Source organism: Halopseudomonas maritima (genome assembly GCF_021545785.1).
Lineage (GTDB): Bacteria > Pseudomonadota > Gammaproteobacteria > Pseudomonadales > Pseudomonadaceae > Halopseudomonas > Halopseudomonas maritima.
On sequence record NZ_CP079801.1, the window covers coordinates 2457564 to 2512743 of the forward strand.

54 protein-coding genes, 1 pseudogene and 1 riboswitch (2 of these 56 only partly in view) are annotated in these 55180 nt (G+C 62.2%); of the genes and pseudogenes, 26 read left to right on the forward strand and 29 right to left on the reverse strand.

The window, feature by feature from the left end; all coding sequences use genetic code 11:
- From HV822_RS11275 to ahcY, 8 genes are all read right to left on the reverse strand, one after another.
- Positions 1–172: the 5' portion of a phosphatidate cytidylyltransferase gene (locus HV822_RS11275; protein WP_238870080.1), read on the reverse strand. Its footprint begins 785 nt before the window's first position; only the first 172 of its 957 coding nucleotides appear in the window; the start codon lies at positions 170–172; its stop codon lies off the left edge, out of view.
- On the reverse strand, positions 172–828 hold the full coding sequence (locus tag HV822_RS11280) for a CDP-alcohol phosphatidyltransferase family protein (protein WP_238870081.1): 657 nt from the start codon (positions 826–828) through the stop codon (positions 172–174). Before HV822_RS11280 ends, HV822_RS11275 begins: the two co-directional genes overlap by 1 nt.
- Positions 825–1238, reverse strand: coding sequence for a hypothetical protein (locus HV822_RS11285; RefSeq protein ID WP_238870082.1), 414 nt, complete (start codon positions 1236–1238; stop codon positions 825–827). The genes HV822_RS11280 and HV822_RS11285 overlap by 4 nt, the downstream gene beginning before the upstream one ends.
- Before the next feature lie 108 nt (positions 1239–1346).
- The gene (locus HV822_RS11290) at positions 1347–1946 is read right to left on the reverse strand and encodes a DUF3617 domain-containing protein (RefSeq protein ID WP_238870083.1); all 600 of its coding nucleotides are present in this window, start codon (positions 1944–1946) and stop codon (positions 1347–1349) included.
- A 444-nt stretch (positions 1947–2390) separates the two neighbouring features.
- Complete coding sequence (locus tag HV822_RS11295; protein ID WP_238870084.1) at positions 2391–4028, reverse strand: DEAD/DEAH box helicase; 1638 nt, start codon at positions 4026–4028, stop codon at positions 2391–2393.
- A 200-nt stretch (positions 4029–4228) separates the two neighbouring features.
- Positions 4229–4957 carry a substrate-binding periplasmic protein gene (locus HV822_RS11300; protein WP_238870085.1) on the reverse strand — a complete coding sequence of 243 codons (729 nt, stop codon included), beginning with the start codon at positions 4955–4957 and terminating at the stop codon, positions 4229–4231.
- A 123-nt stretch (positions 4958–5080) separates the two neighbouring features.
- The gene (metF, locus tag HV822_RS11305; RefSeq protein WP_083725740.1) at positions 5081–5923 is read right to left on the reverse strand and encodes a methylenetetrahydrofolate reductase [NAD(P)H]; all 843 of its coding nucleotides are present in this window, start codon (positions 5921–5923) and stop codon (positions 5081–5083) included.
- 157 nt (positions 5924–6080) lie between these two features.
- Entirely contained in the window at positions 6081–7484 is a 1404-nt protein-coding gene (gene ahcY / locus HV822_RS11310) for an adenosylhomocysteinase (protein WP_238870086.1), read from the reverse strand.
- 20 nt (positions 7485–7504) lie between these two features.
- A riboswitch (S-adenosyl-L-homocysteine riboswitch) is annotated at positions 7505–7587 on the reverse strand.
- 103 nt (positions 7588–7690) lie between these two features.
- Between ahcY and HV822_RS11315 the strand changes: the two genes are divergently transcribed.
- Positions 7691–8152 carry a c-type cytochrome gene (locus HV822_RS11315; RefSeq protein ID WP_238870087.1) on the forward strand — a complete coding sequence of 154 codons (462 nt, stop codon included), beginning with the start codon at positions 7691–7693 and terminating at the stop codon, positions 8150–8152.
- Positions 8153–8346: 194 nt separating this feature from the next.
- Here HV822_RS11315 and metK read toward each other — a convergent pair whose 3' ends face one another.
- Complete coding sequence (gene metK / locus HV822_RS11320) at positions 8347–9531, reverse strand: methionine adenosyltransferase (RefSeq protein WP_238870088.1); 1185 nt, start codon at positions 9529–9531, stop codon at positions 8347–8349.
- The gene (locus tag HV822_RS11325; protein WP_238873592.1) at positions 9528–10544 is read right to left on the reverse strand and encodes an ArsR/SmtB family transcription factor; all 1017 of its coding nucleotides are present in this window, start codon (positions 10542–10544) and stop codon (positions 9528–9530) included. Before HV822_RS11325 ends, metK begins: the two co-directional genes overlap by 4 nt.
- 219 nt (positions 10545–10763) lie before the next feature.
- Here HV822_RS11325 and tkt point away from each other — a divergent pair, with 219 nt between their 5' ends.
- The 7 genes from tkt (at position 10764) to HV822_RS11360 (ending at position 18520) form a co-directional block, all read left to right on the forward strand.
- Entirely contained in the window at positions 10764–12764 is a 2001-nt protein-coding gene (gene tkt / locus HV822_RS11330; protein WP_238870089.1) for a transketolase, read from the forward strand.
- 190 nt (positions 12765–12954) lie between these two features.
- Positions 12955–14001, forward strand: a complete 1047-nt coding sequence (epd, locus tag HV822_RS11335) for an erythrose-4-phosphate dehydrogenase (protein WP_238870090.1) — start codon at positions 12955–12957, stop codon at positions 13999–14001.
- Positions 14002–14073: 72 nt separating this feature from the next.
- Positions 14074–15234, forward strand: coding sequence for a phosphoglycerate kinase (locus HV822_RS11340; RefSeq protein ID WP_238870091.1), 1161 nt, complete (start codon positions 14074–14076; stop codon positions 15232–15234).
- 268 nt (positions 15235–15502) lie between these two features.
- Positions 15503–16567 carry a class II fructose-bisphosphate aldolase gene (fba, locus tag HV822_RS11345; protein ID WP_238870092.1) on the forward strand — a complete coding sequence of 355 codons (1065 nt, stop codon included), beginning with the start codon at positions 15503–15505 and terminating at the stop codon, positions 16565–16567.
- A gap of 50 nt (positions 16568–16617) precedes the next feature.
- Positions 16618–16902, forward strand: a complete 285-nt coding sequence (locus HV822_RS11350; protein WP_238870093.1) for a hypothetical protein — start codon at positions 16618–16620, stop codon at positions 16900–16902.
- Between the two features lie 30 nt (positions 16903–16932).
- Positions 16933–17406: a hypothetical protein gene (locus tag HV822_RS11355; RefSeq protein ID WP_238870094.1), complete on the forward strand. Its 474-nt coding sequence runs from the start codon at positions 16933–16935 to the stop codon at positions 17404–17406.
- Between the two features lie 19 nt (positions 17407–17425).
- The gene (locus HV822_RS11360; protein ID WP_238870095.1) at positions 17426–18520 is read left to right on the forward strand and encodes a PQQ-dependent sugar dehydrogenase; all 1095 of its coding nucleotides are present in this window, start codon (positions 17426–17428) and stop codon (positions 18518–18520) included.
- Here HV822_RS11360 and HV822_RS11365 read toward each other — a convergent pair whose 3' ends face one another.
- Positions 18521–19546: a helix-turn-helix transcriptional regulator gene (locus tag HV822_RS11365; RefSeq protein WP_238870099.1), complete on the reverse strand. Its 1026-nt coding sequence runs from the start codon at positions 19544–19546 to the stop codon at positions 18521–18523.
- A gap of 125 nt (positions 19547–19671) precedes the next feature.
- Between HV822_RS11365 and HV822_RS11370 the strand changes: the two genes are divergently transcribed.
- Positions 19672–20871 carry an alkane 1-monooxygenase gene (locus HV822_RS11370; RefSeq protein WP_238870101.1) on the forward strand — a complete coding sequence of 400 codons (1200 nt, stop codon included), beginning with the start codon at positions 19672–19674 and terminating at the stop codon, positions 20869–20871.
- Positions 20868–21035, forward strand: coding sequence for a rubredoxin (locus tag HV822_RS11375; protein WP_238870103.1), 168 nt, complete (start codon positions 20868–20870; stop codon positions 21033–21035). Before HV822_RS11370 ends, HV822_RS11375 begins: the two co-directional genes overlap by 4 nt.
- Positions 21036–21047: 12 nt before the next feature.
- On the opposite strand, the gene HV822_RS11380 is transcribed toward HV822_RS11375, so the two are convergent.
- The 4 genes from HV822_RS11380 to HV822_RS11395 form a co-directional block, all read right to left on the reverse strand.
- Positions 21048–22925: an SLC13 family permease gene (locus HV822_RS11380; RefSeq protein WP_238870104.1), complete on the reverse strand. Its 1878-nt coding sequence runs from the start codon at positions 22923–22925 to the stop codon at positions 21048–21050.
- A 93-nt stretch (positions 22926–23018) separates the two neighbouring features.
- Positions 23019–24398, reverse strand: a complete 1380-nt coding sequence (gene dbpA, locus HV822_RS11385) for an ATP-dependent RNA helicase DbpA (protein ID WP_238870106.1) — start codon at positions 24396–24398, stop codon at positions 23019–23021.
- Between the two features lie 509 nt (positions 24399–24907).
- Positions 24908–25873 (reverse strand): GGDEF domain-containing protein, encoded by a 966-nt coding sequence (locus HV822_RS11390; protein WP_238870108.1) that lies wholly within the window; start codon positions 25871–25873, stop codon positions 24908–24910.
- A gap of 19 nt (positions 25874–25892) precedes the next feature.
- Positions 25893–26897: a response regulator gene (locus HV822_RS11395; protein WP_238870110.1), complete on the reverse strand. Its 1005-nt coding sequence runs from the start codon at positions 26895–26897 to the stop codon at positions 25893–25895.
- 242 nt (positions 26898–27139) lie between these two features.
- Between HV822_RS11395 and HV822_RS11400 the strand changes: the two genes are divergently transcribed.
- Both HV822_RS11400 and ald read left to right on the forward strand, forming a co-directional pair.
- A complete protein-coding gene (locus HV822_RS11400) occupies positions 27140–28249 on the forward strand; it encodes a GGDEF domain-containing protein (RefSeq protein ID WP_238870111.1) in 1110 nt (369 codons plus the stop codon).
- 77 nt (positions 28250–28326) lie between these two features.
- Positions 28327–29457, forward strand: a complete 1131-nt coding sequence (gene ald / locus HV822_RS11405) for an alanine dehydrogenase (RefSeq protein WP_238870113.1) — start codon at positions 28327–28329, stop codon at positions 29455–29457.
- A gap of 19 nt (positions 29458–29476) precedes the next feature.
- Here ald and HV822_RS11410 read toward each other — a convergent pair whose 3' ends face one another.
- Positions 29477–30376, reverse strand: a complete 900-nt coding sequence (locus tag HV822_RS11410; RefSeq protein WP_238870114.1) for an acyltransferase — start codon at positions 30374–30376, stop codon at positions 29477–29479.
- A gap of 172 nt (positions 30377–30548) precedes the next feature.
- Between HV822_RS11410 and lnt the strand changes: the two genes are divergently transcribed.
- Entirely contained in the window at positions 30549–32156 is a 1608-nt protein-coding gene (gene lnt / locus HV822_RS11415; protein ID WP_238870115.1) for an apolipoprotein N-acyltransferase, read from the forward strand.
- Positions 32157–32221: 65 nt separating this feature from the next.
- Positions 32222–33154 (forward strand): SphA family protein, encoded by a 933-nt coding sequence (locus tag HV822_RS11420; RefSeq protein ID WP_238870116.1) that lies wholly within the window; start codon positions 32222–32224, stop codon positions 33152–33154.
- A gap of 7 nt (positions 33155–33161) precedes the next feature.
- On the opposite strand, the gene HV822_RS11425 is transcribed toward HV822_RS11420, so the two are convergent.
- Complete coding sequence (locus HV822_RS11425) at positions 33162–34316, reverse strand: BaiN/RdsA family NAD(P)/FAD-dependent oxidoreductase (RefSeq protein WP_238873593.1); 1155 nt, start codon at positions 34314–34316, stop codon at positions 33162–33164.
- Between the two features lie 155 nt (positions 34317–34471).
- Between HV822_RS11425 and HV822_RS11430 the strand changes: the two genes are divergently transcribed.
- Entirely contained in the window at positions 34472–34699 is a 228-nt protein-coding gene (locus HV822_RS11430; protein ID WP_238870117.1) for a VF530 family protein, read from the forward strand.
- A gap of 6 nt (positions 34700–34705) precedes the next feature.
- Here HV822_RS11430 and HV822_RS11435 read toward each other — a convergent pair whose 3' ends face one another.
- The gene (locus HV822_RS11435) at positions 34706–35137 is read right to left on the reverse strand and encodes a YqaA family protein (RefSeq protein WP_238870119.1); all 432 of its coding nucleotides are present in this window, start codon (positions 35135–35137) and stop codon (positions 34706–34708) included.
- 212 nt (positions 35138–35349) lie between these two features.
- On the opposite strand from HV822_RS11435, the gene HV822_RS11440 reads away from it, so the two are divergent.
- Positions 35350–36597, forward strand: coding sequence for an MFS transporter (locus HV822_RS11440; RefSeq protein WP_238870121.1), 1248 nt, complete (start codon positions 35350–35352; stop codon positions 36595–36597).
- On the opposite strand, the gene HV822_RS11445 is transcribed toward HV822_RS11440, so the two are convergent.
- The 4 genes from HV822_RS11445 to HV822_RS11460 form a co-directional block, all read right to left on the reverse strand.
- Positions 36579–37196 carry a glutathione S-transferase family protein gene (locus HV822_RS11445; RefSeq protein WP_238870122.1) on the reverse strand — a complete coding sequence of 206 codons (618 nt, stop codon included), beginning with the start codon at positions 37194–37196 and terminating at the stop codon, positions 36579–36581. The two genes, HV822_RS11440 and HV822_RS11445, sit on opposite strands and share 19 nt — an antisense overlap.
- Before the next feature lie 49 nt (positions 37197–37245).
- Positions 37246–38031 (reverse strand): sulfite exporter TauE/SafE family protein, encoded by a 786-nt coding sequence (locus HV822_RS11450; protein WP_238870124.1) that lies wholly within the window; start codon positions 38029–38031, stop codon positions 37246–37248.
- An 84-nt stretch (positions 38032–38115) separates the two neighbouring features.
- On the reverse strand, positions 38116–38922 hold the full coding sequence (locus HV822_RS11455) for a metallophosphoesterase family protein (protein WP_238870126.1): 807 nt from the start codon (positions 38920–38922) through the stop codon (positions 38116–38118).
- A complete protein-coding gene (locus HV822_RS11460; protein ID WP_238870127.1) occupies positions 38919–39881 on the reverse strand; it encodes a diacylglycerol/lipid kinase family protein in 963 nt (320 codons plus the stop codon). The genes HV822_RS11455 and HV822_RS11460 overlap by 4 nt, the downstream gene beginning before the upstream one ends.
- Positions 39882–40027: 146 nt before the next feature.
- Here HV822_RS11460 and HV822_RS11465 point away from each other — a divergent pair, with 146 nt between their 5' ends.
- Positions 40028–41458, forward strand: a complete 1431-nt coding sequence (locus HV822_RS11465; RefSeq protein WP_238870129.1) for a GGDEF domain-containing protein — start codon at positions 40028–40030, stop codon at positions 41456–41458.
- Between the two features lie 124 nt (positions 41459–41582).
- Here HV822_RS11465 and HV822_RS11470 read toward each other — a convergent pair whose 3' ends face one another.
- Complete coding sequence (locus tag HV822_RS11470; protein ID WP_238870130.1) at positions 41583–42416, reverse strand: hypothetical protein; 834 nt, start codon at positions 42414–42416, stop codon at positions 41583–41585.
- Positions 42417–42591: 175 nt separating this feature from the next.
- Between HV822_RS11470 and HV822_RS11475 the strand changes: the two genes are divergently transcribed.
- Positions 42592–43104 (forward strand): DUF3087 family protein, encoded by a 513-nt coding sequence (locus tag HV822_RS11475; RefSeq protein WP_238873594.1) that lies wholly within the window; start codon positions 42592–42594, stop codon positions 43102–43104.
- On the opposite strand, the gene HV822_RS11480 is transcribed toward HV822_RS11475, so the two are convergent.
- The 3 genes from HV822_RS11480 to smpB all read right to left on the reverse strand — a co-directional run bounded on the left by HV822_RS11480 (position 43101) and on the right by smpB (position 44689).
- Positions 43101–43418 carry an antibiotic biosynthesis monooxygenase family protein gene (locus HV822_RS11480; RefSeq protein WP_238870131.1) on the reverse strand — a complete coding sequence of 106 codons (318 nt, stop codon included), beginning with the start codon at positions 43416–43418 and terminating at the stop codon, positions 43101–43103. The genes HV822_RS11475 and HV822_RS11480 overlap by 4 nt on opposite strands.
- A gap of 32 nt (positions 43419–43450) precedes the next feature.
- Positions 43451–43753 carry a DUF2845 domain-containing protein gene (locus HV822_RS11485; protein ID WP_238870133.1) on the reverse strand — a complete coding sequence of 101 codons (303 nt, stop codon included), beginning with the start codon at positions 43751–43753 and terminating at the stop codon, positions 43451–43453.
- A gap of 453 nt (positions 43754–44206) precedes the next feature.
- Complete coding sequence (gene smpB / locus HV822_RS11490; protein ID WP_238870134.1) at positions 44207–44689, reverse strand: SsrA-binding protein SmpB; 483 nt, start codon at positions 44687–44689, stop codon at positions 44207–44209.
- A gap of 146 nt (positions 44690–44835) precedes the next feature.
- Here smpB and HV822_RS11495 point away from each other — a divergent pair, with 146 nt between their 5' ends.
- The 3 genes from HV822_RS11495 to HV822_RS11505 are packed head-to-tail and all read left to right on the forward strand — an operon-like array spanning position 44836 to position 46985.
- Positions 44836–46239 carry a sodium-dependent transporter gene (locus HV822_RS11495; protein WP_238870136.1) on the forward strand — a complete coding sequence of 468 codons (1404 nt, stop codon included), beginning with the start codon at positions 44836–44838 and terminating at the stop codon, positions 46237–46239.
- Between the two features lie 7 nt (positions 46240–46246).
- Positions 46247–46681, forward strand: coding sequence for a type II toxin-antitoxin system RatA family toxin (locus HV822_RS11500; RefSeq protein ID WP_238870138.1), 435 nt, complete (start codon positions 46247–46249; stop codon positions 46679–46681).
- Positions 46674–46985: an RnfH family protein gene (locus HV822_RS11505; RefSeq protein ID WP_238870140.1), complete on the forward strand. Its 312-nt coding sequence runs from the start codon at positions 46674–46676 to the stop codon at positions 46983–46985. Before HV822_RS11500 ends, HV822_RS11505 begins: the two co-directional genes overlap by 8 nt.
- A 107-nt stretch (positions 46986–47092) precedes the next feature.
- Here HV822_RS11505 and HV822_RS11510 read toward each other — a convergent pair.
- Positions 47093–47434 (reverse strand): annotated as a pseudogene (locus HV822_RS11510) (outer membrane protein assembly factor BamE); the annotation flags it as partial.
- 124 nt (positions 47435–47558) lie between these two features.
- On the opposite strand from HV822_RS11510, the gene fur reads away from it, so the two are divergent.
- The gene (gene fur / locus HV822_RS11515; protein WP_238870142.1) at positions 47559–47966 is read left to right on the forward strand and encodes a ferric iron uptake transcriptional regulator; all 408 of its coding nucleotides are present in this window, start codon (positions 47559–47561) and stop codon (positions 47964–47966) included.
- A gap of 55 nt (positions 47967–48021) precedes the next feature.
- Here fur and recN read toward each other — a convergent pair whose 3' ends face one another.
- Entirely contained in the window at positions 48022–49698 is a 1677-nt protein-coding gene (recN, locus tag HV822_RS11520; RefSeq protein WP_238870144.1) for a DNA repair protein RecN, read from the reverse strand.
- Between the two features lie 211 nt (positions 49699–49909).
- On the opposite strand from recN, the gene grpE reads away from it, so the two are divergent.
- The 4 genes from grpE to dapB all read left to right on the forward strand — a co-directional run bounded on the left by grpE (position 49910) and on the right by dapB (position 54571).
- Entirely contained in the window at positions 49910–50482 is a 573-nt protein-coding gene (grpE, locus tag HV822_RS11525; protein WP_238870146.1) for a nucleotide exchange factor GrpE, read from the forward strand.
- Positions 50483–50570: 88 nt separating this feature from the next.
- Positions 50571–52493 carry a molecular chaperone DnaK gene (gene dnaK, locus HV822_RS11530; RefSeq protein ID WP_238870148.1) on the forward strand — a complete coding sequence of 641 codons (1923 nt, stop codon included), beginning with the start codon at positions 50571–50573 and terminating at the stop codon, positions 52491–52493.
- 123 nt (positions 52494–52616) lie between these two features.
- The gene (gene dnaJ, locus HV822_RS11535) at positions 52617–53750 is read left to right on the forward strand and encodes a molecular chaperone DnaJ (protein WP_238870150.1); all 1134 of its coding nucleotides are present in this window, start codon (positions 52617–52619) and stop codon (positions 53748–53750) included.
- Positions 53751–53764: 14 nt separating this feature from the next.
- Positions 53765–54571: a 4-hydroxy-tetrahydrodipicolinate reductase gene (dapB, locus tag HV822_RS11540; RefSeq protein WP_238870152.1), complete on the forward strand. Its 807-nt coding sequence runs from the start codon at positions 53765–53767 to the stop codon at positions 54569–54571.
- Positions 54572–54636: 65 nt separating this feature from the next.
- On the opposite strand, the gene HV822_RS11545 is transcribed toward dapB, so the two are convergent.
- On the reverse strand, positions 54637–55180 hold the 3' portion of the coding sequence (locus HV822_RS11545) for a hypothetical protein (protein WP_238870154.1). It continues 233 nt past the right edge of the window; the window shows 544 of its 777 coding nt (coding positions 234–777); the start codon falls outside the window, past its right edge; its stop codon occupies positions 54637–54639.

Sequence of the window (55180 nt, forward strand, 5' to 3'; positions counted from 1 at the left end):
TCACCCACCAGGAGTTGATGCGCTGTTTCAGCTCCAGGTAGCCATCGTCGCTGAGGCGCGAGCGCAGCAGCAGCTGGGTCACACTGGCGATCACCAGCATGGCCACTACCACCAGCATGGCGCACAGGGTATTGGGTGTGAGGTCGAGCATGAAGGGCAGGCCGATATCCATTATTCAATCCCCCGGCGTTGCAGTCGCAGATAGGCGCCAACCAGGCGGCGCACAACCGTCAGACCACTGCCGACGGCGATGATGATCAGGCTGATCCACAGAATCAGGCCTGGCTGGTGCCACAGCGGGTCGAACGCCGACAGCACGCAAGCGCCGGTCAGTACCGCCATACGCTGCTGTTTGGCCAGCGGCCCGCGAAAGTCCGCCGGCAGACCAAGCGAGACGCCGAGCACGCGTACATAGGCGGTCATAACCGCGAGCAGTGCCCCCAGCCAGGCCAGCCACTGGGCTGATTCAAAACCGGGTACAGCAAAGCCGCAGGCAACGATCAGCAGCGGGTCGGCGATGCGGTCGGGGACGTCGTTGAACAGCTCGCCGGCCGGCGTCTGCTTGCCGCCCTCCATCGCCACCATGCCGTCGAACAGGTTGCACAGCAGGCGTAGTTGGATGCACAGCGCTGCAATGATCAGCCAGAGCGAGCGCTCGTTGCCCAACTGCTGGCCCGAGCAGACCAGCGCAGCGGCGCCGGCCAGGGCAAACAGCACGCTGAGCACGGATATCTGATTGGGTGTCACGCTGCGCTGGCTGAGCCAGGCGGCAAAGCGGGTCATGATGCGCTGATCGCGGATCTTCAGGGGGCGGCGGTTGTCGGTCATGGGGCCTCGTTACAGGGCTGTTCGCGCTGCAGGCGCAGGCACAGGAACAGACAGTAGATGAATGCCAGGGAGGTCGGCGGGACGATGGTTTGCCAGAGCGCATGGGTCTGGTGCCAGCTGTGGACCAGATACAGCAGGGTGAAGCTGACACTAACGATCAGCACGGCTGGCAATAGCAGGCGCGCGGCACCGTCGGGCAGCCGATAGAACAGCGCTTTGGCGGCGAAGGCCATGACCAGGGTCATCAGTGCGCTGGCAGTGCCCTGCAGCAGGCCGGCGATCAGGGCATGCTGCGGGTCGCTCGACCAGTTGGCCAGCAACGCCCAGCCGCCCCACAGCATGAAGGCTAGGGCGGCGGCGAGCAAACGCCCGGCCAGGCTATTGGCGAAGGAAACGGCGGTTGGCTGCATGAACGTCCCTGTGGCGGCAGTGCGGTTCGTCAGCTTACGCCGGAAGTCCGTGCCTGGCGAGCCTGTCGCAAGTGCGCTGTGATGCGTATCAACCCGCCAGGCGTGTGTTCAGAGCGCCGGGGTGTTGCCGCAGTCTTGCGCGGTCCAGCGGCTGACCTGGGAATGCTCCAGCTTCACCGCGCCGTCGCTGGCCTCTGCGCTGTTGCCCATCAGGCCGGCCGGTAGGGCGTAGCTGCCATTGCCGTTGAAGGTGGAGCGCATCTCGCGACTGGATACAATCTGGACGCTGCCGCTGAGGTCGCCGGTGAAGCCGTCCGGGTCATTGCACTGCCCGGAGAACTGCAGGGCGTCGCCGCTGACCTGCTCCACCTTGAGATCGCAGTTGGGCATGTTCTCGCGGGCATCCGCCAGCAGGGCCTCAGGGTCGGCCATAGTCTGCGCGGTGTCGGCGGTGATGCATTGGCGCTCGCCCACCTGGCCTTCGCTACCGAGCATCTCTTCGGCCATCGCGCGTTGTTCCGGTGGCAGCGACTTGAGCATGTTTTCGCGCATCTCGCGCATGCGGGCCTGCATGTCGATGCCGTTGATCAGGGTGGTGCTTTCGCTGATCCATAGGCCCGGCTCGGGCAGGGTGTCCAGGCTGTTGGCGTGGCTGGTAAGGGCGCTCAGGCTGAGTGAGCAAAACAGGGCAAGACGGGAGAGGTGCATACGACAGTCCTTGGTAGCGAGTGCATGACTGTGACTATAGCGCTGTTGCCGAGGTTGTGCTGTGCGCAGGTGCCGGGGATGCGACGTATCGCAAAAAAGGTGTGTCGCACAGTCAGGAGAGCGCTACTTCTGTCTACTCGCCAGCTTGCATGTATAACGGGCTGTCTGCAGGGCGAATAGCGCCTGAATGCGTCCTGTCGCGAGCCGTTGCCAAGCCTGTCTTTCGTCTGTCACGGCGAGCCAGGGGACGCTGTCTGCCCAGCCCCCTTGGCGATCTCGAGGCATCCGACGTCCGGCCCTTCGGGTTCGCTGCGCTACTCGTCCGCGTACATGGGGATAAACAGGGGGCTCACCTCGCCATTTGAGCGGTCGTGATGTGTTGCCTCGCGTTGCGCAGAGTCATAAAAAAACGGGGCCGAGGCCCCGTTTCTGGTCAAGCGCGGCTTAGCGTGCGCCGAGCAGCGCTGGCTTTTCCCGTTGCTTGCGGTTACCGCCACCGTTCGGCTTACGATTGCCGTTGCCGTTGCCGTTGCCGTTGCCGTTGCCGTTGCCGTTGCCGTTGTTTTGCTTGCGGGCAGCGGGCTTGCGCTCTTCCGGGGCCTCAATGCGGTTGCCCAGCGCCTGCCGGCGGCGCTCCAGAGCGACGGCGTCTTCCGGCTCGTGGATGCCAGGCATGACGCGGGGTTGACCGGCGGCACGCTGGCGCTGCTGGTGCGGGCGCTGCTCGCCACGTTGGCGCTCGTTACGGCGTTGGCCACGCTGCTGGCCATTGCCATTGCCATTGCCATTGCCGCCGTTGCCGTTTTTCTGGGCGGACTGGCCGTTGCCGGCGCGTTTGCCCTGTTGGCCCTGGCCGCGGTTGTTGCGTTGCTGGCCGCCGCGACCGTTCTGCTCGCGCGGACGCTCCGGACGGTCGTTGTTCAGCTCTGCCTGGGCCGGCGGCTCAAAGCCGTCCAGGCTGCCTTCGTCGATACGCTGCTTGGTCATGCGCTCGATGGCGCGCAGCAGCTTCTCTTCGTCTGGGCTGACCAGCGACACGGCTTCGCCGCTGCGACCGGCACGGCCGGTGCGACCAATACGGTGTACGTAGTCTTCCGAGACGTTGGGCAGCTCGAAGTTGATGACGTGGGGCAACTGGTCAATGTCTAGGCCGCGGGCGGCGATGTCGGTAGCAACCAGAATACGCAGGCTGTTGGCCTTGAATTCAGCCAGAGCCTTGGTGCGCGCGCTCTGACTCTTGTTGCCGTGGATCGCGGCGGCCGGCAGGCCGTTCTTGACCAGATACTCGGCCAGACGGTTGGCACCGTGTTTGGTGCGGGTAAAGATCAGCACCTGCTCCCAGGCACCCTGGGTTACCAGGTGCGCAACCAGTGCGCGCTTGTGACCGGCGGCCACGCGGTAAACCTTCTGGTTGATGCGCTCGACCGTGGTGTTTGGCGGGGTGACTTCGATGCGCGCCGGGTTGTCGAGCAGCTTGTTGGCCAGCTCGACAATATCCTTGGAGAAGGTGGCCGAGAACAGCAGGTTCTGGCGCTTGGTCGGCAGCTTGGCGATGACCTTCTTGACGTCATGGACAAAGCCCATGTCGAGCATGCGGTCGGCTTCGTCGAGCACCAGAATCTCGACCTGTGACAGGTCGACGGCCTTCTGGCCGACCAGATCCAGCAGGCGGCCAGGGCAGGCGACCAAAATATCCAGGCCGGGTGCGATGGCTTTCATCTGCGGGTTGGCGCCGACGCCGCCGAAGATGCAGGCGGATTTCAGCGGCAGTTCGGTGGCGTAGGCGCGGATGCTGTCGTGCACCTGGGCGGCCAGTTCGCGGGTCGGGGTCAATACCAGCACGCGCACTTGTTTGGGCTTGGCGCGCTGGCCGTCGGACTCGCCGTTGGGGAATAGGCGTTCGATGACGGGGAGGGCAAAGCCGGCGGTCTTGCCGGTGCCGGTCTGGGCGGCAACCATCAGGTCGCGGCCTTCGAGAACTGCCGGCACTGCTTGTTGCTGCACCGGCGTGGGTGTGGTGTAACCAGTGGCCGCCACCGCGCGTACCAGCGCGTCGGACAGCCCCAGAGAGGCAAAGGACATGAGCAATCCTGTTGGGCCGAGGCCCGTTGATGTAATCAAGAGAATATCGTCAGGCACAAATCGCCACGCTGTGGACTAGGGGCGATTCCGTTCGGGCCTGCCGAAAGAGGTAGACGGCATCCGAACGTGGGATTGACGGGAACCCGGAGTATAACAGAGCTGTACGGGGAGTCTGCAAGCGGGGCGGCGGTCGGCCAGTTTTAAAGACCGTAGGTCTGCAGGATCTGCTGGTAGTTGGCTGTCTGCTTGAAGGCACGCAGGGCGTCAGCAAAGCGGTTGGCCAGGTCGGCCAGCTCTGGGCGGCGAGCGAAGGCCAGGTAAACCGGCCCGCCGCTTAGGGGCTCGGCGTGATGGGTGATGCCGTTCATCCCCATCAGCTTTAGCGTGTAGCGCCCCACGCTGCGGTTGATCAGCGCCATGTCGATACGGCCCCGTTGCAGCATCAGCAGACAGTTTTCAATTGACGGGCAGGGCTCGCGGGTCAGGTAGTCCGCCTCAACGAAGGCCTGATTGCCGTAGGTGTAACCCGCTGACACGCCAATACGCCGCCCGCGCAGGTCTTCCAGCTTGGTGAATGGATAGGGTTGGTTGATGCGATAGAACAGCACTGATTCGCTGGTCGATAGCGGCTCGTCGGGGTAGTAGTACTGGGCCTGACGTTCAGGGTTGATGCCAATGTCGAGGATGGCGTCGGCGTGGCCGGCAAGTACTTCGTACTGGGCGCGCTTCCAGGGCATCAGGCGCCACTCGGGCTGGTAGCCAAGCTCTAGCAGAAGTTGCTGACTGACCTCATAGTCGGCGCCGCGCAGTTGGCCTTCCTGGGCAAAGACATAGGGCGGCCAGGGCTCGGTGACAACAGTGATAGGCTCTGCTCGCAGTCCGCCGGTAAACAGCGCGAGGGCGAGCAGCAGCGGGGCAGTCGTCTTCATGGAATCAGTCTAGAGCGTCTTCAGGGTGCTTCACAAGCGCCTGGTCCAGGCCGACAAGTGCCGCGTTCCGCTCGCCCTGGGTGTCGCAGTCGCCGGCGTCACCCAAGGTCGGGCTGTCTGGGCTTAGCCGCGCAGGTTGCGCAGGACCGCGACGGTGGGCTCGGCCTGGTTCAGGGTATAGAAGTGCAGACCCGGTGCGCCGCCCTCGATCAGGCGCTCGCACAGCTGGCTGATCACCTCGGTGCCGAAGGCTTTGATGCTGTCGCTGTCATCACCGTAGGCCTCCAGCTGCTTGCGGATCCAGCGCGGAATCTCGGCGCCGCAGGCGTCGGAGAAGCGCGCCAGCTTGCTGTAGTTGGTGATCGGCATGATGCCCGGGATGATCGGGATATCAACACCAGCCTGGCGCACGCGATCGACAAAGTGGAAGTAGCAGTCGGCGTTGAAGAAGTACTGGGTGATGGCGCTGTCGGCACCGGCCTGGGCTTTGCGGATGAAGTTCTTCAGGTCGGTCTCAAAGTTCGGCGCCTGCGGATGGGATTCCGGGTAGGCGGCGACTTCCAGCTTGAAGTGATCGCCGGTCTCGGCGCGAATGAACTCCACCAGCTCATTGGCGTAGCGCAGCTCGCCACTGGCGTGGCCCATACCGGAGGGCAGATCGCCACGCAGGGCAACAATGCGCTGGATGCCTTGGGCGCGGTAGTCGTTCAGCAGGGTGCGCAAATCCTCGCGCGAGTCACCCACGCAGGACAGGTGCGGCGCTGCCGGCACGCCAACCTCGTTGTTCAGCTGCAGCACGGTGCGGCGGGTGCCGTCACGGGTCGAGCCACCGGCACCGTAGGTGACGGAAAAGAACTCGGGCTGCTCATCGGCCAGCACATTGGCTACCGCAACCAGCTTGGCCTGGCCTGCTTCGGTCTTCGGCGGGAAGAACTCGAAGTTGATGGGAATGTTTCTGTTGGTCATCGCAGATGGTCACTCAAAAGAGGCTTAAGGCTTAAAGCTGGAAGGTTTGGCTCCCGCTGGTGGCCAACCGACTGCACCGGCGCGAGCTTGCCGGGCAGCGGTGGACGATGAGTGCGGACTCGGCCTTCCAGCCTTCAGCGTCGGGCGGATTGTCGGGTTAGTACCGATAGCTCTCAGGCTTGAACGGGCCTTCGACGGTGACGCCGATGTAGTCGGCCTGGGTTTTGGTCAGCTGGGTGACAACGCCACCGAAGCCCTTGACCATTTCCAGTGCGACTTCTTCGTCCAGCTTCTTCGGCAGCACTTCCACGGTCAGTGCGGCGGCCTTGTCGGCAGCAGACTGGTCGGCAAACTTGCGCTCGAACAGGTGGATCTGGGCCAGTACCTGGTTGGCGAAGGAGCCGTCCATGATGCGCGAGGGGTGGCCGGTCGCGTTGCCCAGGTTCACCAGGCGGCCTTCGGCCAGCAGGATCAGGTAGTCGTCGTTGCTGGCGTCGATGCTCTTGCCGGTGCGGTGGATCTTGTGCACCTGCGGCTTGACCTCTTCCCAGCCCCAGTTGGCGCGCATGAAGGCGGTGTCGATCTCGTTGTCGAAGTGACCGATGTTGCAGACCACGGCGCGCTTTTTCAGTGCTTTGAGCATGCCGGCGTCGCAGACATTGGCGTTGCCGGTGGTGGTGACAATCAGGTCGATCTTGCCGAGCAGGGCGGTGTCGATGCAGGCGTCGGTGCCGTCATTGATGCCGTTCAGGTACGGAGAAACCAGCTCAAAGCCGTCCATGCAGGCCTGCATGGCGCAGATCGGGTCGATCTCGGAAACCTTGACGATCATGCCTTCCTGACGCAGCGACTGCGCAGAGCCCTTGCCCACGTCGCCGTAACCGACAACCAGCGCCTGCTTGCCGGACAGCAGGTGGTCGGTACCGCGCTTGATGGCATCGTTCAGGCTGTGACGGCAGCCGTACTTGTTGTCGTTCTTGCTCTTGGTGACCGAGTCGTTGACGTTGATCGCCGGGACTTTCAGGGTGCCAGCTTTGAGCATGTCCAGCAGACGGTGCACACCGGTGGTGGTTTCTTCGGTGATGCCGTGGATCTTGTCCAGCATGGCCGGGTACTTCTTGTGCAGGATTTCGGTCAGGTCACCGCCGTCGTCCAGCACCATGTTGGCGTCCCACGGCTGGCCGTCCTTGAGGATGGTCTGCTCGATGCACCACTCGTACTCCTCTTCGGTCTCGCCTTTCCAGGCAAATACCGGGATACCGGCAGCGGCGATGGCGGCGGCAGCCTGATCCTGGGTAGAGAAGATGTTGCAGGAAGACCAGCGTACTTCGGCACCCAGCGCAGTCAGGGTTTCGATCAGCACGGCGGTCTGGATGGTCATGTGGATGCAGCCCAGAATCTTGGCGCCCTTGAGCGGCTGCTCGCCGGCGTACTTGCGACGCAGGCCCATCAGTGCGGGCATTTCCGACTCGGCGATGATGACTTCGCGGCGGCCCCAGTCGGCCAGGCTGATGTCAGCGACCTTGTAGTCGGTGAAGGCGTTGTTGATCACGGCACTCATCTGATTTCTCCATTCGTGGTTGCGAATGGGCGCGGTTAAATGTCGCATGCCGCGGACGAGCCTGGCAGTGGCTGATGCCCCTGCTGCAGCGCCCCTCGTCCGAGGCTGAAGTTACCCGGCCCGTGCTCTCCTCAGCGGAGACGCCTTGGCCGGAATCGGTTCAGAGGCGATACTGTCGCCCCTCCTGTATGTCGTCTGGATGAAACATGACCTCTGTTCCATACCGAAAACTCGTTGTTGCCCTGTTGCTTGGTGCGGCTATGACCGGCTGTAGCAACGAGCCTGATCCCAATTCGCACGAAGGCAAACGCCAAGCACTGTTCAAGCAGATGCTGCGCCAGACCGAGCCAATGGCCGGCATGCTGACCGGTCGCGTTACGCCCAGCATGGGCGAGTTCATGAGCAAGGCCGATACCCTGGCCGAGCTTGCTGACCAGCCCTGGCAGCACTTCCCCACGCCGGGCGATGACCCGGAGCCGAATCGCACCAAGGACACCGTCTGGTCCGACCCTGAAGGCTTTGCCCTGGCCATTGATGACTTCAAGACCAAGGTCGCCGACCTGCATGCCGTTACCTCTATCGGCATCAAATCCCTGGACCAGGCAGCCGATGAGCTGCGTGCGGTCCAGCAGTCCTGCAAGAGTTGTCATGACAGCTATCGCCAATAAACCCCGGCTTTAGGCCTGAGGCTGAGGGCTGGAAAATCGAGTTGCCAGTAGTTGCAATCATCTGTGCCCCAGCATGACATGTGTGGGCCAGATGCATTGACTACGCAGTGGCTCTAAGGCTGACTTTCCAGCCTCCAGCCTCCAGCCTCCAGCCTCCAGCCTCCAGCCTCCAGCCTCCAGCCTCCAGCCGTCCCTCAGGCGTCCGCGCGCAGCGCGTCAGCCTTGTCCGTCTTCTCCCACGGGAAGGCGGTGAAGGTGTCGCCCTTGACCGTCATCTCGAAGGGGTTGCGGCCGAAGTGGCCGTAGGCGGCGGTGGCGCGGTACATCGGGTGTAGCAGGTCGAGCATGCGGGTGATCGCGTACGGGCGCAGGTCGAAGTGCTGACGCACCAGCTGGATGATCTTCTCGTCGCTGATCTTGCCGGTGCCGAAGGTGTTGATCGACACCGAGGTCGGCTGCGCTACGCCGATGGCGTAGGAGACCTGAATCTCGCACTTGTCGGCCAGGCCGGCAGCCACAATGTTCTTGGCGACGTAGCGGCCGGCATAGGCGGCGCTGCGGTCAACCTTGGACGGATCCTTGCCGGAGAACGCGCCGCCGCCGTGGCGCGCCATGCCGCCGTAGGTGTCGACGATGATCTTGCGACCGGTCAGGCCGCAGTCGCCCACCGGGCCGCCGATGACGAACTTGCCGGTCGGGTTGATGTGGTACTGGGTGTCTGCGTGCAGCAGCTCGGCCGGGATCACCTGCTTGACGATCTCTTCCATCACCGCTTCGCGCAGATCGGCCTGGCTGATGTCCGGGTTGTGCTGGGTCGACAGCACGATGGCGTCGATACCGGTGACGATGCCGTTTTCGTAGCGGCAGGTAACCTGCGACTTGGCGTCCGGGCGCAGCCAGCTGAGGGTGCCGTTCTTGCGGGCTTCGGCCTGACGCTCGACCAGGCGGTGGGCGAAGGTGATCGGCGCCGGCATCAGCACGTCGGTTTCGTTGCTGGCGTAGCCGAACATCAGGCCCTGGTCGCCGGCGCCCTGATCTTCCGGCTTCTGCCGGTCAACGCCCTGGGCGATGTCCGGCGACTGCTTGCCGATGATGTTGATCACGCCGCAGGTGTCGGCGTCGTAACCGACCTCGGAGGAGGTGTAGCCGATATCTTTGATGACGCTGCGTACCAGGTCTTCCAGATCAACCCAGGCGCTGGTGGTGATTTCACCGCCGACGATCGCCACACCGGTCTTGACCATGGTTTCGCAGGCCACGCGGGCAAACTTGTCTTCCGCCAGAATGGCGTCCAGTACCGCGTCGGAGATCTGGTCTGCGAGTTTGTCCGGATGGCCTTCGGACACGGATTCAGAAGTGAAAATCGAATAATCGCTCATGGGTCTTTCCTGTCCTCGGGAGAAGGGGAATCGGGTTTGGCCAACTGCAACAGTTGCAGCTGAAAGCCGTTGCGTAGGCCGAGATACTGGCTGTTGCCCGGACGCAGTCCGGCAACCTCGGCCCAGCGTGCAATATCGTCTTGATCAAAGCCTAGCCAGAGATCGCCGCAGCTGTCGCGCACCCAGCTTTGGTCGTGGCTGCACAGTTCGGTCAGCACCAGGCTGCCACCGGGCTTGAGCAGCGCGGCAAAGCGCTTGAGCGCGTCGGCGGGCGCCGGCATGTGGTGCAGCACCATATTGCACACCACGCAGTCGGCGGCGGGTAATTGCTGGGGCTGGAGGGCGTCGGCCAGCAGGCAGTCGACGTTGTTCAGGCCTGCTTCATTACATTGCTGGCGCGCGCGCTCGAGCATGGCGTCGGCGTTGTCGAGCGCGATGACACGCTGGAAGCGGCTGGCCAGACTGGGCAAAAAACCGCCTTCGCCCGGGCCGATTTCGATGGCCAGCTGTGTGGCGGGCAGCGGCAGGGCGTCGATCAGGCTCAGCAGCGGCTCGCGGTAGATGCCGAAGTGCGCGATCAGATCCTGCTGCGCCGGGGTGCCGTCGGCAAAGCGGGCAAACACCTGACGTGACAGCTCGGCGCGCTGGGCGTGCACGGCGGCAATGGCCTGCTGCAGCTGGGTGTCATCAGGCTGGTCGTCGAGCTCGCTCAACAGTTGGCTGTGCAGGCGATGCCAGGGCTGCTCGCTGACCGGCAGGCTGCGGCGGTAGAAGATTGAGTTGCCTTCGCGCCGGGTGCTGACCAGGCCCGCGTTGGCCAGCACCTTGAGGTGGTGGCTCATGCCGGATTGGCGCATGTCGAAGATCTGCGCCAGTTCCAGTACGCCAAAGGAGTCGCTGCGCAGCACGCGCAGGATATCCAGTCGCAGCGCATCGCCCGCTGCCTTGCAAAAGGCGGCGAGGTCGTCTGTCTGGCTGGGTTTGGCGGCGGGAATGCGCGCAACATGGATCATGCGGCGCAGTGTAGTAGCGAACGGCTGGTGCTGCAATGCCTATATCAAAATACTTTGATATAGGTCTGGCCGTTCGTCTGGCAAGGAGGGGATAAGCGCAGCTGAAACGGGGTTTTCGTTGCCGGGGACGGCGGATTGCGCGAAAATGCCCGCCTCTTTTTCCCGGCCAGTCGCTTTGCCGACTGAAAGCCCTCGCCTTGCAAGCCACAGGAGTTGTTCATGCCCAGTCGTCGTGACCGTGCCAATGCCATTCGTGCCCTCAGCATGGATGCCGTGCAGAAAGCCAATAGCGGCCACCCCGGTGCGCCCATGGGTATGGCGGATATCGCCGAAGTCCTGTGGCGTGACTATCTGAAGCACAATCCGGCCAACCCGAACTTCGCTGATCGCGACCGCTTTGTGCTGTCCAACGGTCACGGCTCCATGTTGATCTACTCGCTGCTGCACCTGACCGGCTATGACGTCAGTATCGACGACATCAAAAACTTCCGTCAGCTGCACAGCAAAACCCCGGGCCACCCGGAGTACGGTTACACCCCGGGTGTCGAAACCACCACCGGCCCGCTGGGCCAGGGCATTGCCAACGCCGTGGGCATGGCGATTGCCGAGAAGGTGCTGGCCGCGCAGTTCAATCGTGAAGGCCACGAGGTGGTTGACCACAACACCTATGTGTTCCTGGGCGACGGCTGCATGATGGAGGGCATCTCCCATGAAGTGTCGTCACTGGCAGGCACCCTGGGTCTGGGCAAGCTGGTTGCCTTCTATGACGACAACGGCATCTCCATTGACGGTGAAGTGGAAGGCTGGTTCACCGACGACACGCCCAAGCGTTTCGAGTCCTACGGCTGGCAGGTGATCCGCAATGTCGACGGCCACGACGCCGACGAGATCAAGACCGCCATCGACACCGCGCGCAAGAACACCGAGCAGCCGACCCTGATCTGCTGCAAGACCATCATCGGTTTCGGCTCGCCGAACAAGCAGGGCAAGGAAGAGTGTCACGGTGCCGCACTGGGCGAGGCGGAAATCGCCGCTACCCGTGAAGCGCTGAACTGGCCGCACGCGGCGTTTGAAATCCCGGCTGATATCAAGGCCGAGTGGGATGCCCACGACGCCGGTGCCAAAGCTGAAGCCGCCTGGAATGACAAGTTCGCCGCCTATCAGGCTGCCTTCCCGGAACTGGCTGCCGAGTTGCAGCGCCGCCTGGCAGGTGACCTGCCGGCCGATTTCAGCGAAAAGGCTGATGCCTACATCGCCGAGGTGGTCGCCAAGGAAGAAACCATCGCCAGCCGCAAGGCCAGCCAGAACACCCTGAATGCCTTTGGCCCGCTGCTGCCGGAAATGCTCGGCGGCTCGGCTGACCTGGCCGGCTCCAACCTGACCCTGTGGAAGGGCTGCAAGGGTGTTGAGGCGGCGGATGCTTCGGGTAACTACCTGTTCTACGGCGTGCGCGAATTCGGCATGACCGCGATCATGAACGGCATCGCCCTGCACGGCGGCTTTGTGCCCTACGGCGCGACCTTCCTGATCTTCATGGAATACGCTCGCAACGCGGTGCGCATGTCGGCGCTGATGAAGCAGCGCGTGATCCACGTCTACACCCACGACTCCATCGGTTTGGGCGAAGACGGCCCGACCCACCAGCCGATCGAGCAGCTGGCCAGCCTGCGTGGCACGCCGAATCTGGATACCTGGCGCCCGGCAGATGCGGTTGAGTCGGCGATTGCCTGGAAGTACGCGCTGCAGCGTGCTGACGGCCCGAGCGCGCTGATCTTCTCGCGTCAGAACCTGCCGCACCAGAGCCGCGACGCCGAGCAGCTGGCCAACGTGGCCCGTGGTGGTTACGTGCTGAAGGACTGCGACGGCGAGCCCGAGCTGATCCTGATTGCTACCGGCTCCGAAGTAGGGCTAGCGGTGAACGCCTGGACTGCGCTGACCGAACAGGGCCGCAAGGTGCGCGTTGTATCCATGCCGTCCACCAGTGTGTTCGACCAGCAGGACGCAGCCTACAAGCAGTCGGTGCTGCCGCTGGAAGTGGGTGCACGCATCGCCATCGAAGCCTCCCACGCCGACTTCTGGTACAAGTACGTCGGCCTCGACGGCCGCATCATCGGCATGCAGAGCTTCGGCGAATCCGCTCCGGCTGCGGCGCTGTTCGAGGAATTCGGTTTCACCCTCGACAACGTCCTCGCCGCCGCGCAAGAGTTGTTGGAAGACTGACGGGCGGCTGGAGGCTGAAGGCTATAGGGCTGGAAGGCTCGGCTCCATGCAGCCGCTCATGCCTTCCGCCTGCAGGAGTGTAAGGCAATGGGCGGCAACACCGCTGTTTGTCTTTCAGCCTTCAGCCTTCAGCCTAAAGCCTCCAGCCCGGTATTAACGCATCGCTGCTTCACAACTCAAAAAGGCCCGAATGACCTCGACACCTCGCCGTCCTCCCTACCGCATCGCCCTGAACGGTTACGGCCGGATCGGTCGTTGTGTGCTGCGCGCGCTGCACGAGTCGGCGCAGGCGGATATTGAAGTGGTGGCGTTGAATGATCTGGCTGACCGCGAGAGCATCGAGTACCTGACCCGCTTTGATTCGACCCACGGGCGCTTCCCAGGGCAGGTGCAGCTGCAGGGCGAGCAGTTGCTGATCAACGGCCAGCCCATCGAGGTGCTGCGCTCGGCTGAGCCCGAGAGCGTTGACTGGCGCGCGTTGGATATCGACCTGCTGCTGGAGTGCTCCGGGCAGTACACCACCCGCGAACAGGGTCTGCGCTTTGTGCATGCCGGCGTGCCGCGGGTGTTGTTCTCCCAGCCGATGGTCAGCGAGGAGGCGGTGGATGCCACCCTGGTGTACGGCGTTAATCACGCCAGCCTGCCGGCCGATGCGCGACTGGTATCCAACGCGTCCTGCACCACCAACTGCAGCGTGCCGCTGCTCAAGCTGCTGAACGAGGCGGTGGGGCTGGAGTACGTCTCCATTACCACCATTCACTCGGCGATGAACGACCAGCCGGTGATTGATGCCTATCACCACGCCGACCTGCGCCGTACGCGCTCGGCGTTCCAGTCGATGATTCCGGTCTCGACCGGGCTGGCGCGGGGTATCGAGCGTTTGCTGCCGGAGCTTGCCGGGCGTATTCAGGCCAAGGCCATCCGCGTGCCGACAGTCAACGTCTCGGCGCTGGATATCACCCTGCAGGTGGCGCGTGACACCAGCGCAGATGAAGTCAACGCGCTGCTACGTGCTGCCGCTGAGGGCGACTACGCTGGACTGCTCGATTACACCGAGCTGCCGCACGCCAGCTGTGATTTCAACCACGACCCGCACTCGGCGATTGTCGATGGTAGCCAGACCCGCGTCTCCGGGCCGCGGCTGGTAAACCTGCTGGTCTGGTTTGATAACGAGTGGGGTTTTGCCAACCGCATGCTGGATGTGGCGCGTTACTGGCTGTCGCGCTCAGCGAACTGAACACAAGCGGCGCGGTCGCAGGCTGCGACCGCGCTGAAACGATTAACACACTTACCAAGCAAGGAGCGGGCTATGACCGTATTGACCATGAGCGAGCTGGACCTGAATGGCCAGCGTGTACTGATTCGTGAAGACCTCAACGTGCCGGTCAAGAACGGCAAGGTAACCAGCGATGCGCGTATCGTCGCCTCCCTGCCCACCATCAAGCTGGCGCTGGAAAAGGGCGCTGCCGTCATGGTCTGCTCGCACCTGGGCCGTCCGGAAGAGGGCGTGTTCAGCGAAGAAAACAGCCTGGCACCGGTTGCCGCCTACCTGAGCGAAGCGCTGGGCCGCGATGTGCCGCTGGTGCGTGACTATCTCGGCGGCGTCGAAGTCAAGCCGGGCGAGCTGGTGCTGCTGGAAAACGTGCGCTTCAACAAGGGTGAAAAGAAGAACACCGACGAGCTGGCTCAGCAGTATGCTGCGCTGTGCGACGTGTTCGTGATGGACGCCTTCGGCACCGCGCACCGCGCCCAGGGTTCGACCCACGGCGTTGCCAAGTTCGCCAAGGTTGCCTGCGCCGGCCCGCTGCTGGCTGCCGAGCTGGACGCACTGGCCAAGGCGCTGGACAAGCCCGCTCGTCCGATGCTGGCCATTGTTGCCGGCTCCAAGGTCTCGACCAAGCTGGATGTGCTGAACGCGCTGTCTGAGAAGTGCGACCAGCTGATCGTTGGCGGCGGTATTGCCAACACCTTCCTGGCGGCAGCCGGCTACCCGGTTGGCAAGTCGCTGTATGAGGCTGACCTGGTCGACACCGCCAAGGCGATTGCCGCCAAGGTCAGCGTGCCGCTGCCGGTTGACGTGGTGGTTGCCAGCGAGTTTGCCGAGACCGCTACTGCGACCATCAAGGCGGTAGCCGACGTGGCCGAAGGCGACATGATTCTCGACATCGGCCCGCAGACCGCTGCGCTGTTTGGTGAAATGCTCAAGGCCTCCGGCACCATCCTCTGGAACGGTCCGGTCGGTGTGTTCGAGTTTGACCAGTTTGGTGAAGGCACCAAGGCGCTGGCGCTGGCCATCGCTGCCGGTGACGGCTTCTCGATTGCTGGCGGTGGCGACACCCTGGCCGCGATCGACAAGTACGGCGTAGCCGACCAGATTTCCTACATCTCCACCGGTGGTGGCGCCTTCCTCGAGTTTGTCGAGGGCAAGGTACTGCCGGCGGTAGAGATTCTGGAAGCGCGAGCGCAGTAAAACACGAGCTGGAAGCTTGAGGCTGAAAGCTGGAAGATGAAGGTTTGTGTGGGCGGCTCCCTTTTCACGCAGATTGCTTGACAAGGACTGGCTAGACTAGAACCCTGTTCGCTTTCAGCTTTCAGCTTTCAGCTTTCAGCTTTCAGCTTTCAGCTTTCAGCTTTCAGCTTTCAGCTTTCAGCTTTCAGCTTTCAGCTTTCAGCTTTCAGCTTTCAGCTTTCAGCTTCGAGCGATAGAGTTTCGATATTTAAACGGAGAGATACCCCCCATGGCCCTGATCAGCCTGCGCCAGATGCTCGACCACGCCGCCGAATACGGTTACGGCGTACCCGCTTTCAACGTCAACAACCTGGAGCAGATGCGCGCCATCATGGAAGCGGCGGACAAGACCGATTCCCCGGTGATCGTGCAGGCCTCTGCCGGTGCTCGCAAATACGCCGGTGCGCCTTTCCTGCGCCACCTGATTCTCGCGGCTATCGAAGAGTTTCCGCACATTCCGGTGTGTATGCACCAGGATCACGGCACCAGCCCGGCGGTATGCCAGCGCTCCATTCAGCTGGGTTTCTCCTCGGTGATGATGGATGGCTCGCTGGGTACAGACGGCAAGACCCCGACCAGCTACGAGTACAACGTTGACGTTACCCGTCGCACCGTTGAAATGGCCCACGCCTGCGGTGTGTCCGTCGAGGGTGAGCTGGGTTGCCTGGGCAGCCTGGAAACCGGCATGGCCGGTGAAGAAGACGGCATTGGCGCCGAAGGTGTGCTGGATCACAGCCAGTTGCTGACTGACCCGGAAGAAGCCGCTGACTTCGTCAAGCAAACCGGTGTGGATGCCCTGGCGATTGCCATCGGCACCAGCCACGGCGCTTACAAGTTCACCAAGCCGCCGACAGGCGACACCCTGTCGATCCAGCGCATCAAGGAAATTCACGCGCGCATCCCCGATACCCATCTGGTCATGCACGGTTCTTCCTCTGTGCCGCAGGAGTGGCTGGCGATCATCAACGAGTTTGGCGGCGAGATTCCGGAAACTTACGGTGTGCCGGTTGAAGAAATCGTTGAGGGCATCAAGTACGGCGTGCGCAAGGTCAATATCGATACCGACCTGCGTCTGGCTTCTACCGGTGCTGTGCGTCGTTTCCTGGCGCAGAACCCCAGCGAGTTCGATCCGCGCAAGTATCTGGCCAAGACCGTCGATGCCATGCGCGACGTCTGTATCGCCCGTTACGAAGCCTTTGGTACCGCCGGCAATGCGTCCAAGATCAAGCCGATCTCGCTGGACGACATGTTCGAGCGCTACGCCCGTGGCGAGCTGGCCCCCAAGGTCAACTAAGCAGGTCAGAGGGCGGCGACAGCCGCCCTTTTTGCGACAGGATCAATGCTATGAGTAATCAGGACGAGCAGGACGACGAGTCCTTTGCCGAGGCCCGCCTGGTCGAGGCCATCGAAAATCAGCTGTCTGCGGGTGAGCCGCCGGCGACCCAGGCAACGCTGAACAAGCTGACGCTGGTTGGTTATGCGCGCGAGGACAGCATTGAGCTGATGGCCCAGGTGTTGGCCTACAGCATTAACCGCATGCTGGAAGACGACGCCCCCTTTGACACCCCGGCCTACGAGCAGGCATTACGCAATCTGCCGACCCTGCCCGATGGTTCTGACGCGAGCTAAGCGCTCGCACTGCGTAACAGGATAACGACAATGAAACTGATGACCGTACTGCGGATCGTCTTTCTCTATCTGCTTGCTGTGCTGGTAGCCACCGTGCTGGGCTCGCTGGTACAGACTCAATTTAATCTGGCCGCGCTGCAGGCCATGGATGTGCCGGTGGACAGCGTCACGCGGCTGCACAGCAGTCTGCATGACCTGCGCTTTTTCAGCCCCTTTCTGGCCGTGATGGTGGCCGCCTGCCTGCTACTGGCGCTGCCGCTGGCCGAAGCGCTGGGACGTATCTTCAAGCCCTGGCGTTGGCTGCTGTATTTTCTCGCCGGCTTTGTCGGCATCTGGGCCGCCTGCGAGCTGGCCAATTACCTACTGCCCATGCCGACCTTTATTGCGGCTACTCGCCAGACGCCCGGTCTGCTGTCATTGATGACGGCTGTGGGCCTGGGTAGCGCACTGTTTGGTCGCTTGACCAAACCCAAGGCGCGGCGCGGTCTGCGTGTGCTCGGTTGATTGTGCAAGGAGAAGGGCAATGAACAAGTTTACTTTGCTGGGCAGCTCGCTGCTGCTTTGTGCCGGCGCCGCCACGGCAGCCGATTATCAGGTTGAAATCCTGGCTGACGGCCTGTCCAGCCCCTGGTCGCTGGCTTTTCTGCCCGATGGCGGCATGCTGGTAGCCGAGCTCAGTGGTCAGCTGCGTCTGATTGATGCCACAGGCCAGCTGCGCGCCGAACCGGTTGCCGGCGTGCCCCAGGCGTTCGTCAACGGCCAGAGCGGCCTGATGGACGTTGCGCTGGCCCCGGACTTTGCCGAGTCTGGCGAGCTGTTTCTCAGCTACAGCTGCGGCACGCTGGAGGCCAACCACACCTGCCTCGCAGCGGCGACCTTCAACGGCGAGGCGCTGGAAAACACCCATGAGATCTTTCGTGTGCAGCCGGCCAAGCAGGGCAGCGCGCACTACGGTGGGCGCATTGCCTTTCTGCCGGACAATACCCTGCTGCTGACGCTGGGTGACGGTTTTGACTACCGTGAGCAGGCGCAGAATACCGCTAATCATCTGGGCAGCATTGTGCGCCTGAACCGCGACGGCTCGGCGCCAGAGGACAATCCCTTCGTTGGTCAGGCGGGTGCTTTGCCGGAGCTCTACAGCATCGGCCATCGCAATGTGCAGGGCATTCTGGTTGACGCTGCCGGACGCGTGTTCAGTCACGAGCACGGCCCGCGCGGCGGTGACGAGATCAACCTGATTGAGGCCGGCAAGAACTACGGCTGGCCGAAGATCACCTACGGCATCGATTACAACGGCTCCCAGGTCTCGCCCTACACCGAACTGCCGGGGCTGCAGCAACCGTTGCTCTACTGGGACCCGTCCATCGCGCCGTCTGGCATGACCCTGTACCAGGGTGAGCTGTTCCCCGAGTGGCAGGGCAGCCTGCTGGTGTCGGCGCTGGCCGGGAAAGAAGTGCGTCGAGTTGAACTCAAGGGCGATACGGCCGGTGAGCAGGAATCACTGTTTACCGAGTTGGGCCTGCGTTTTCGTGATGTGCGTACTGGCCCCGATGGCGCCGTCTACCTGTTGACCGACAGCCCCAGTGGCCAACTGCTGCGCGTGGCGCCGGCCAACTGATCAGCCACCCGTCACGCGCTGGCGATAGCCGCGTGGCGGGCAGCCTAACCAGCGTCGGAAGGTGCGGCTGAAGTTGCTGGTGTCCTGATAGCCGAGCCGCTCGGCTATCATCTCGATGCTCAAGTCAGTATGTTCCAGCAGCCAGCAGGCCTGCTCGCTGCGCACCTGATCCAGAATTTGCTGATAGCGCATGCCTTCGCTGCCGAGGTGGCGAATCAGGGTGCGCGCGGTCAGGTGCTCCTGCGCCGCCATTTGCGCAAGCGTGGGGTACTGATACTCACATCGCAGCAGACGCTGCTTGACGCGCTCGCTAAGGTCGCCGCCGCGCCGCTGGCGTTGCAGCTGGTGTTCGCAGTCGCGCAGCGCTTGGCGGTGCAACTCGGCGTCAGCGCCCAGGCAGGGTTGTTCGAGCAGTCCTTCGGGCAAGTGCAGGCGCAGCGCGTCGCTGCCAAATACCCAGTGCCCAGCGTGTCCGCGTACCTCGCTGGCCCAGTCGGGGGCCGGGCCGGGCCACTCCAGTGTGATCTCTGGCCCCAGCGGCTGGCCGCTGACTGTTTCCAGTAGCCGCAACATCGCCGTGGTGAAATGCCCCAGCAAATACTCGCGCACCGGCGGCGGCACCAGCCGTTCGTTCAGCTGCAGTACCGGCGGGCTGCGGCGCACCAGACTGTAGCTCGCCAGGTGCTGGCGCAGTGGTGAGTAGCGCTCTAGCAGGTTGATGGCTTCGCCAATGGTGGCGGCGGTAACGGCGGCGTAGCCGCCGGGGCCGTGGGTTGATACGTCGGTATGCAGGCCCGCAGAAAAGCCCAGCCCTGGATGGTTGGTGAGGCTGATGACCGCCTGCAGCAGGCGGGTCAGGGTGTCCAGGTTGAGAAACCGGTTGCCCTGCAGGTGCCGCTCCCAGTCCGGGCCCAGCAACGGCGGTACCGGGTTGTCCCGGTAACCCTGGCGGCGCAGCTCGGCCAGCACCAGGCGCGCGTAGATAGGGTGTACGGCTGGACTCAACCAGTAGTGTTCGGACGGCATATTTGCTCTTGTTGGATTGGCCTGCTGTCACAATATGACGGTTATTTGCCGCTTGCAACGGGTGGCGGGGCTACAGCCGGCGCGCATGATGGGCAATACAAAGACAAAAATAAGAGGATGCCCCCATGCAAGATGCCGCTGCAGACAATGGCCTGGCCGGGTACGTAGACCGCAAGCGCAGGCTCTGGTTGTTCTCCCTGATGGTGCCCGGGCTGGCGTTGGTCGGGCCGCTGCTGTACATGCTGGTATCGCCAAATGTGCTTTGGCTCTGGTTGTCGACCATCTTCGGCTATGTGGTGATTCCGATGCTGGACGGGGTGCTGGGCGAGGACCTGAGCAACCCGCCGGAGGAAGCGGTGCCTGCGCTGGAGGCCGACCTCTACTACCGCTACATCACCTATGCGCTGGTGCCTATTCTGTGGCTCAGCTTTATCGTCAATATCGCTTTTCTAGGTACCCACGAGCTGCCCTGGTACGGCACGCTGGCGGTCATTCTGGCGACCGGTGGCAGCCTTGGCTTTGGTCTGAATCTGGGGCACGAGATGGGGCACAAGAAGACCGAGCTGGAGCGCTGGCTGGCGAAGATCACGCTGGCGCTTGGCTGTTACGGGCACTTTTTTGTCGAGCACAACCGCGGTCATCACCGTGATGTGGCCACCCCGGAAGACCCGGCCTCGGCGCGTATGGGTGAGAGCATTTATCGCTTTGTCTTCCGCGAGATGCCCGGTGCCTTCTTTCGCGCCTGGGATCTGGAAGCCCAGCGTCTGGAGCGCTGCGGCAAGTCGGTCTGGAGTCTGGACAACGAAGTGCTGCAGCCGGCACTGATCAGTGCGGTGTTGTATGCGCTGCTGATTGCCTGGCTGGGGATCGAGATACTGCCGGTGATGATGTTGATTGCCTTCTGGGGCGCCTTTCAGCTGACCCAGGCCAATTACATCGAGCACTATGGACTGTTGCGTCGCAAGCAGCCGAGCGGGCGTTATGAGCGTTGTCAGCCGCACCATTCATGGAACAGTAATCACCTGTTCTCCAACTGGGCGTTGTTCCATTTGCAACGCCACTCCGATCACCACGCCCATCCGACCCGGCGTTATCAATCGCTGCGCGACTTTCCTGACCTGCCGCGCCTGCCTAACGGCTACTTTGGCATGTATCTGTTGGCCTACTTCCCGCCGCTGTGGCAACGCGTGATGGATCCGCGTTTGTTGCGTGCGGTTGATCGTGACCCAAGCCGTATCAATTTTCTGCCGGCCAAGCGGGAGCAACTTATGCGGCGCTACGGGTTGAGTGAGGCACCGCTGGACGGTGCGGAGGTGGCGGCATGAGCTGCTATCAGTGTCCGGAGTGCGGTTATGAGTATGACGAGGCCGCCGGTGACCCGCACCAGGGGTATCCTGCCGGCACCACCTGGGACAGCCTGCCTGACACCTTTACCTGTCCGGACTGCGCGGTGCGCTACAAGGAGGACTTTCGCGCCCTTGAGGCGTAAGCAGCTGGCCGCTTACAGCGGCCACACCCAGAGCAGCATGGGGATGCTGACGGCCACCACCAGCAGCTCCATTGGCAGCCCCAGACGCCAGTAGTCGCCAAAGCGAAAGCCGCCCGGGCCGAGAATCAGGGTATTGTTCTGATGGCCGATGGGGGTGAGGAAGGCGCAGGACGCGCCAATGGCCACGGCCATCAGGAAACTGTCGGGGTTCACGCCGAGCTGGTTGGCCACGCTCAGGGCGATCGGACACATGACGGCGGCGGTCGCCGCGTTGTTCATGAAGTCGGACAGCGTCATGGTCACGACCAGCATCAGGGTCAGGGCGATGACCGGGCTGCCCTGGGCGATGTGCTCCAGCAGGGTACGGGCCAGCAGATCGGCGGCGCCGGTGTCGGCCATCGCTGCGGCCAGCGGCATCAGCGCGCCGAGCAGCACGATGATTGGCCAGTCGATGGCCTCGTAGATGCGTCGTAGGGGAATAACGCGCGTCAGCATGTAGCCCAATACGCCCGCGGTGAAGGCGACCGCTGCCGGCAAGATGCCGAACGCGGCGAGTGCAACCGAGCCAAGCATGATCAATGCGGCGGTCAGGGCCTTGCGTGGTTCAGGGATCAGAATGCTGCGCGGCGCCAGCGGCGCGCAGCCGTATTCACTGGCAAAACCGGCGATCGCCTCAGGCTCACCCTGCATCAATAGTACGTCGCCGGCCTGAATTTCGGTCCAGCGCAGGCGGCGGATGGAACGATGGCCCTGGCGTGAGATGGCCAGCAGGTTGATGCCGAAGCGGGTGCGCAGGGCGATGTCTGACGCACTGCGCCCGAGGATGTCTGCACCGGGTTGCACGACCAACTCCTGAAGCACAATTTCATCGCTGTGGCGTGCTGATGTCTCTGGTTCGGGCTCCGCTGCGTTCTCGGCGTCGCTGTCATCTGCCTGGCTGGCGCGCTGTTCCGCGGTAGCCTCTTTCTCTTTCTCTTTCTCTTTCTCGCTCGCGCCCGGTGGTACTGCTTCTTCCAGCTTCAGCCCCAAGCGGGTCAGCGAGGCGCCGAGTGCCTCGGGGTCGGACTCGATTACCAGGATGTCACCCGCGCGCAGAATGCGGCTGGAGAGCGGTGCGATAACGCGAAAGTCGTTGCGCACCATGCCGACGATCTGCGCGTCGCCGTCGTCCAGCAGTTGCTCCACCTCGCGTAGTGGTTTGCCATCGATCTTGCTGTCGGCGTCGATGCGTACCTCGGTCAGATAGGTCCCGGTATCGAAGCTGCCAGCTTCGGGCTGCGGACGGTGCGGCACCAGCCAGCGGCTGGCGAGCACCGCCAGCAGTACGCCGCCCAGAGCAACCGCCAGGCCCACGGGCGTGAAATCGAACATGCTGTAGGGGCCAAGTTCGGTCTGTGCCCGAAACCCCGACACAATCAGGTTGGGCGGGGTGCCGATCAGGGTGGTCATGCCGCCGAGGATAGTGCCGAAGGCCAGCGGCATCAGTATCCGGCCTGGGGGCACTCCCTGACGGTTGGCCAACTGCATGGCAATCGGCATCAGCAACGCCATGGCGCCGACGTTGTTCATGAAGGCGGACAGGGTGGCACCGAGCAGGGTGAGAAAGCCTAGCCCCAGCAGCACGCCGCCACGCTGCGGCAAGGCGCGCTGCGCCAGCGCCTCGACCGCGCCAGTGGTTTGCAGGCCCTTGCTGAGGATGAGCACGGCGGCGACGGTGATGACGGCCGGATGACCGAAGCCGACGAAGGCGTCTGTAGCCGGTGTCAGCCCGGCTACCACACAGGCCAGCAGGGCGGCCAGCGCAACAATGTCGTGGCGCCAGCGTCCCCAGAGGAACAGGCCGATAGTGCAGGCGAGGATAAGCAGAATAAGTTGCTGGCTGGCGTCCATGTACTGTTCCTGTAGGACCCGCTTTGGCCCGCCCCGGTGGTGCCGCACACCGGCGCTGCCGGGGCGCAGTCACAAGCGGTGACAGATTGCGCGTTAAATCAGGCGCACCTTGAAGCGCCTTCCCTTGATCTTGCCATCACTGAGCCGCTGCAGCGCACGCTTGGCCTGGTCCCGGCGAATGGCGACCAAGGCTTGAAAATCACTGATGCTGATCTTGCCGATCGCATCGCCCGGCAGGCCCGCGTCGCCCGTCAGTGCGCCCAGCAGGTCGCCGGGACGTAACTTGTCCTTGCGGCCGCCGGCTACCGCCAGGGTGCGCATCGGCGCGATCAGTGGCGTCTCTGGCCGTTCCGGCAACTGCTCTATCTCGCCCCACTGCAGCGAACCCTGATGATTGTCTTCGATCGGCCGCAGGCGTTTGAGTTCCCGCGGGGCAACCAGGCTGAGCGCCAGGCCGGTCTGGCCGGCGCGGCCGCTGCGGCCAATGCGGTGGGTATGTGCGGCGGGGTCGGCGGCCAGCTCGACGTTGATGACAGCCGCCACGCCGGCGATGTCGATGCCGCGGGCGGCCACATCGGTGGCGGTCAGTACGCTGCAGCTCTGGTTGGCGAACAGCGCCAGTACCTGATCGCGTTCGCGCTGGTCCATGTCGCCATGCAGGGCCTGGGCGCTGATACCCTGGGCCGCAAGATAGTCAGCCAGCTCCTGGCATTGCTGGCGGGTATGGCAGAAGGCAATACAGGGTTGCGGCCGGTTGGCGGCCAGCAGGCGCAGGACAGCGGCAAAGCGTTGCTCTGGCTCAATTTCGTAGAAGCGCTGTTCGATCGGTTTGTCGGCAGTGGCTCGCTCAACCTGGACCTGAGCCGGGTCGCGCAGCAGGTCGCTGGTCAGTTGCGCCAGACCCGCTGGGTAGGTGGCGGAAAATAGCAGGGTCTGCCGCCGCGCGGGGGTGTGCTGGACAATCTCGCGGATGGCATCGACAAAGCCCATGTCGAGCATGCGGTCGGCTTCATCGAGCACCAGGCAGTTGAGGCTGTCGAGCTGCAGCGTGCCGCGGTTCAAATGGTCCTGCACGCGGCCCGGCGTGCCGACAATGACATGCGCTCCTTGCTCCAGCGAGGCGGCCTGCGGGCCAAAGGGTACACCGCCGCTGAGGGTGACTATCTTGATGTTGCCCATGCCGCGGGCCAGCTTGCGCAGTTCTTCGGTGATCTGGCTGGCCAGCTCGCGTGTTGGGCTAAGCACCAGCGCCTGGCAGCCAAAAAAGCGCGGGTTGAGCGGAGCCAGCAGACCCAGGCCAAAGGCCGCAGTCTTGCCGCTGCCGGTGGGTGCCTGGGCGATCAGGTCGCGACCGGCGAGCACTAGCGGCAAGGCTGCCGCCTGGATCGGAGTGGTGTGGGCATAGCCCAGCTGCTGCAAGGTGTCCAGCAGCGCCGGGGGCAGGGAGAGGTCGGAGAAGGAAGTCCGGGTCACGTGGTCGGGCCTGATCTGCAGTGAGGTGGCGTGCAGTGTATCAGAGCGCCGATGTGGCGGCTGCGGTCAGCGCCGGATACGTGTCTTGCGAAACCCCCCGTGACTGACAAAGGAGCCAGTGTCACCCATGATCCAGAATCGGGTGGCGCGATAAAAGGCCTGAGCCTTGTTGGTATGGTAGCTGCGGATTTTTTTATAAGCCCAGAGCCACCCTCGTTTGCGATTTTCCATAATATTGTGCCGTGCGTGGCGACCTCAAATAGTCAAAATATGTATCAGGCAGGGCGGAAATAGCGCGTGAGAGTCTGTATTTTGACGTCTTCCTTGTATTGGGGCGGATCATAACGCGATTTTGTCTTGTGCGAAACCGGCTGGGATCTCTCCCGCTGCTTGCTGCTAACAGCCGCTGGACGGCGTCGCAGGCTGCAGCAGGCGTGCACGACGGGCCGCAGGCGAGCGCGTCGAAGCGGCGCTTTGTTGTTGTGCTATTGCTGACTTGCCGTCGTTACCTAGTCTGGTAGTTGCGTGTGCAGCGTGACCCTGTTGCGGCCCTGTTCCTTGGACTGGTAAAGCGCCTTGTCTGCATACTCCAGCAGTGCCTGGTAATTGGCCATGTCATCAGCGATGGCTGCAACCCCGAGGCTGATAGTGAAGGTCAGGGGGTTGCCGTTATGCTCCAGTTGCTGGCGCTCTATGGTACTGCGCAGGCGCTCGGCAAATTGCGCCGCGCCATCCAGGTTGGTGCCAGGTAGCAATACCACAAACTCCTCGCCCCCGTACCGGCCTGCAAAGTCGGTTTCGCGCACCAGTTGCGAGGTGATGCGCGCCGTCGCACGGATGACTTCATCGCCGGTCTGGTGGCCGTAGGTGTCATTGACCCGCTTAAAGTGGTCAATGTCGAAGATCACCAGGCTGACGGCGTTGTCGTAGCGTTGATGGCGCGCGAACTCGCGCTCCAGACAAGACTCCCAATAGCGTCTGTTGAGCAGGCCGGTCAAACCGTCGCGCAGGGCTAGCTCTTGCAGCTTAGTATTGGCCGATTCCAGTTGCCGTTTGTTTACAGCCACGCCGGTCACGTCATAAATAATCAGGCAGACATGGTCGGTGCTGCCGCTGCTGCTACGCAGCGGCAGGATGGTGACGTTCTGGTACATCTCGTCGGCCATGCCGGTGATGGGCTGGTAGCTTTTGAAATGCACCAGGTTGGGCCGCTGCTCCCAGATGGTGAAGGCGCGGGTACCCAGCATGACGGCGGTTTCGACCTTGTGGGTGAGCCAGCTCTGGTCGATCTCTGGAAACAGGGCAAACAGCGACTGTCGCGATGCCTTATCCGAGCCAATGCCCGAATGGTTTTCCATGAAGCTGTTCCACACCTCGATGTTGTAGTCGCGGTCCAGCACCACGACGCCGACATCGATGCTCTGCACGATGTCCAGCAGCCAGTGGAGTTCGTTGATATCGAAGTGTTCGGCCATCTGCTGTGTCCGGTCCTGATCAATCGATCATGTAGTCGAGTCGCTCCCGCAGCTTGGGTACCGAGTCTTCGGTGAACAGCAACAGAAGGTCGAAGTGGATGTCGAGGTTCTCCAGCCCGTAGCTGATTTCCACGGCCAGGGTGCGCTTCCAGCGCCGCTGGTTGATACGGATTAGATCCTCAATCGGGCAATGCTGTCCCAGCACCAGCGGGTGGCCCTGGGATAGGGTAATGTTGAGCTGCTCGGACAGGCCGTTGAGACAGGCGCCGATAATAATGCTGGCCAGGTCGAGCTGCATTTCCAGCTGCGCGCTTTCGTCAGGCAGGGTGTTCAGCAGCTTGGCAACATCGTCGATTTCCGAGTCGTGGAAAATCAGCAGTGCCTCGCCGGCGATGCCGCCGCCGATGTAGCCCTGACAGATCGCCGACAGGCGCTCGTCGCGCTGCGCGTCTGCCAATGCCATGTGCAGCTCGCCCACCTCCAGAATGTTGACGTTGGGGATGGGCAGTTTGATGAAGACTCCCAGTACCCGCCCGAGCAGATCAGCCGCGCGCCCCATGGCGACATTGGACACCTCGCGGAAGGCGTCGCGGAAGGAGACGTTTGGCAGCGGCCGGTAAACGTCTTCCTCCGCTGCCGGCACCGGTGCCAGGGGAACGTCTACCCCGAGGGAGTTGAGCGCCTCCGCCAGTTGCATAGGGTCGGCCGGCTTTTTCAGAAAAGCCCGGGCGCCCAGTGCCTTGGCACGGCGCACGGCTTCTTCCTGAACATCGCCAGATACCACAATCACCTCGGCGCTGAGACCTTCCTCGCGCAGTCTTGCCAGCACGCCGAAGCCGTCCAGCTCGGGCATGGTCAGGTCCAGCAGAACGATTTGGCCGTGGTTCTGGCGAATTGCTTCCAGGCCTTCTAGGCCGTTGGTGGCTTGGGTGATGCGAAACGGCCAGTTGGCCGGCAGGGCTCGGATCAGTTGCTTCCGAGCCATGTTGGAGTCGTCGCATACGAGCAGTGGGATAGCACTCACGGTCTGGTCCTGGTTGCTAATCTATGCAGCGGAGCTTTAGTTATCGTGGTGACGGCCGAAAAAAACGCATGGCCAATAGCCAGCGTGCCGTCCAAGCATGACAACTTATTGACCTCTTGAGAAGCAATCTTGCAGAAATGTCGGGTCTTTTTCGGAGAAAGGCCGCACATTTCCGGGCTACAGGCAGTGCCGCGGTCTATTCTGAAGGCGGGCGGCTGCTGTGAACTTGAATGGGGAAGTTGATGCCGGAGCGTTTAGTACAGAGTGAGGAACATCGCCGCTCGGTGCTGCGTGCGCTGCTCTGGATCACTCTTGTGGCCGGGATGGTATTTGCGGCTATCAACTTTTCTCGCGGGCTCTACTTGTTGGCATGTCTGGAGGTGGGTTATGCCCTGTTCGCCGGTGCGCTGCTGACGATTATCGGAACCACCCGCTATCTTTGGCGTTGGACGGTGGCATATCTGGTGCCGTTTTTCTGCATCATGGAATATGCGCTGGTGTTGCCCAACACCTCCTTTACGGTCTTCGCCTGGATTCAGACCATTCCCATCATCTCTTATCTGCTGCTTGGTCGGCGCGGCGGTTTCTGGATGTCTCTGGTGTTTATCGGCCTGGGTGTGCTGGCTTTCAACGTGCGCTATTTGAGCGGCGATACCCTCTTGCTGCAGGTGGTCGTGGTCGCCAACATCGGTTTCAGTAGTCTGGCAATGATGGTGTTCTCGCATATCTACGAGCGCAGTCGGGTTGATAACGAGTTGCGCTTGATTGAGCTTGCTGGCACCGACAGCCTGACAGGCCTGGCCAACCGCATGCGCCTGACCGACGAATTTGCTCGTATGCGCAGCCAGGCTGAACGCAGCAACCAGGCCTTGTCGCTGGTGGTGCTGGATCTGGACTGGTTCAAGCGGCTGAACGATCGCTTCGGCCACGAGGTGGGAGATCGCGCGTTGAAGCACACGGCAAAACTGCTGGCTGCACGCTTGCGGGAGTCGGATCTGGCCTGCCGTATTGGCGGTGAGGAGTTTGCATTGTTGCTGCCAGGGGCGACCCTGTCGCAGGCGGCGGCCCTGGCCGATGGGCTGCGCGAGCAGCTGGCCCAGGCTCCGCTGCAGGTTGACGAGCAGAAGGTGATGATCACCTTTAGTGCCGGTGTCGCGGCCCTGGGCGAGGACGGTGCCGATCTCAGTGCGCTGCTGCGCACCGCCGACCGGCGCATGTACGAAGCCAAGCACAGTGGGCGCGATCAGGTTGTTGCCGCCGGGCAGCATTACCCGCTGGGCGCCGAGTTGGCGGGCACGGCGGCGACGGAACGCCTGGCCGACGCCGACAAGGCTGCGCCACCGGAGGGGTGAGGCTGCGGTTGTAGCAGTCTGAGGCTCTTCTACACTGTAGGTCAGGTTCCTGACGAGCAGTGAGGAGGCGAGCAATCATGTTTATCGGTGTGCCGACAGAGATAAAGAACCACGAATACCGGGTCGGGCTGACGCCGGATTCGGTGCGCGAGCTGAGCGCCCATGGGCACCAGTTATTGGTGCAGTCTGGCGCTGGCAGCGCGATCGGGTTTACTGACGATGACTACAGTGAGGCGGGCGCTCGATTGGTGTCGCGGGAGCAGGTGTTTAGCGACAGCGAGCTGGTCGTCAAGGTGAAGGAACCTCAGGCCGAGGAACGTCGCTTGCTGCGCCCGGGGCAAACCCTGTTTACCTACCTGCATCTGGCGCCAGACCCGGCGCAGACCCACGATTTGCTCGCCTCTGGCGCTACCTGTATTGCTTACGAAACGGTGACCGATGAGCTTGGCCGCCTCCCGTTGCTGGCCCCGATGTCCGAGGTGGCCGGGCGCATGGCGATTCAGGCGGGTGCTGGCTGCCTGGAGAAAGCACGTGGTGGACGCGGGGTGCTGCTTGGTGGCGTGCCGGGCGTGCCCCAGGGACGGGTCGTGATTCTTGGCGGCGGGGTAGTTGGCCGCAACGCTGTGGCTATGGCGGTTGGCCTTGGTGCACAGGTTGAGGTGCTGGACAAGAGCGTTGATGTGCTGCGTGGGCTGGATGCCCAGTACGGCAACCGTATTCAGACGCGCTATGCCACCGCGGTTGCAGTGGAAAGTGCCTTGCTCGATGCAGACCTGGTGGTGGGTGCGGTGCTGGTGCCGGGGGCGGCGGCCCCCAAGCTGATCAGTGCCGAGCTGGTGCGGCGCATGCCGGCCGGCAGTGTGCTGGTCGACGTGGCGATTGATCAGGGCGGATGTGCCGAAACCTCACGGCCAACCACGCACGCGGATCCGACCTACCTGGTAGACGGGGTTGTCCACTACTGCGTGGCGAACATGCCTGGCGCTGTGGCGCGTACCGCGACGCAGGCTCTGAATAATGCAACCTTGCCCTTTGTGCAGGCGCTGGCCAACAAGGGCGTGGCGCGCGCCTTGCGCGATGACCCTCATCTGGCCAGAGGGCTGAACGTCAGCAAGGGCGCGCTGTGCAATGCGGAAGTTGGTTCTGCGCTGAGTTTGCCGGTGCAGTCGCTGCACGAGGCGCTGGCTGCCCTGGGAGCAGCTGGCTGAGCGCCTCTGTGCCGAGTGCTCAGCAGTCTGCTGCGTCGGTTTCGGCGCGCAGGGCGCTGATGCGCTCGTCCTTGGTGTGCCACAAATCGGAGACCCACTGCTGGAAGGCTGCTCGATAGGCGGCATCTTCACTGTAGTCACCGTGCAGCAGGTCGGTCGGCAGCTGGCATTCACGGATGTCGACGATGACGCGCTCAACCTGACCGCTGACCAGCCGCCAGAAGCCCGGTGGGCGCGCCTCGGGGTAGACAATGGTGACGTCGAGCACGGTGCGCATCTGCGCGCCCAATGCCGCTACTACGAAGGCGATACCGCCGGACTTGGGTTTGAGCAGGTGGCGATAGGGCGACTGCTGCGCTTGCTGCTTGGCCGGAGTAAAGCGTGTGCCTTCCAGGTAATTGACTACCGTGACCGGCAGGTCCTGAAACTTCTCGCAAGCGCGGCGGGTGATCTCCAGATCCTTGCCGCGGTCCTCGGGGTGACGGTCCAGATGCGCTTTGCTATAGCGCTTCATGAAGGGGTAATCCAGTGCCCAGAAGGCAAGGCCCAGAAAGGGCACCCAGATCAGTTCGCGTTTGAGGAAGAACTTGAAGTAGGGCGTCTTGCGATTGAACGCTTGCACCAGCGCCGGGATATCGACCCAGGACTGATGGTTGCTGATAACCAGATAGGAGTGCTTGCTGCTCAGCTCGGCGTTGCAGCGGATGTCCCAATGGGTCGGCGTGAGCAGGGCAAAGATGGCCTTGTTGCCCTCCGCCCAGGTCTCGGCGATCCACATCACGCCGGCAGAACAGACGCGCTGCAGCGGCGGCCAGGGCAGCAACTTGATCAGGCCCAGCAACAACATCGGGCCAATACCGATCAGGGTGTTCAGCAAAATCAGCAGGCAGGTCAGCAGGCCTGTCATCCAGTGGGGCATGGCGAGTTCCTTGTTGCTGGCAAGCGCCAAGCATAGCGAGTTTTGCGCGCAGGCGGCCAGCGCTGCTTCACCCGTACAGGGGATGGGCAGTGCGGGAGGTGCTTTCTATTGTCGTGGCCTGCGTTGATATTTCGCCGGATTGCGCGCCGGCCAGGCTGTGGAGTATGTGGGTATGGCGGCGGTGGGTGACTCTGATCTGGTGTGCGGCTCGCCCGCAACCCTGTGCGCCAGGATGCGTCAGCGTGCCCTGACGCGCCTGCTGCTGGCGGCGTTGTCAGGTGGCCTGCTGTGCCTGCCCTGGATTGATGGTGCCCTGTACTGGAGCGCCTGGATCGGCTGGGTGCCGTTGCTGTTTGCCCTGCAGGGCAGCAGTTTGCGGCAGGCGGCGTTGCTGGGCTGGGTGTGCGGTACCTTGTTCTACATCGGCACCGCCTACTGGATGGTCGACTTCGCTATCCACCTCAAAGGCCTGTCGGTGCCGGTCAGTGTGTTGCTGGCGTCCTTGTTCTGGCTTTACGCCGGCGCGTCCATTGCTGCGGGCTGCCTGCTGTTTCGGTTGATATCACGACGCCTGCCTCAACTTGATCTGCTGAGTTTTCCACTGGTTATTGTGGTGGCATGTGCACTGTATCCCACGCTGTTTGATATCCGTTTCAGCGAAACCCAGGCCGCTTTTGTGTTGGCGATCCAGGGTGTCGATCTGGTCGGTGCCCAGGGTATGGATATGCTCATGTTGCTGGTCAGCATGCTGTTGTTTCAAGTGCTGCAACGCAATCTCGGTGGGGGACGGGTGGTGCCGCTGGTTGCTGCCTGCGCTCTGGTGCTGGCCTGGTTTGGCTATGGCTGGTTTACTCTGGCGCACTGGGATCGGCAAGCCGCGCTCTGGCCGAGCATGCGCATTGGCCTGGTGCAACCGAACGATGCTCCAACGCGCCGTATTCCGGCGCCACCAGCGGGGTACTCACGCGAATACCCCGAAGAGATGGAGGCCACCCGGCGACTGTCGGCCGCTGGCGCACGCTGGATCGCCTGGCCAGAGGCACGCTACAAGGGCTACTTTGACCAGCAGAGCGTGCGCCAGGCCTGGGCTGACCAGATTCTTGGCATGTCCTCGGAGCTGTTCTTCCACGATGTGGAAACGCGTCATCGCCACGCCACGCCGATCAGCTACAACACCGTCGGCTGGCTCGGCCAGGAGGGTGCACTGGTTGACCAGTACCGCAAGATGCTGCGTGTACCCTTTGGCGAATATCTGCCGGGTTTCTGGACGTTGCCTGGCGTTAACTGGCTGACCACCCGGTTTCTGGGTGATTATCTGCGTGAGGTCGGCGCCGGGCAGGAGCATGTCGAGTTCCCGGTTGACGATATGCGGGTGGTCCCCAAAATCTGTTACGAAACCGCGTTTCCGGAGTTTATTGCTGAAGCCATAGGCGAGGATGGTGGTGGCAAGGTGCTGCTGTTTGTCTCGCAGGACAATTGGTTTGGCGAGACCTCGCAACCCTTTCAGCATCGCGCCATCTCGATCATGCGGGCGGTGGAAAATCGCGTGCCGATGCTGCACCTGATCAACAACGGTCCATCGGTTGCGGTCGTACCCAGCGGCCGAGCGGTGGCTGGCACGCCCGCGTTCAGCCGTGCCGAGATGCTGGTGGATCTGCCGTACTCGGCCAGCAGTGGCGGCAGTTTTTTCAGTCGCCACGCGCAGCATCTCAATGTGTTCTGGTATGGCGTGTTGATGGTGTTGCTGCTGCTGGCTCTGCGCCCGAGCCGACGCCGCTGAGTGGCCGCCTGGCATTCGCTGGGCTATACCTGTCGGGGACGTCAATTTGCCATTGGAGGCGCTGCATGACTCGCTCCCGTTTACTCGTCGCTACCCTGCTGTGCGCACTGGCACCGCTGTCTGCACAAGCGTCCGAGGGTGGCGGCAGTGTCTACCTGCAAGGAACCTTCAACGACTTTGCCGTGGCCATGCCGTTGCCGCCCGGGGTCTACCTGCGCAATGACCTGATTCGTTACGAAGCCGAGATCAATGCCCGGCCGCTGGGCGGGCGCGCGGATGCCGGGCTGGAGCAGACGCTTTGGCTGAACATGGTCAAGCTGTCCTGGGTCACCGATTGGCAACTGCTGGGCGGGCGCTACAGCGCCGCAATGGTGCTGCCGCTGGTGCTGGACGTGAATGTGGATGCACGGCTGCAGGGGCCGGGCTTTGGCACCTTCGGCAACGGTGACAGCGGCGGCATGGGCGACCCTTACCTGATTCCCTTTCAAGTGAACTGGCAGTCCGGACGTCACAACACGGCCCTGGCGCTGGGAGTATCGGTGCCGGTGGGCAGGTACGATCGCGACGATAAGGTCAATCTCGGACGCCATTACTGGGCGCTCGACCCCAATGTCAGCTACTCCTGGCTGCACGAGAAGGGCTGGGAGCTGTCGGGTACCGCTGGTCTGTTGTTCAATGCCCGTAATCCGGAAACCGACTACCGCACCGGCAACGAGTTTCACCTCGACTGGCTGGCGGCCTATCACCCGGCAGCGACCCATGCCTTTGGGGTGGCTGGTTACTGGTATCACCAGACCACCGACGATGACGGCGGCATCCCTGCGTTTCTGAACCAGGGCTTTCGCGGGCGCGGTTACGGCCTGGGGCCAGCGTTTATGACCACGCTGCAGGTGGGCGAGCAGCAGCTGAGCCTGATTGGCAAGTGGCTGCATGACCTGGACAGCGAGCGGCGCATGGAGGGTGATCTGTTGATGTTGAGTGTGGCGTTGGCGTTGTGAGCGGCAACTAGACAAACTGCCCGGCGGCGTAGCCGGATGACCAGGCCCACTGAAAGTTGAAACCGCCCAGGTGGCCGCTCACATCCACCACTTCGCCCACAAAATACAGGCCGGGGCAGGCTTTGGCCTCCATGGTCTTGGAACTGATGTCATCGGTGCTCACGCCGCCCAGTGTTACCTCGGCGGTGCGGTAGCCCTCGGTGCCAGAGGGCTTGAGTTGCCAGGCGTTCAGGTTGGCACCGATCTCGCGCAGTAGGCGGTCGGGCATCTGCGCCAGCGCAGTGTCGTCGTCCGCAGGCCACCACAATGCCTGTAATTCGGTGACCAGTGCGCGCGGTAGCTGATTGGCCAGCCGGGTTTTCAGACGTGCGCGTGGCTGCTGCTGTTTTTCATCGAGCAGCCAGGCGGTGGCGTCGAGGGCGGGCAGCAGGTCGATGCTGATGCTGTCGCCGTTATGCCAATAGCTGGATATCTGCAGCATGGCCGGGCCGCTCAGCCCGCGATGGGTAAACAGCATGGCTTCGCTGAAGTGGCGATTGTTGCAGCTCACGCTGACGTCCACCGCGAGCCCCGACAGCCGCTCGCACAACGGCTTGATGGCATCGCTGAAGGTGAAGGGCACCAGCCCTGCGCGCCGGGGTACCAGTTGCATGCCAAACTGTTCGGCCAGTTGGTAGCCCAGCCCACTGCCACCGAGGGTAGGGATGGACAGGCCGCCGGTGGCGACCACCAGCGAGACGCAGCCAAAGGTAAGTGCGCGGCCCTGTTGTTCAACGTGCAGGGTAAAGCCGCCGCTCTCATGGTGCTCAACACGGTTCAGTTCGCACTGGGTGCGAATGTCCACCTGGGCTTGCAGGCATTCGTTTTCCAGCATGTCGAGAATCGGTTTGGCCGAGTCACGGCAGAACAGTTGCTGGTGCTTGCGCTCTTCATAGTCGATGGCGTAGCGGCCAACCAGCTCGATAAAGTCCCATTGGGTGTAGCGGTTAAGCGCCGATTTGCAGAAGTGCGCATTGGCGGACAGAAAGTTGTCCGCCTCTACGCTGTAGTTGGTGAAGTTGCAGCGCCCGCCACCGGACATCAGGATCTTCTTGCCGATCCGCTTAGCGCGCTCCAGTACCAGCACCCGGCGCCCGCGCTGCCCGGCGGTGGCCGCGCACATCAGGCCGGAGGCGCCGGCGCCGAGAACGATCACGTCAAAGTCGGAGGCTGGCTGAGGCACGTTGAGAGTCCGCGAATGGCTGGCTGGAAGCGGCGAATTCTAGCATTCTTGTTCTGGCGTAGAATGCGCGATATCGACTATGTGAGGAAAACAGCATGTCATCAAACCCGTCACCGCGCTCCGCAGACCCCTTGCACGGCGTGACCTTGAAGGCGCTGCTGGAATGGCTGGTCGCGCGCTATGGCTGGGAGGAGTTGGGGCGTCAGGTGCCGATCAATTGCTTTTTGCACGAGCCAAGCATGAATTCCAGTCTCAAGTTTTTGCGGCGAACGCCCTGGGCCAGGGAGAAGGTGGAAGCGCTTTATATCGCCAGCCGGCGGTAGCAGGAGCTAGCCCAGCGTTGCAGCGGTCAACAGCAGGTAACGCCCGCCTTTGGCCACGGCGACAATCAGGGTGAAGCGCCACAGCGGCTCGCGCATCACGCCGGCAACAATGGTCAGTGGGTCGCCGATAAAAGGCGCCCAGCTCAGCAGCAGTGACCAATAGCCCCAGCGGTGGTAGGCCGCCTGGGTGCGGGCCAGGCGCTCGGGCGTCAGCGGAAACCAGCGGCGTTGTTGAAAGTGGGTAATGTAGCGGCCCAGCCACCAGTTGAGCATGGCGCCCAGCAGGTTGCCCGCGGAGGCAACCAGCAGCACCGGCAGCGGGTCGTAGTGGCCGCTCAGCAGCATGGCCACCAGGGCGAACTCCGACTGCAGCGGCAGTACGGTGGCGGCGCCCAGGGCGATCAGAAACAGGCCAATATAACTACTCAGCTCCCACATGGGGTCTCCGGCGAAACTCGGCGGGCCAGCATACCAGCCTGATGCCGTTTGACGCTCGGCGGCTAGCAGATATTGCTGAGCAGCGCGGCGCTGGCGACAAATTATTCCTAATTACCAAAAATATCGAATCATCCCTTCACGATGGCCGGCAAAGCAGGAATAATGGCGCGCTTTGCAACCTGCCGTAACGGCAACAGGTCCCAGGAGTACGCATGTCCGAGCTGTCCACCGACCTATCCGATGCCGCTGTTCAAACCTCCGCTCAAACCCCTGCCCGCAGCCTGTCCTGGTTGATCTTGCTGGCGCTGGCGGTAGGCGGTTTTGGTATCGGCACCGGTGAATTTGTCATCATGGGACTGATGCCCACCATTGCCGCAGATCTGGCGGTCACGGAACCTCAGGTAGGGCATGTGATCAGCAGTTACGCGCTGGGCGTGGTGGTTGGGGCTCCCATTCTGGCGATCTTTGGTGCCCGCCTGTATCGGCGTCACCTGCTGTTGCTGTTGATGGGGTTTTTCGCGCTGGGCAATCTGGCCAGTGCGCTGGCGCCCGATTACCACAGCCTGCTGCTGGCGCGCTTTGTTGCCGGCTTGCCGCATGGCGCCTACTTCGGGGTGGCGGCGTTGGTGGCGGCCTCGCTGGTGGCGCCCAACAAGCGCGCCGCTGCCGTCAGTCTGGTGATGCTGGGGCTGACCCTGGCGATTCTCTTGGGTAACCCGCTGGCTACCTTGCTTGGTCAGCAGTTTGACTGGCGTTACGCCTTTGTCGCGGTGGCGGTCATTGCGCTGCTGACGGTGTTGTTGATTGCCTTGCTCCTGCCGCTGGAGCGGGGCGTGGCGCGCAGTAATCCGTTGGCGGAGTTGCAAGCCTTTCGGCGCATCCAGGTGTGGTACGCGCTGGGTATCGGGGCGATTGGCTTTGCTGGCATGTTCTGCGTGTTCAGCTATCTGGCGGTGACCCTGCTGGAAGTGACCGGCGTAGCACCGCTGGTGGTGCCGCTGGCGGTGGCAACCTTTGGCGCGGGCACCCTGGTGGGTAATCTGGCCGGTGGCTGGCTGTTTGAGCGGCTGCAGTTTGGCGCGGTGGGTGTGGTATTGCTGTGGAGCATTGGCGTGCTGCTGCTGTTCCCCTTTGCCGTGCACACGCTGTGGAGTGCGCTGCTGGCGGCCTTTTTGGTTGGCACCATGGTGGCATTGTCGCCGCCGCTGCAGACCCGCCTGATGGATGTCGCAGCCGATGCCCAGACGCTGGCAGCCGCGTCACACCACGCGGCGTTCAACGTCGCCAACGCACTGGGCCCGTGGCTCGGCGGACTGGCGATCAGCGCTGGGCTGGGCTGGACGGTGACCGGCTATGTGGGCGCCGGCACCGCGCTGATCGGTCTGTTGCTGTTTGTGTTGGCCTGGCGCCGTGAGCAGCGCCATCCCGAGGAGCTGCACTCTCAGGACGCAGCGGCCTGATCATTCAGCGCGCGCGCACGCTCAGCGGCCGGCCTGGCATTGGCGGCGGCAACAAACTCGGCAAAGCCCGGTCGCGCTTCGATGCTGCCCTGCATCAGTCCCCAGCCAAGCTGCGCAGCGAGGTAGAGGTCGGCGGCGGTGAAGTGATCGCCGCATAGCCACGGCCCGCCCAGCAGCGCCTGCTCCAGGGTGTCCAGACAGTCGTTCAGCGAGCCGAAGCCGAGCATGCGCTCTTGCCCCGGTTCGGCGCGCCAACCCAGAGTGTTGGCGGTCACCGCCTGTTCCAGCGGGCCGGCGCTAAAGAACAACCAGCGCAGATAGGCCGCCCGGCGCGGATCATCAACCGGTGGCGCCAGTTGGGCGCGCGGGAAGCGATCTGCCAGGTAGGCGCAGATGGCCGCGCACTCGGTGATCAGCAGGTCACCGTGCACCAGTGCCGGCACCTTGCCCATCGGGTTGATGGCACGGTAGTGGGGGCTTTTCATCTCTTCGCCGTAGTCGATCCACACGGTCTCGTACGGGGTATGCAGTTCTTCAAGCATCCAGTGCACCAGCCGGCCACGGGATTGCGGGTTGCTGTAGAGCGTCAGTCCATGCATGGGTGTCTCTCCTTGTGTGCTGCATCCAAGGATAGACGCAGTTTGCCGATCAGGTCATCAATACCTTGCCCAGGCCAACGGCGCTGGTAACCAGCAGGGTGACGCCCAGTACCCGGAAGAAGTGCCCACTATCGTCGTGCAGCATGCGATTGTGAAAGCGCAAGCCGATCAGGTGGCCGACGGTGACACAGGGCAGCAGCCACAGGTGGTGGATCAGCTGCAGGTCCACACCGGCCCAGACGAAGGCGGCCATCTTGATAGAGACCAGTACGAACCAGAGTACGAACAGGGTATCGCGCAGTTTCTCGCGGGCAATATGTTGCGCGGCGACGGCGATGATTAGCGGTGCACCAATCAGTGAGGTACCGCTGATATAGCCGCCCAGCATCAGGAACAACGTATCCAGCCAGCGGCTGTTGCTGCGAAAGGGGCGGTTGAAGATGTACGACAACGCATAGCCGGAGACGATGACAAAGATGATCAGGCTCATGATCTGCGGTGGCAGGGTCAGCAGCCCAAACACGCCGATCAGCTTGGGAATCATCATCACCGCCAGCATGTGTCCCAGATAACGCCAGTCGACGGTGCCGCCGGCGGTGTCTGGCTGGGCGCTGTCCGTGCTGCGTCGGCGGTTGTTGAGAAACACCGTCAGGAAGGAGAACAGCAGCAGATGGGCGGCAATCAGCGGCAGGAAGACCAGCGGGTCATCGTGCACCAGCAGCAGAAAGGGTAATGACAGCACCGCGCCGCCAAAGCCCAGGCCCGAGCGGACAAAGCCGCTCCACACAAAGATCAGACCGATCAACGCATATTGCACGAAACTCAGTTCGGTCATGGGTACCTGCCAGTGGAAAACGGCTGGCCAGTATACGCGGCTGGCTGCCTGGCTGGCGTTGCTCGTGGGGAGATGCTCTGTTGCCTAGCCGCTGCGATCCAGTGCCAGGTCGGTGTGGCTGTAGAGCCGAAAGCTGCGGCTGGTGTCGACGTAGTCCCAGCGGGCGATGGCGCAGGTGTGAAAGGGGCCGTCGGTGCTGTGCTCGATCAGGTTGACCGAGTTGGGTACCTCGCCGCGCACTCGCGACGACAGCGCGGTGCCAGCCTGGGCAGTCCAGGCTCGGCGAGTGCTGTGCTGACCGTTGAGCGGGCGGACATAGGGCAGGTGAATGTGCCCGGCCAGCAATAGGTCCAGGCCAGCATCCACCCAGCGAGGCACCACCTGATCGCCGCCGATCAGCAGGTTGCTGCGGTCCGAGCTTTCGACGGCGCGCACCGGGTGGTGCTGCATCACAATACGCAGCTGGCTAGCACTGGCCCGCTGCAGGTGGTGCTCCACTCGCTGGATCTGCGCGCTGGTCAGCTCGCCATTCTTGTGACGGTCCGGGCGCGAGGAGTTGACTCCAACGACCAGCAGGCAATCGGTTTCCAGCAAGGGCTCCAGGTCAGCGGCAAAGTTGTCCTGATAATGGCCATAGGGCCGCAGCAGGCGTTTGAAGGGGTTGAACAGCGGCATGTCGTGGTTGCCAGGTACTGCCAGTATGGGGATTCCCAGTTGCGTCATGAAGCGTCGAGCCTGGCGAAACTGCTGGGGGCGAGCGCGTTGGGTGATGTCGCCGCTGAGCAACGCCAGGGACGGGCGCTGCTCGCGCACCAACTGTAGCAGGGCGTTCATTACGTCCGCTTGTTCGGTGCCAAAGTGCGGGTCAGACAGGTGCAGGATACGAGTCATGCGCGCTCCCGCTGGCTGTCGTCACGGGGCACCAGTAGCGGCAGTGGCTGATCGGCAACCTGAAACAGCAAGGGGGACTGCATCCAGCAGATTTCGCCGTCCATTGCTACTTTCACCCGGCGCCGGCGGTGACCCAGGCGCACGCGCATGCGCCTGAAGCCAAAGCTGCTGACCTGATCGGCGTCGCCCATGCGGCTCAGCAGGCCGCGCAACACCATGCCGTAGAGCGCCAGGGTGCCGAGCGGACGGGCGGTGATGGCAACCAGTTTGCCGTGCTCCAGGCGTGCCTGCTCGTCAATGCCGATATGCTCCAGCTGCAGCGCGTTGTTGTCGACCACGATGGTTTGGGTGCGCAGGTGGCGCAGTTGCTCGCGGGTTTCCAGCTGCACGCTGAATTGACGGTGCGCGCGGGTCAGCGTGACCAGTGCGGACCAGAGCGCCACCCAGCGGCTGCGACCGTAGCGCTGCTTGTAGGTCTCGCGGTCTTCCAGCAGGTCTGGATATAAACCGAGGCTGGCGTTGACCAGAAACACGCGGCCGTTGAGCAGACCCACCTGCACGGGCTCGATCACCGCATCGAGCAGGCAGCGGGTTGCGGTTTCTGTGTCCTGGGAGATGCCGTACGTGCGGCCAAAATAGTTGAACGTGCCCTGCGGCAGGATGCCAAAGGGCACGCCCGAGCCCAGTACTACATTGGCGACAGCGTTGAGGGTGCCGTCGCCGCCGGCAGCAATCACGGCGCCCTGCTCACTGCGGGCACGCTCAAGTGCTTGGCGTGCGGTGCTGTCCAGGTCTTTGCCACCACGCACGCTGAACATCTCGAAACGGCGGCCGGCCGTCGTCAGTACCTGGCCGATGGTGTCTTCTACCTCATTGCCCCGGTGGCTGCCGGAGCCGGTGTTGAGCACAATGAACAGCGGCGCGTCCGCTGCCAATGGCGTCCCTGCGGTGATGCTCATGTGTTCCTCGCTGCCCAATAGGGGGCGGTTTAGGGCGCTGGTTTCCGATTTAGTCTGAGGTTTGCGGGCAAGGTTCCCGGCAACGGGCCGGGGGGTGCGTTATGCTTGCCGCTGTGTTGGCCGTAGTTTTAAGGAACGTAATAGCTATGACGAGCCTTTCAGCCCTCTTCTCGCTGCCGCAGCATCGCCTCGAGCGCCGCCATATGGCGCTGGGACTGCTGCTGATGTTTGCGCTGGTTTTCGGTGCCTCCCTGTTTGGTGTAATGACCCGGCCAGAGGGGTTTCTGGCAACGCTTTGGCCAGCCAACGCACTGCTGCTGGGGTTGATGCTGCGGCTGCCTTGGCTGTTCTCTGCGCTCGGTTGGGTGGGGGCGCTGGTTGCCTACCTGCTGCCGGATCTGATACTGGGTACTGCACCGGAGCGCTCGGCGGCGCTGGTTCTGGCCAACCTGGCCTTTGTGGCTGTGGGCGCTGCGATATTTCGTCGCTTCAACCCCGGTGAGGCGCGGCTGGATACCCCGGCGGTGGTGTTGTACATCCTGCTCGCCTGCGTCGGTGGAGCGCTGGCCGCGACCCTGTTCGGCAGTCTTCTGGTGCGCGCCGCTGCGCCTGAAATGTTCAGCGCCGGCATGCTGCATATGGCCGGCTTCTGGTTCAGCTCCGAGCTGGTCAACGGCATTCTTTTTCTACCGCTGATGCTGGTACGGTTCGAGCGTCGAAGCGGGCTAACCAATGCGCGCCATCTCGCCCCGCGCAGCCTGCCGCTGGTTTTGTTGGCTGCCTCGTTGCTGCTTGCCGTGCAGCTCGACGGGCCTGGCCGCATGGGGTTGCCGGTGCCTGCATTGCTGTGGTGTGCATTGAGCTACTCGGTCACTACCACCGCGATACTGTCCTCCTTAACCAGTTTGCTGATGATGTCGCTGATCAGCGGCACCCTGACGGGGGAGACGGAGTCGCACGCCTACCTGGACGCGCTGTTCTCCACTCGTCTGGGCATCGCGTTGATTGCGCTGGGGCCGCTGACCGTTGGTTGTGTGAATACGGCGCGCAACGACCTGCTGCAGCGCTATCAGTATCTGGCCAGCCATGACCACCTGACGGGAGTGCTGGATCGCGGCGGGTTTGTCGGGCGGGCGCAACCGCTGCTCAACCTGGCCTGTGAACGCCAGAACTCGGTCGCCCTGATGGTGCTGGATATCGACCACTTCAAATCGGTCAACGACACTCACGGCCACGGCGCTGGTGATCTGGTGTTGCAGGAGTTTGCGAGGGTGGTTGAACAATCGTTGCGCAAGCAGGACATCTTCGGACGCAGTGGCGGCGAGGAGTTTTCCGTGATGGTAGAGGGCGTCAGTCTGCAGGTCGCCCAGGCGATGGCTGAACGCATACGGCGCAGCGTGCTGGAGTACTCGGTGACCTTGGCTGATAGTGGCACGGTGCAGGTGACTGTGAGTATCGGCCTGGTGTGGTATGCAGCGCCGGTCAGTAATGAGCTTGACCAGTTACTGCGACAGGCCGATGCAGCGCTTTACGCTGCCAAGACCGAGGGGCGCAACCGGGTGGTGCTGGCCAGGTGAAGGTTGCGGTTGGTGAGCGGCTGCATTGGCGCTGCCAGCAGACAGCCGCCGGCAGCAGCGGTCACCAGGGAGCAGCTTGGCGCGCGCACTCGCACAGGGCGCGCCGGCTTGTCGGCGCAAGCCCTTAGAAGGTGTAGGTGCCGGGTGTCGGGTCCAGCGCGGGCGGCGGTGCTGGTGTGATGGCCGGCGTGGGCGCGGGGGTGGGTGCTGGTGGTGCTACCGGTTCAGGTTCATTGGTCGCCAGGTGCTCCGCCAGCGTAGCTGTCCACAAACGTTCGAATTCACCTACGAACGTATGGAAGCTGGCCGCTTCAGCCCGTTGGCGAGCGGAGTCGATGGCGGCCTGGCTGTTCCACACGGTGGCTCGCTGTGACTCGCGCTCGGTCGCCTCGGCAGCGCCGTAGATGAAACCGGTGCGCACATCGACCAGCAGGGCTGAGGTGGTAGCGCTGACAAAGGCCTGCTTGTTCGGCAGAAAACCGAGCGTCACGGCCGACAACGGACCCAGTGTGGTACTTTCCACGTTGAAGCTGGTGTCCAGTGTGTATACCAGCAGCAGGTCGGCCTTCAGGCGTGCGGCGCCCAGGCGCAGGTCGCGCAGGGTATTGAGTTCAAGGGGCAGAATAAGCCGGGTCATGGACGCCACGGCGCTCAGCTGCTCCTGACTTGCCAGTCGCTCGAGGTCTTCGTTGCTTTCTATATCGCGGGTGGTGACCACGCTGAATTGCCCGCGGCCATAGCTGTCGGCGGTCAGCGAGCGGTAACCGGACGATTGTACGCGGACCACAGCCAGGCGGGCTGGGAACTCGGCTGCAGGCTCCAGCGACATCAGCTCACTGATATCGCCGTCGCCCAGGGCAGACATGTTTACCCCGGCTGCAGGTGTGGTATAGGTCGCGCAGCCTTGCAGGGTCGCCAGACCCAGGGCAAGCAGGAAGGCGAAATGACGTCGATTCATCGGCGCAGCGTTTCCTTGAAGATGGGAGGTGGGCGGAGAGGCTGTGCAGCGACAGCAGGCCCGATAGACGTCAATGGTAACGCGTTGGCGCCCAGGCAACAATCGACCGCTCTGCTTTCCAAGCGCGTACACTGTCGGTCCTTGAACAATTGACAGGTAGCTTGTCGTGACCGAGCTGTTCCGCATTGAACACCGTAACCCCGAACACTTTCGCCAGCAGACCCGCCGCAGCAGCCTGATCCTGGTCCTGGTGTTTGCGGCCCTTGGCATGGGGCTGTCGACGCTGCTGGTACAGGTTTTTGGCAGTCCCGAGGGGAGCAACTTTCGCTGGAACCTGGCCGGCGTGCTGCTGGGGCTGGGAATAACCCTTGCGTTGGTGCGCTGGGTGTTTTCCGGTCAGCAGTGGATGGAATCGGCTGTCTACGGCTGGCGCCTGAAGCGGGCGCTGATGCGTATCACCAACCAATTGCACACCCTACGGGCGCGGGTTGAGGCTGGTGATGAGCAGGCTTTGTTGGCAATGCGCTTTTACCACCTTGGTCTGCAGGAAATGCACCGGCTGGACGGCAACACCGCCGAGCTGCTGGACACCGTGGCCGAACGTGAGGCGTTGCGTGCGCAGTTGCTGCAGCGCGGCCTGTCCGACGAGCAGCCGGTGTTGTACAGCGACTGGCTGGAGGCGCGCTAGCGCAGGCCGGGAGGCAAAACCACCCACTCTGGCTCGTCAAACTCACCCACCAGGCGTATCTGGCAAAAGCGCGCCGCGCCACGAATGATCTCCGCCACCTCTGGGTTGGGCTGGCTCTCCATGGCATCGCGCTGGGCCTTGCTGTCCCAATGGGCGATGGCGATCAGCTTGTCCGGCGATTGCAGGCTGCGGTGCAGTTCGGTGCCGCGGGCGCCGGGTGCGCGTTGAATCAGCTCGCTGGCGCGAACCCAGGCCTCGGCATAGTCCTCGGCCCGGTGGCCGGGTTTGATGGTCACTTCAAAGATGTACTTCATTCAACCGTCCTCCCACGTTGCGCGCTGTAGAGTCAGCGTCGGCTGCTGTCGATGTGGACCAGTCGGCCGTCGATAAAACGCAGCTCGCGGACCATGCCGTTGCTCGGGCCGTACGCCCAGTGCTCAACGGTGACACTGCCCTCGGCTGGATAACCGTCGGGGTCGATGTGACGCGGGGTAAGCCGGCGGCTGTCAGGCTCGCCGCATTGCTCAAGCACTTCGGCCTGCAGGGCGCCGGTAGCGATGATGCCGCCGGCGCAGCGCATGGTGGCGGCCTGTGAGGCAGTGGCAGTGACGAGAGTGACGAGCATAACCATCAGGTTTTTGACTGACATAGGGTGCCTGCTGCGTTGAGTCTGTCCGTGTTTATCATGCCTGCGTTGCTCGGTCAGGTCGAACGGCGAGCGCAGAGCAGCCCTCCGTCCAGGACCCATCAAAGCAAGAAGGTACTGGGCAGAAAGCGCCTTGTGGCGGTTTGTGCCGAAAGAGCGAACGCGCTGGCGCTCTGATCTAACACGATTTTCTGGGTGAGGGTGCTGAGGTCGGAGAAGGTGAAAAGTCAGCCGATACCAGAGAGCTGATATGGGCCTTTCTAGGCTCCCCAGCTTGGGCCCAAATGCACGGGGTTGCGGGTTGCCCGGACTGCTGAGAGCGAACAAAAAAATACCCTGACGTGTCAGGGTATAGGGCGTTACATGCTTTAAACCATAAACAGGTGGGTGGAGCGTCCCCCCTGTCATAAGCTGTGACTGGGTGTTCTGCGGTTGGTTCCGCGAGTGTGAAAAAAATTATCGATTATTTTCGCGTACCACACGCTGCTTCTCGCGATCCCAGTCGCGTTCTTTCAGGCTCTGGCGCTTGTCGAAGTCTTTCTTGCCGCGCACCAGGGCAATTTCGCATTTGACCAGGTGGCCTTTCCAGTACAGTGCCAGCGGCACGCAGGCAAAGCCCTTGGCCTGAACGCCGCCGATCAACTTGTCCAGCTCGCGGGCGTGCAACAGCAGTTTGCGGGTGCGAGTCGGGTCGGCAATCACATGGGTGCTGGCAGTCTTCAGCGGGGTGATATGGGCGCCGAGCAGAAAGGCCTCGTCATTTTTGAGCATGATGTAGCTGTCGACCAGTTGCACTTTGCCTTCGCGCAGGCTTTTCACTTCCCAGCCGGTCAGGGCGATGCCTGCTTCAAAGCGTTGCTCGATGAAATAGTCGTGTTTGGCCTTTTTGTTCAGGGCAATGGTGCCGCTGTTGGCCGCTGGTTTCTTTGGTTTGCTCATGGGCGGCGATTATACCTGTATTTGCAGGTTTATAGCGTGGAGTTTTCGTGCAGTAGGCCTACCCTTCATTAACAAGCCGACTCTTGTGGGCGTTGGTCAAAATCTGGACAATGCCTTCCTTTTTTCAGGGCTAACCGGGAACGCTCATGAGCAACGACGCTGTCTCCATTCACGGGATCTGGGCAAGTCGCTGGGTCTTCATTCTCGCCGCTACCGGCTCTGCCGTAGGCCTCGGCAATATCTGGAAGTTCCCTTATATGACCGGCGTCTATGGCGGCGGTGCCTTTGTGCTGGTGTACCTGATCTGTATCGCGCTCATAGGGTTGCCGGTGATGCTGGCAGAGACGCTGCTGGGGCGGCGGGGCCGGCAGAGCCCGGTGAATACCCTGAGCACGCTGGCGCGCTGTTCGGCGGCGTCCTCGCGTTGGTCCTGGGCGGCGATCATGGGGATGACCGGGGCGTTGCTCATTCTGTCGTTCTACAGTGTGGTAGCGGGCTGGGCGCTGGACTACATTCTGGGCATGCTGCGTGGCGAGTTCAACGGCATAGATGGTGCCGGCGCTGGCGAGCGGTTCGGCGGGCTGACCGGCGACCCAGTGCGGCTGACCATTTGGCACTCGCTATTTATGCTGCTGACCGCGTGGGTGATTGCCCGCGGCGTGGTCGCTGGCCTGGAGCGCACGCTGCGCATCCTTATGCCGTTGCTGTTTGTGCTGCTGCTGGCGCTGTTGGGCTACAGCATGACCACCGGTCACTTTATGGAAGGCGTGCGCTTTCTGTTCGATTTTGATCTGGCCAAGGTGCCAGATGGCATTCTTGCTGCCATGGGCCATGCCTTTTTTACGCTGAGCGTCGGGGTGGGGTCGATCATGGTGTTCGGCGCCTATATGCCGCGCAAAGCGTCGATTGGCTCGACCGTGCTGACAGTCGGCCTGCTGGATACGGTGGTGGCGCTGACGGCAGGTATGGCGCTGTTTCCGGTAGTTTTCGCCGCCGGGCTGCAGCCAAACGAGGGGCCGGGTCTGATGTTTGTGACGCTGCCGATTGCCTTTGGCAATATCGCCGGGGGCAACGTGTTCGGTGTGGTGTTCTTCCTGCTGGTGACTGTTGCCGCCTGGAGTTCTGCGATCTCGATGCTGGAGCCTGCGGTGGCGTTTTTTGTCGAGCGCACCGGTCGCAGTCGTGGTCAGGTAACCTCCGTTATTGCACTGTTGTGCTGGGTAGTTGGTCTGGGGACGGTGCTGTCGTTCAACCTGCTGGCAGATGCACGTTTCTTCGTGACCGATGCTGATGGCTGGCACCTGTTCCGCTGGACCAGCGAGGGCGGTATGACCTTCTTTGAGTCTATCGATTACCTCACCAGTCGCATCATGCTGCCACTGGGTGGACTGCTGTTTGTGTTGTTCGCCGGCTGGGTGCTGGACCGTGATGTGTTCCGCGATGAGCTGGCGCTGCGGCATCAGCGCCTGTTCTCGCTGGTCTATTCGCTGTTACGCTATGTTGCCCCCGCAGGCATTTTGATCATTCTTGTAACCGAATTGACCAAGTGATAACCGTATGACGCATATTCAGCGCTCGGCTCTGCTGCCTTACCCGGCGAGTCATCTGTATGAGCTGGTAAACCGGGTAGAGCATTACCCCGAGTTTTTGCCCTGGTGTTCCGGGGCCGTCATTCTCAGTGAGTCCGAGCATGAGATGTGCGCACGGCTGGAAATTGCCAAGGCCGGGGTTAGCCAGTCTTTCACCACGCGCAACGAACTGGTGCCGGGCGAACGAATCGCGTTGCAGCTGGTGGATGGGCCCTTCAGCGACTTTCGCGGTGTCTGGGAATTCAAGGCGCTCAGTGACTCGGCCTGCAAGATTACCCTTGATCTGCACTTCGAGTACGCTGGTGCCCTGATCAAGGCAACCCTTGGGCCACTGTTCAATCAGGCTGCCAATGCCATGGTGGATGCCTTCTGTCAGCGTGCCAAGGAGACCTGGCGTGGCTGACAAGAGTGTGGTGGTGGAGGTGGCCTATGCGCTGCCGCACAAGCAGAAGATTCTGTCGCTGACGGTGCCTGCTGGTACGTCCATGCGCGCTGCGGTGCGCCAGTCTGGTATTGAGCAGCACTTCCCCGAGCTGGATCCGAACAGCTGTCCGCTGGGCATCTTTGGCAAGGCTGTGCCCAAGCCTGATGAGCGTGTGCTGGAGGCGGGGGAGCGCGTAGAGATCTATCGCCCGCTGATTGCTGACCCAAAAGAGGTGCGCAAGCAGCGCGCTGCAAAGGCCAAGGCGGCCAAAGGCGAAGACTAGCGAGGCGGTTTGAGCGGGCAGCGCCGGTCTCCGGCACTGCCGCAAAGGCTGCGTTACTCGCCGGTGCCCAGCGGTGCGCCTAGATCAACCGGGTAGCTCTCGACGCCGCTACCGCTCATGATCTGTTCGTCGGTGCTTTGGCCGGGCATAAAGTCGCCAGCCAAGCCAACCAGACGGTTGTCTTCAAACGTCAGGCTGATGCGCTCTTGCACCCGATCGTTGTGGCCGGATTCCAAGCTGTAGAGGTAGTCCCAGCGGTTAGGATGAAAGGTATCCTGAATCAGCGGGGTGCCCATGATGTAGCGCACCTGGCGAGTGGTCATGCCGGGGCGCAGCTGATCAACCATTTCCTGGGTGACGACGTTGCCTTGCTGGATATCGATCTTGTATATGCCGGGAATAATGCCGCAGCCGGAGAGCAAGGTAATAGATGCACTGCATAACAGTATGCAAAGGTTTCGATTAAAGCTTTTTCGCGTCACGTGCTAACATCCGCTATCGTGGAATGGCTGAAAAGCCTCGATCATACCCGACTCATACCGCCCTGCGAAGCGCTGAACGAGAATACTACCCATGGTTGAAAATCAAGAACTCCGCAAAGCCGGCCTGAAGGTCACCCTGCCGCGGGTGAAAATCCTGCAGATGCTGGACGGCTCGAATGAGCGCCACATGAGCGCCGAGGACGTTTATAAGGCATTGATGGAGGCGGGCGAAGATGTTGGCCTGGCAACCGTCTATCGCGTATTGACTCAGTTTGAAGCCGCAGGCCTGGTTGTGCGGCACAACTTCGACGGCGGACATGCTGTCTTTGAGCTGGCTGACGGCGGGCATCACGACCACATGGTCTGTGTGGACACGGGCGAGGTGGTTGAATTTTTCGATGCGGAAATCGAGCGTCGTCAGCGCGAGATCGTTAAAGAGCACGGTTTCGAACTGGTCGAGCACAATCTTGTGCTGTACGTCCGCAAGCCGCAGAAGTAGTTGTTGCGGCGAGAAAAAAGCCGGGCTTTGCGCCCGGCTTTTTTGTTTTTCTGGCTCAGTCTGCGGTGGTGCTGAGCAGCTTGCGCGCGTGGGCCAGCGATTCGTCAGTCAGGTCAATGCCACCCAGCATGCGTGCGACTTCCTGAATGCGGGCCTCAGTGTCCAACTGGTCTATGCAGGTACGGGTGCTGCTGCGAGTCTGTTGTTTGCGTACGAACAGGTGCTGATGGCCTTGCGCTGCGACCTGTGGCAGGTGGGTAACCGTCAGCACCTGTCCGCGGGCGCCGAGCTGGCGCAGTAGTTGGCCGACGATCTCGGCGGTTGGCCCGCCGATGCCCACATCCACCTCATCAAATACCAGCGTGGGCACGCGGGATGTTTGCGCCGTTATCACCTGGATGCCGAGGCTGATACGTGACAGTTCGCCGCCGGAGGCGACCTTGGCCAGCGACTTGGCGGGTTGGCCCGGGTTGGCGCTGACCAAAAATTCAACATTCTCCAGGCCGGTGACCGGGTAGCTGTCAGCGTCCAGAGGGGTTAGTTGCAACTCAATGCGTCCGCCCGGCATGCCAAGGCGCTGAATCTCCTGGGTCACTGCCTTGGCCAGTTTGCTGGCGCCTTTGTTGCGCTGGGCCGAGAGCTTTTCGCTGAGCTGGCGATAGTGGGCTTGATAGGCGGTCAGTTCTTCCTGCAGGCGCTCGGCGTCGGCGGCCTGTTGCTGCTGGCCTTCGAGTTCGTCAATCAGTTGCTGCTGCAAAACCGGCAGTTCGGCCGGCTGAATGCGGTGCTTGCGGGCCAGCTCAAAGATCGCGCTCAGGCGCTCTTCTACATATTGCTGGCGCTCCGGGTCGGCCTCGAAGTGATCCAGATAGCGGGTCAGTTCGCCCACGGCCTCTTCAATCTGAATCTGGGCGCTGGCAATCAGGTCGCTGGCTTCGCCCAGTTGGCTGCTGTGATTCTTGAAGCCGTCAAGGCGCTGCAGGCTGGCGGTCAGGGCTTCGAGCACGCTGCCGGCATCGTTCTCGCTGCAGATGTTGATGACCTGTTGGCAGGAGTGCAGGATCTGGTCGGCGCTGGCCAGCTGGCGCTGCTCGTTTTCCAGTTCATCCAGTTCGCCATCCTGCAGGCTGAGGTTGTCCAGTTCGTCCAACTGGTAGGTCAGCAGTTGCTGGCGTGCGCTTTGCTCTTCGCTCTGGCGGCTGGCCTGCAACAGGGCTTTCTCGGTCTGGCGGCAGCGCTGTGCGGCGAGCTGAACTTGGCGCGCCAGTTCGCCGGCGCCGGCGTATTCGTCGAGCAGGCGGCGGTGGGTCTCTGTTTTCAGCAGCGACTGGTGTTCATGCTGGCTGTGAATGTCGATCAGCATTTCGCCCAGGGCGCGCAGATCCTGCTGGGGGCAGGGCGAGCCGTTGATGTAGCCGCGTGAGCGGCCCTCTGCGGTGATGACGCGACGCAGGATGACTTGCTCGTCGTCCTGCGTCAGGTCGCGTTCGTCCAGCCACTGACGGGCCTCCGGGATGTCGCTGATATCGAAGGTGGCAAGAATGTCCGCCTTGTCGCTGCCCGGACGCACGGCACCGCTGTCGGCGCGGTCGCCGAGGGTTAGGGCCAGGGCGTCGAGCATGATCGACTTGCCGGCGCCGGTTTCCCCGGTGATCACGCTCATGCCGCCGCCCAGATCCAGCTCCAGGTTGTCGACGATGGCGTAGTTGTTGACCGCGAGATGGACCAGCATGGCGCGTGCTCCTGTTGATTGTTCTGGTTGTTTATACAGTAGTTTTCCCGGTGTCTACAAGTCCTCTCAATCTGTCTTTTGATCTCCCCTTGAAGGTTGTGGGAATGGCCCCATATAGGTTGCCAGGCAATGCCAGCGACGCTGGCGGATCATCATTGACAGGCTGTGAGCCCAGTGCCGCAGCGCCATAACCCTATGACAGGAGAAAGACATGGCAGAGGAACAGAGACCGGATCTGCAGGATCAGGACGCGGCTACCGAGGCAGCCGTTGAAACGCCTGAGGGCGATCTTGCGGCGCGCGTGGCGAGTCTTGAAGAACAGCTTGCTGCCGCTCAGGATCAGGCTCTGCGGGCCGTCGCCGATGTGCAGAACGCCCGCCGCCGTGCCGAGCAGGACGTAGAAAAGGCGCACAAGTTTGCGCTTGAGCGCTTTGCCAATGACCTGCTGCCGATCGTCGACAGTCTGGAGCGTGGCCTGGAGCTGTCCAGTGCCGACGATGAAGCTATCAAGCCGATGCGCGAAGGTATCGAACTGACCCTGAAGATGTTCGCCGACACCCTGGCCCGCTTCCAGGTGGTGCCGGTCGTGCCCGAGGGTGAGCCCTTCAACCCGGAGCTGCATCAGGCCATGGCGATGGAAGAGAGCGCCGCCGTTGAAGCCAATACCGTGCTCAAGGTGTTCCAGAAGGGTTACACCCTGAGTGGTCGCCTGCTGCGCCCGGCCATGGTTGTGGTGAGCAAGGCTCCGGCCGCCGGCACTCAGTCGATTGACGAGCAGGCTTGAAATTGATTTTGCAGACCCCATCAAGGGTTCATGCACAGATAAACAGCGCCGCTGACTGAACGCGGCAGCCAGATTCGGAGAGAAGCATATGGGCAAGATTATCGGTATCGACCTGGGGACCACCAACTCCTGTGTCGCCATTTTGGAAAACGGTTCCGCCAAGGTTATCGAGAACGCCGAGGGTGCGCGCACCACGCCGTCCATCGTCGCCTACACCAACGACGGCGAAACCCTGGTTGGTCAGTCTGCCAAGCGTCAGGCGGTCACCAACCCGCAGAACACCCTGTACGCGGTCAAGCGTCTGATCGGTCGTCGGTTTGAAGAAGACGTCGTACAGAAAGACATCAAGCTGGTGCCGTACAAGATCGTCAAAGCCGACAATGGTGATGCCTGGGTTCAGGTAAACGACGAGAAGATGGCGCCGCCGCAGGTATCGGCCGAAGTGCTGAAGAAAATGAAGAAGACCGCCGAAGACTACCTCGGCGAGCCGGTCACCGAAGCGGTTATCACCGTGCCGGCCTACTTCAACGACAGCCAGCGTCAGGCCACCAAGGACGCCGGCCGCATCGCCGGTCTGGAAGTCAAGCGCATCATCAACGAGCCGACCGCAGCCGCTCTGGCCTACGGTATGGACAAGGCGCGTGGCGACTCCACCGTGGTCGTCTACGACCTGGGTGGCGGCACCTTCGACGTGTCCGTGATCGAAATTGCCGAAGTAGACGGTGAGCACCAGTTTGAAGTGCTGGCCACCAACGGTGACACCTTCCTGGGTGGTGAAGATTTCGACATGCGTCTGATCGACTACCTGGCAGACGAATTCAAGAAAGAGAACGGCGTTGATCTGCACAACGATCCGCTGGCGCTGCAGCGTCTGAAAGAAGCCGCTGAAAAGGCCAAGATCGAGCTGTCTTCCAGCCAGCAGACTGACGTTAACCTGCCGTACATCACTGCAGATGCGTCCGGTCCGAAGCACCTGAACGTCAAGGTGACTCGCGCCAAGCTGGAGTCGCTGGTTGAAGACCTGATCAAGCGCAGCATCGAGCCTTGCCGCATCGCTATGCAGGATGCTGGTCTGGACGTGTCCGAGATCAACGAAGTGATTCTGGTTGGTGGTCAGACCCGTATGCCGCTGGTGCAGAAGACCGTTGCCGAGTTCTTCAACAAAGAGCCGCGCAAAGACGTCAACCCGGACGAGGCGGTTGCCATTGGTGCTTCCATCCAGGGTGCGGTGCTGGCGGGTGACGTGAAAGACGTACTGCTGCTGGACGTGACCCCGCTGTCGCTGGGTATCGAAACCATGGGCGGCGTGATGACTGCGCTGATCGAGAAGAACACCACTATCCCGACCAAAAAGTCGCAGGTGTTCTCCACTGCTGACGACAACCAGACTGCCGTGACTATTCACGTGCTGCAGGGTGAGCGTAAGCAGGCGTCGCAGAACAAGTCGTTGGGCCGCTTTGACCTGGCCGACATTCCGCCGGCGCAGCGTGGCGTGCCGCAGATCGAAGTCAGCTTTGACATCGACGCCAACGGTATTCTGAACGTGTCTGCCAAAGACAAGGCGACTGGCAAAGAGCAGTCCATCGTGATCAAGGCGTCTTCCGGTCTGTCGGATGACGAAATCGACAAGATGGTGCGTGATGCCGAGGCCAATGCCGAGGAAGATCGCAAGTTCGAAGAGCTGGTGACCGTGCGCAACCAGGCCGATCAGCTGGTCCATGCCACGCGCAAGACGCTGAGCGAGGCGGGCGACAAGGCGACTGACGAAGAGAAGGCTGCCATTGAAACCGCGCTGAGCGATCTGGAAGCAGCGATCAAGACCGGTGAGAAGGAAGAGATCGAAGCCAAGATCAACGCGCTGTCTGAAGCGTCCGGCCCGCTGGTTCAGAAAATGTACGCCGAGCAGGCTCAGGCCGGTCAGGCTGAAGGTGCAGCGGCAGGCGCGGAGTCTGGTAACGACGCCGACGACGTGGTCGATGCCGAGTTCGAAGAGGTCAAGGACAACAAGTAAGTCCTTGATGAACCGGGCCGGGCGGTGCGTTGAACGTGCTGCCTGACCACTCTGCCAGGCAACGCGGGAGCTTCTCCCGCGTTGCCGTTTGTGCCGAGTGTCTCTCTGAGGGAAATCGAACACATGTCCAAGCGTGATTATTATGAAGTGCTGGGGGTCGAGAAGGGCGCCAGCGAGGCCGAGCTGAAAAAGGCCTATCGCCGTCTGGCGATGAAGTACCACCCTGACCGTAACCCGGATGACGAAAAGGCCGAAGAGAAGTTCAAGGAGGCCACCGAGGCCTACGAGATTCTGACTGACGCCAACAAGCGCGCCGCCTATGACCAGTACGGTCACGCCGGTGTGGACCCGAACATGGGTGCTGGTGGTGGTGGTTTCGGGGGCGGTAACTTCTCCGACATCTTCGGCGATGTCTTTGGTGACATCTTTGGTGGTGGCGGCCGGGGCGGCCGTTCCAGCGTGCAGCGCGGCAGTGACCTGCGTTACACCCTGGAGCTGGACCTGGAAGAGGCGGTACGTGGCACCTCGGTGACCATCCGTGTGCCGACTCTGGTTGGCTGTGAAACCTGCGATGGCAGCGGTGCCAAGAAAGGCACTACGCCGGTGACCTGTACCACCTGTGGCGGGCATGGCCAGGTGCGTATGCAGCAGGGCTTTTTCTCGGTGCAGCAGACCTGTCCGCGTTGTCATGGTACCGGCAAGATGATTACCGATCCGTGCAAGGACTGTCACGGCGAAGGTCGCGTAGAGAAGCAGAAGAATCTGTCGGTCAAGGTACCTGCCGGTGTTGATACCGGTGACCGCATTCGTCTGGCCGGTGAGGGTGAGGCGGGTGTCAACGGTGGTCCGGCGGGCGACCTGTATGTTGTCGTCTCGGTGCGCGAGCACAAGATCTTCCAGCGCGATGGCAAAAACCTTTACTGCGAAGTGCCGATCAGCTTTGTTGATGCCGCACTGGGTGGTGAGCTGGAAGTGCCGACGCTGGATGGCCGCGTCAAGCTGAAGATTCCGGAAGGGGCGCAGACTGGCAAGCTGTTCCGTCTGCGTGGCAAGGGCGTGACGCCGGTGCGTGGTGGTTCGCCTGGCGATCTGCTGTGCCGCGTTGTGGTCGAGACGCCGGTCAATCTGACCAAGCGTCAGCGCGAGCTGCTGGAAGAGCTGCGCCAGACCCTTGAGGAAGAGGGCTCCAGTCAGTCGCCGCGCGCCAAGAGCTGGTTTGATGGCGTGAAAAACTTCTTTGAAGACATGAAATTCTGAGTCAGGAGCGCAACATGAGACGTATTGCGGTAATTGGCGCAGCCGGGCGCATGGGCAAGATCCTGATCGAGGCGATTGGCCAGGTTGAAGGTGCTGCCCTGACCGCAGCCATTGAGCGCCCTGATAGTTCTCTGGTTGGTGCCGACGCGGGTGAGCTGGCGGGCGTTGGTCGCCTTGGCGTGGCGATTAGCGGTGATCTGGAGCAGGTGGTTGGCGACTTTGATGTGCTGATCGACTTTACCCATCCGACCACCACGCTGGTCAATCTGCAGGTCTGCCGTGCGGCGGGCAAGTCGATGGTGATTGGTACAACAGGCTTCTCTGAAGCAGAGAAGACGCTGCTGGCCGAGGCGGCCAAGGATATTTCCATTGTTTTTGCGCCCAACTTCAGTGTCGGGGTGAATCTCTGCCTCAAGCTGCTGGATATGGCGGCCCGCGTGATGGGTGATGATGCTGATATCGAGGTGATCGAAGCACACCATCGCCACAAGGTTGATGCGCCCTCCGGCACGGCCTTGCGTATGGGTGAGGTGGTTGCTGATGCGCTGGGCCGTGACCTGTCAAAGGTGGCCGTATATGGCCGTGAGGGGCAAACCGGCGCGCGTGATCCGCAGACCATTGGTTTTGCTACCGTGCGTGCTGGTGATGTGGTGGGCGATCACACGGTGCTCTTTGCGACCGAGGGCGAGCGTGTGGAGATTACCCATAAGGCCTCCAGTCGCATGACCTTTGCCAAGGGCGCGGTGCGCTCTGCTATGTGGCTGACGGATCGTGATCGAGGGCTGTTTGATATGCAGGATGTGCTGGGCCTGAAAGACTGAGGCATTGCTGCATGAAAAAAGGCACCGCAACGATCGTTGCGGTGCCTTTTTTGTGTGCGCAGGTTTTACTGGGTGCCGGCGCTGGCTTCGGTCAGGTTGGCCTTCTCGCGGGCCAGGTCGTCGAGGGCCTGGGTGTTTTTGCTCAGGTAGAACGCTGCAATGGTGGGAACCCAGTCGGCGTGATGGTTGATGAGTCGTGGCTGGATAAAGCTGTACTGCTTGTCCAGTTGGTCGAAGGTTGCCTTGTGCTCGGGCAGTAGCGACTTGAGTTCGCCTGAGCCGGTATTGATGCGGGCATCCAGCTCATCGAAAAGGCCTTCCTTGTTCGGTAAAAAGTAGACGCCGACGGAGCTGAACATGTTGTTTTGATAGAGCAGCAGGATGCGGTTGGTGTCGATGCTTTGGCGATGCAGTGCCTGCAGGTCCGCCGGCGCGTCGACTGTTTCGGCGTTATAGAGCTCTGCTGCGGCGTTTTCCAGCTTGCCGTGGGCCATCATGATGCGGTTGACCGTTGCCAGGCTGTAGTGGGCCTGGTCGTCGGGCATGGCTTCCAGTTCGCGGATCAGCGCTACAAAGTCGTTGTACAGCGGGCGCAGCGTTCTCTGGTCA

Bases quoted from the DNA above. Each gene is read 5' to 3' on its own strand.
- HV822_RS11280 (WP_238870081.1), bottom strand. From the start codon at position 828: ATGACCGACAACCGCCGCCCCCTGAAGATCCGCGATCAGCGCATCATG.
- HV822_RS11285 (WP_238870082.1), bottom strand. From the start codon at position 1,238: ATGCAGCCAACCGCCGTTTCCTTCGCCAATAGCCTGGCCGGGCGTTTG.
- HV822_RS11290 (WP_238870083.1), bottom strand. From the start codon at position 1,946: ATGCACCTCTCCCGTCTTGCCCTGTTTTGCTCACTCAGCCTGAGCGCC.
- HV822_RS11295 (WP_238870084.1), bottom strand. From the start codon at position 4,028: ATGTCCTTTGCCTCTCTGGGGCTGTCCGACGCGCTGGTACGCGCGGTG.
- HV822_RS11300 (WP_238870085.1), bottom strand. From the start codon at position 4,957: ATGAAGACGACTGCCCCGCTGCTGCTCGCCCTCGCGCTGTTTACCGGC.
- metF (WP_083725740.1), bottom strand. From the start codon at position 5,923: ATGACCAACAGAAACATTCCCATCAACTTCGAGTTCTTCCCGCCGAAG.
- ahcY (WP_238870086.1), bottom strand. From the start codon at position 7,484: ATGAGTGCCGTGATCAACAACGCCTTCACCGACTACAAGGTCGCTGAC.
- HV822_RS11315 (WP_238870087.1), top strand. From the start codon at position 7,691: ATGACCTCTGTTCCATACCGAAAACTCGTTGTTGCCCTGTTGCTTGGT.
- metK (WP_238870088.1), bottom strand. From the start codon at position 9,531: ATGAGCGATTATTCGATTTTCACTTCTGAATCCGTGTCCGAAGGCCAT.
- HV822_RS11325 (WP_238873592.1), bottom strand. From the start codon at position 10,544: ATGATCCATGTTGCGCGCATTCCCGCCGCCAAACCCAGCCAGACAGAC.
- tkt (WP_238870089.1), top strand. From the start codon at position 10,764: ATGCCCAGTCGTCGTGACCGTGCCAATGCCATTCGTGCCCTCAGCATG.
- epd (WP_238870090.1), top strand. From the start codon at position 12,955: ATGACCTCGACACCTCGCCGTCCTCCCTACCGCATCGCCCTGAACGGT.
- HV822_RS11340 (WP_238870091.1), top strand. From the start codon at position 14,074: ATGACCGTATTGACCATGAGCGAGCTGGACCTGAATGGCCAGCGTGTA.
- fba (WP_238870092.1), top strand. From the start codon at position 15,503: ATGGCCCTGATCAGCCTGCGCCAGATGCTCGACCACGCCGCCGAATAC.
- HV822_RS11350 (WP_238870093.1), top strand. From the start codon at position 16,618: ATGAGTAATCAGGACGAGCAGGACGACGAGTCCTTTGCCGAGGCCCGC.
- HV822_RS11355 (WP_238870094.1), top strand. From the start codon at position 16,933: ATGAAACTGATGACCGTACTGCGGATCGTCTTTCTCTATCTGCTTGCT.
- HV822_RS11360 (WP_238870095.1), top strand. From the start codon at position 17,426: ATGAACAAGTTTACTTTGCTGGGCAGCTCGCTGCTGCTTTGTGCCGGC.
- HV822_RS11365 (WP_238870099.1), bottom strand. From the start codon at position 19,546: ATGCCGTCCGAACACTACTGGTTGAGTCCAGCCGTACACCCTATCTAC.
- HV822_RS11370 (WP_238870101.1), top strand. From the start codon at position 19,672: ATGCAAGATGCCGCTGCAGACAATGGCCTGGCCGGGTACGTAGACCGC.
- HV822_RS11375 (WP_238870103.1), top strand. From the start codon at position 20,868: ATGAGCTGCTATCAGTGTCCGGAGTGCGGTTATGAGTATGACGAGGCC.
- HV822_RS11380 (WP_238870104.1), bottom strand. From the start codon at position 22,925: ATGGACGCCAGCCAGCAACTTATTCTGCTTATCCTCGCCTGCACTATC.
- HV822_RS11390 (WP_238870108.1), bottom strand. From the start codon at position 25,873: ATGGCCGAACACTTCGATATCAACGAACTCCACTGGCTGCTGGACATC.
- HV822_RS11400 (WP_238870111.1), top strand. From the start codon at position 27,140: ATGCCGGAGCGTTTAGTACAGAGTGAGGAACATCGCCGCTCGGTGCTG.
- ald (WP_238870113.1), top strand. From the start codon at position 28,327: ATGTTTATCGGTGTGCCGACAGAGATAAAGAACCACGAATACCGGGTC.
- HV822_RS11410 (WP_238870114.1), bottom strand. From the start codon at position 30,376: ATGCCCCACTGGATGACAGGCCTGCTGACCTGCCTGCTGATTTTGCTG.
- lnt (WP_238870115.1), top strand. From the start codon at position 30,549: ATGGCGGCGGTGGGTGACTCTGATCTGGTGTGCGGCTCGCCCGCAACC.
- HV822_RS11420 (WP_238870116.1), top strand. From the start codon at position 32,222: ATGACTCGCTCCCGTTTACTCGTCGCTACCCTGCTGTGCGCACTGGCA.
- HV822_RS11425 (WP_238873593.1), bottom strand. From the start codon at position 34,316: ATGTGCGCGGCCACCGCCGGGCAGCGCGGGCGCCGGGTGCTGGTACTG.
- HV822_RS11430 (WP_238870117.1), top strand. From the start codon at position 34,472: ATGTCATCAAACCCGTCACCGCGCTCCGCAGACCCCTTGCACGGCGTG.
- HV822_RS11435 (WP_238870119.1), bottom strand. From the start codon at position 35,137: ATGTGGGAGCTGAGTAGTTATATTGGCCTGTTTCTGATCGCCCTGGGC.
- HV822_RS11440 (WP_238870121.1), top strand. From the start codon at position 35,350: ATGTCCGAGCTGTCCACCGACCTATCCGATGCCGCTGTTCAAACCTCC.
- HV822_RS11445 (WP_238870122.1), bottom strand. From the start codon at position 37,196: ATGCATGGACTGACGCTCTACAGCAACCCGCAATCCCGTGGCCGGCTG.
- HV822_RS11450 (WP_238870124.1), bottom strand. From the start codon at position 38,031: ATGACCGAACTGAGTTTCGTGCAATATGCGTTGATCGGTCTGATCTTT.
- HV822_RS11455 (WP_238870126.1), bottom strand. From the start codon at position 38,922: ATGACTCGTATCCTGCACCTGTCTGACCCGCACTTTGGCACCGAACAA.
- HV822_RS11460 (WP_238870127.1), bottom strand. From the start codon at position 39,881: ATGAGCATCACCGCAGGGACGCCATTGGCAGCGGACGCGCCGCTGTTC.
- HV822_RS11465 (WP_238870129.1), top strand. From the start codon at position 40,028: ATGACGAGCCTTTCAGCCCTCTTCTCGCTGCCGCAGCATCGCCTCGAG.
- HV822_RS11470 (WP_238870130.1), bottom strand. From the start codon at position 42,416: ATGAATCGACGTCATTTCGCCTTCCTGCTTGCCCTGGGTCTGGCGACC.
- HV822_RS11480 (WP_238870131.1), bottom strand. From the start codon at position 43,418: ATGAAGTACATCTTTGAAGTGACCATCAAACCCGGCCACCGGGCCGAG.
- HV822_RS11485 (WP_238870133.1), bottom strand. From the start codon at position 43,753: ATGTCAGTCAAAAACCTGATGGTTATGCTCGTCACTCTCGTCACTGCC.
- smpB (WP_238870134.1), bottom strand. From the start codon at position 44,689: ATGAGCAAACCAAAGAAACCAGCGGCCAACAGCGGCACCATTGCCCTG.
- HV822_RS11495 (WP_238870136.1), top strand. From the start codon at position 44,836: ATGAGCAACGACGCTGTCTCCATTCACGGGATCTGGGCAAGTCGCTGG.
- HV822_RS11500 (WP_238870138.1), top strand. From the start codon at position 46,247: ATGACGCATATTCAGCGCTCGGCTCTGCTGCCTTACCCGGCGAGTCAT.
- fur (WP_238870142.1), top strand. From the start codon at position 47,559: ATGGTTGAAAATCAAGAACTCCGCAAAGCCGGCCTGAAGGTCACCCTG.
- recN (WP_238870144.1), bottom strand. From the start codon at position 49,698: ATGCTGGTCCATCTCGCGGTCAACAACTACGCCATCGTCGACAACCTG.
- grpE (WP_238870146.1), top strand. From the start codon at position 49,910: ATGGCAGAGGAACAGAGACCGGATCTGCAGGATCAGGACGCGGCTACC.
- dnaK (WP_238870148.1), top strand. From the start codon at position 50,571: ATGGGCAAGATTATCGGTATCGACCTGGGGACCACCAACTCCTGTGTC.
- dnaJ (WP_238870150.1), top strand. From the start codon at position 52,617: ATGTCCAAGCGTGATTATTATGAAGTGCTGGGGGTCGAGAAGGGCGCC.
- dapB (WP_238870152.1), top strand. From the start codon at position 53,765: ATGAGACGTATTGCGGTAATTGGCGCAGCCGGGCGCATGGGCAAGATC.